This is a genomic window from Pseudomonas sp. NFACC39-1, assembly GCF_900110355.1.
GTDB classification, from domain to species: domain Bacteria; phylum Pseudomonadota; class Gammaproteobacteria; order Pseudomonadales; family Pseudomonadaceae; genus Aquipseudomonas; species Aquipseudomonas tehranensis.
Genome location: NZ_FODL01000008.1, coordinates 221726 through 270722, shown reverse-complemented (window position 1 = coordinate 270722; position 48997 = coordinate 221726). Strand labels below are relative to the sequence as shown.

Genomic DNA, 48997 nt, shown 5'->3' with positions numbered 1-48997 from the left:
CTCGATACCCTATTATTCAGGCCGCCAGCCCGGCGACCACCTCTACATCGTGTTTGAAGGCCTTGATGCCAGTAACACCCCAACCGGTTTCGACGATAACGCCTACGTCGGCTCTGAGGCGGATGGCGATCCGGTCTTGCGTAATGTGAACAAGGCTGAAATCAAGAAACTCGATGGCGGCTCGCTCACGGTTTATTACTGGATCAATAGCCAACGTAAATCCCTGGAGCTGCTACTGTCCGTGGGCAGCGGCCAGCCGGAAATGGAAAAACCCGATGTCATCGAAGCCGGCAGCAACGATGTGCTGGACCCGGACAGGGTGAATCCCAATGTAGGGGCCAATGTTTCAGCGCCCTACACGGGTACCGTGCCCGGCGACATCATCGGGCTGCGCTGGAGGGGCTCGCGGGTGAGTGCGCCGGCTGACGAGCGGCCACTCAATTCCAGTTCGGCGGGGGCCCCCGTACCGTTTACCGTGCCCTACCGCTATGTGATCGATAATTTGAACGGCACGGTGGATGTCGACTACTACCTCAAGCGCGGCTCGGAGCCGCTGCGTTATTCCCGGGTGCGGCCATTAACCATCGGCGCAGCCATGAACCTGACGGCGCCCAGCGTCAAGGAGGCTGGCGGGACTGCACCGAATCAGCAATTGAACCCGGTGGCAGGCAAGGACAACCTGACCGTGGTGATACCGGATTACGGTGTGCAACCGGGCGATCAGGTCAGCGTGACTTGGGCAGGCACTGCTGGGGATGGGTCCTACACCACTCCGGTGCAGATACTGCCTCCCAATCGTGAGATTACGATGCCGGTCTCGGTGATTGCCTACAACTTGGGCAAGCCTGTGACCGTGACCTACACCGTGACCCGTGGCAGTGAATCGCCGCCGTCGGATTCGCTTAATTTGGCGGTGCAGGCGATGCCTGTGGCCAGTCTGACGATACCGTTGATTCGGCAGGCAGCGCAGGGAGGGATTGGAACTGAGTTAGATCTGAATAAATTCACCGGACATGCCAGCGTCAGTGTCGCACCGTGGCCGTTGATCGCGGCGGGTCAGCGAGTTTGGTTGAAGTGTGAAGGGACTGCTGCGAGCAATGGTTCGAATTTCACGATTACCTTGTATGCCGGCTCAGAAGTCAGTTCAAGTCAAGTGACTGGGGGGCTTTCCAGGCCACTGTTACGGAGCGAGCTTGAGAGACTGCGCGACGGTTCTGCGCTCAAGATTGTGCTGCTGGTGGCGTTCAATGGCACTAATAATCAGAGCGAGGCAATTACCTTCCCGCTGCGGACTTATACAATCAGGAAAGCACCAATAGTAATCACCGAAAACTTTGATGCGCAAACGACACGGTTGATCGCCGTAGGTGAGACTATTGACACCCCGTCCATGACCATTCGTTTCGTGGCCGGCGACGGTACTGCAGGGATTGCTCCGTTAACCGATGCATCGCCGGGGGACAATCCTGCGTATCAGCCTGTACCCGGCAAGCGAGAAGGCCAGCTTCTACACATGCATTACAAGAGCACCGGTACGGCTGGGCAGCGTCTTCGCCTGGACCTCAAATCAGTATATTCACGAGTCAGCTTCTGGTATTTCTGGAGTGACAAGACTCATCAAGTCCACTGCTATGATCGGAATGACCAATTATTGGATTCAAAATCTCCTCCGTCCCCCACGAAGGGGGACTCTGTTTTAATAGAGTTCGCTGCCTCCGGTATTGCGCGCATTGACTTCCAGGTTATTGGCGGTATGGACTGGTTGGCAATGGACTTCTTTACCTTTACGCCTTAGCGGGCTCCGAAGTACTGGTCGATTTCACGCAAAAAGGGGACGCATTTATTTACCAGAAATACACCCTGTGAAAGCGAGGAAACTCGCTTTCACAGGCCCGAGCTTACCGAAACTGCGGCCCACGTCATCCTTCAGCCTCTGACTACCCCGCCTTGCGCCATTGCCTACAACTGCGCCAGAATTCGCCGGCTTGTGCGCCTGTGGGCCGGGCTTTATCGTTTCCAGGTCGCTGAGGAATCAGTGACCGGGTTTGGTAGCCCGTCTCCCACATGACGCATAGCGTCACCTTTGGCGGTGTCTTTTTTGGCATCTGTCTAATGGTGGCCATGCGCAGGGCGCTCTCGGGCGCGCCGGTTTTCCATGTGGGCCGGTCTACCAACCTTCGTATGGCCGCCACCCAATCGTTTGGTAGCGAGGGTGATGGCTCCTTTAAGCACACATGGAGCTTCATCTTATGTTCAAAGTAACCCCCAATCCGCCGGATGCCGATTCGACTTCCTCCAGCGAAACCCTCGATTCAAAAGCATTCGACCAAGCCGCCGCACGCGCCCTCGATTTTTACCTGAAGCCAAAACAGACCCAGCCCGACACCGATCCGCCTCCAGGCCAATTATTCACCGTTGTAAACGGCGTCGACACCGAATGCCTGCTCGCCAACCTCAGCGAAACCCTGGCTTCGGCCGATGCCATGATCAGCGACTTGGCCTTCGAACTGGACGGTTCACGACGTCATGTGACGCTGGGTATTCAACAGTTGATCGAACTGGGTGGATTGTTGGCGAATCGGGCGTTGGATGAGGTCAACCCGCGCTAGCCAACTCGCCACAGGAAAAGACGATTGGAAGGGGCTGGGGATAAACCTAGCTCCCTTCACTCACCGATAGACGGCCCCGGTTTCTCCCTTCGAACTGTCATTCCTGACAGTAGACGTCACGCCTCATCCGCCCGTTAATAACCCGACGGTTGTAGGCCACGCCCCCTCTGCGGCGAAACACCCGACGCAAGAGTGTTTCCATGAAAAAGTCATCCAGCTCTGCCGAAGCAGGCAGCGACAGCTCATTACGCCTTGATCCTCTGTATATCCCCAACATAGCTCCCGCGTTCGAAGACTACGCCGGCGGCATCGGGGTTGCGCTGGTCGAGGACGGTTTGAAGTGCTACGTCGACCTCTGGTTTCCCAACGGGGACGGGGACGCGATCGCCTTCTATTGGGACGATGCACAAACCCCGGTCTGGTTCGACACCATCGATGCCAATCCCCCCGATCGGCTGCGGATTCACCTCAACAGGGGCTTTATCCTGGAGGGCGATGCCGAGCCGGTGTTCTACAGCGTGACCCGCCCGGGGCAAATCCCCGTGGACTCGCCACAGCAGAAGTTTCTGGTCAAGCTGCGTCGCCCTGGTGGCTATGACGATGAACCGTCGATTCCCGGCCATTCGGGGCTGCGCTATGAGGTGCCGCAGCACATTATCGACAATGGCGTCGGGCCCATCGAAGCCGATGCCGGGGTGGATGTCACCATCCTTCATTACGAAAACATGCGCAAGAGTGATCGCATTCGTTTGGCGTGGGGGAAGGCGACGGTGGAGCACACCGTCCTGCCGGGCGAGGTGGATACGGATATCACCATTCATGTCGACAGAGCGACTATCGAGGCTGGAGAGGACGGGCAGGTCACCATCGCTTATCAGGTGGTGGATGTTTGCAATAACTACCCCGACGAGCGCGCGCCCTGGTCGGCCGAGACGATTGTGGTGGTCGATCTGGGCGGCAATCGTCTCGATGCTCCGCAAGTGCTGGTCAACGATATCCCCACTCGGGTGATCGACCTCGAACAACTGGCCGGGGCCGACGTCATTTGCCGGGTGTACGTCAATTCAACCGACCATGCGGTGGGGGATACCCTGCGCCTGACCTGGGTTGGCACGCCTGCGCAGGGCAAGTCCCAGGTCATCGTCGGGCCGCTGGACAAGACCGTCGAATACGTGCCATTCCAGTATGATTTTTCGATTCCCAATGCAGACGTGGTGGCGATCGCCAAGGGGCGGGCCTCGGTGTCCTATCTGCGGATCAGGAACGGCGAGGCGAATCGTCCGTCCAACAATGCCCCTGTGACCGTTGTGGGCGACATTCTGCGGCCCGCTGCCCCGGGCTTCGTTGGCGTGACGGGCGATACGCTGGATCCGGGCCTGAATTTCTATACTGTCTCCATCCCCTATTACCCGGGGCGCCAGCCAGGAGACCATCTCTACATCGTGTTCGAAGGCCTTGACGCCAGTAATACTCCGTACGATTTCGACGATAACGCCTACGTCGGCTCGGAGCCGGACGGCCAACCCGTCCTGCGTAACGTGGACAAGGCTGAAATCAAGAAACTCGATGGCGGCTCGCTCACGGTTTATTACTGGATCAATAGCCAACGTAGATCCCTGGAATTGCAATTGTCCGTGGGCACCGGCCAGCCGGAAATGGAAAAGCCCGATGTCATCGAAGCCGACAGCAATGATGTGCTGGACCCGGACAAGGTGAATCCCGATGTGGGCCCCAACGTTATTGTTCCTTACACCGGCACCGTGCCCAACGACATTATCGGGCTGCGCTGGAGAGGGTCCCTCAGCAGTCCGCCGGATGACGAGCGGCCACTCAATACCAGCTCAGCGGGCAAACCGGTACCGTTTACCGTGCCCTACCGTTACGTGATCGATAACTTGAACGGCACGGTAGATGTCGACTACTACCTCAAGCGCGGCTCGGAGCCGCTGCGTTATTCCCGGGTGCGGCCATTGACCATCGGCGCGATTACCGCACCGACTCTGGAGAGCGTGAAGGATGGAGACAGGGAGGAAATCGAGGACAACACGATAACGCAATGGCCCAACGTGATCCTGTCCGGCCGGGCTCAGGGCAACGAGCAAGTCGAAATATTCGATGGCGGCACGTCATTGGGTACCGTCGATGTGCCGGAGAGTGGTCATTGGCAATATCCGGTGAATAGATTGTTGTCAGGACCTCATAGTCTGTATGTCGAAGCGCTTTATGGCAGTGGGCTTCCACCGTCCGTCACCCGTCGTTTCACGGTACGGCTCAACCTGATCGAACCCTTGATCCCCAAAGCCTATAACCCGCCGGCCAACGATCGGATCCGGATGAGTGACATCTACGCCGACCAGTATCTGGACGTTGAAGTCCCGCACTACAAGGGCATGGACTCCATTCATTCGCTCAAGGTCCGTTGGGAAGGTCGGGTGGGCTATCACGACGGCGATATTGTCGTAGTAGGTCCCAATCCGGGACCCAGGCGGCTGCGGATTCCCCGGCTGGAAGTGATCGACAATATTGGCGGCTCTGTGACGGTGGGTTATAGCGTCAAGGAAAACGACGATGCCCAGACGCTTGAGTCGCAACGCCTGACCTTGCACATTGACCCGCAAGCCCTGGATCTGCCGGCCCCTACATATTCGCGTAGCGCGAGAAGAATCACCGTGGATCACGCCGATATCCGAACCGGCTACAAAATCAGGGTGAGATGGACGATCGACGGTGTGGCGCTTGAGGGCCCGGAAGAGGATGTGTACACCGGGCAACCCTATCACTACGACGTTCCCGCCGAGTGGATCGGGCAGAGCCAGGACAAGACGACCTTGGTGAATTACTCGGTCAGGCGAACGGGCAGTAGCGAACTCTCGATGTTCTCGCAGGTATTGAGACTGACCTTCAATGAACCGGCCATCAGCGATATCCGTGACTCCAGGGGCAGCATTGCGCCGGGGGGCAATACCGCAGAGACAAGTGTCACGGTCACCGGTACGGCGAGCAAGCGCGAGCGGGTGCAACTCTTCGATGTGGGTAACCCCGTACCCATCAGCGCGCCGGCCCTGGCGGATGCCACTACCGGCATCTGGAGTGTCACGCTCGACGGCCTGGCCGACAAGCTTTATGTCCTCAAGGCCAAGGCGCTTTATGGCAGCGGCCTGGAGTCTTCTGAGCGACGGTTTACCGTCAGGGCAATTGTCGCCCCGACGCTGGAGAACGTTAAGGGAGGGGACGGGCAGGAGATTGCGAATAACACGACGACGCCATGGCCAAATGTGACTTTGTTCGGCAAGGCGCAGGCTAACGAACGAATCAGAGTGTTCGACGCAACGACGGTGCTGGGGACTGTCGATGTGCCGAGCAGTGGCAATTGGGAATATCCGGTGAACAGATTGTTGTCCGGCCTCCATCGTCTGCGTGTCGAGGCACTTTATGGCAGCGGATTGCCGGCTTCAGCCACCCGCAGTTTCACGGTAAAACTCGATCTGCTCAAACCGTCGGTGCCCAAGGCCTATAACCCGCCAGCAAGGGATCGCCTGCGCATGAGTGATATCTACTATGACCAGTACCTGGAGGTTGAAGTCCCGCATTACAAAGGCATGGATTCGATCCACTCACTCAAGGTGCGTTGGGAAGGCCGGGTCGGCTATCACGATGGCCCGGTGGTCCCGGTAGGGGCCAACCCCGGCCCACGGCGATTGCGGGTTCCCAGGCTGGAAGTGATCGATAACATCGGTGCTTCCGTGACGGTGGGTTATAGCGTCAAGGAAAACGCCAGCAGCGAGACGCTGGAGTCCCAGCGCCTGACCTTGCACATTGATCCTCAAGAATTGAACTTGCATACCCCGACATATTCCAGCGCCGTGAAAAGAATCACGGTGGATCACGCCGACATCAAGACCGGCTACAAAATCAGAGTGAGATGGACGATTGACGGGACGGCGCTTGAGGGACCAGAAGAGAACCTGTCTACCGGGCAGGCTTATCATTACAACGTCCCCGCCGCATGGATCACGCAGAGTCAGGGCAAGACCGTATTGGTGAACTATTCAGTCTGGCGAACGGGCACTACTGGCCTCACGATGTTTTCGCGGGTGTTGAGATTGACTTTTTGATGAGCGGCTAGCAGAGCGGTGCAGGTGTAACGTTGGGCCGGAATCCGGCTCAACGCTACCTGTGAATCAGAAGACGGCCTGATCAGCCTCTCGGTACTCGAATGTTGCTTGCCCCTGAAAAGTACCGGGTAAGGTGATTCGAATAATGGGTAACACGATTCCTGTCAGCTCATGAAAGCGTCTCTGATCGTGCTGAACGGATTGAATACCCGTCTCCAGAGTATAAAAGAATGCTTCAATGGGTAACTGGCCGGGAATACCCGCACGCCAGGTTTCCAGCTTCATGTCACTTGGCTTTTCGTAGGCGCCAGGAAATACTAACGGACCGGTCAATAGTGCCTGATAAAAGGTTGGGGCTGTCGGGGCCGCAGAAGATGGACTGACGTCAAAGCCGCAACGTTGGTCCGCTCTGGGGTACATGACGAAATGGACATACCACTGTCCGGCTAGATGAATGCCTTGTAAGCCGCAAGCTTCACTGATGAAAGGGGTATTTCGATGCGCGCCACAACCCTTATTGGAGCGAGCGTCCGACTCACCGTCAATGGGGAAAAAACACAGAATTTCTATCCTTAACTTATCGTTTGGTATGTTTAAAGGGGGGAGGAAAATGTAGCCCTTGTCATACGTGTATGCCAGACGTTTCATGTTGAAGTCCGAGCGTAAGTAAGAAAACGAAGTCCCGCCTACCCGTATCGCTGTGTCACTGGGGTCCCAGGCATCGTAAGGCTTGTTTTCTGAATGGCTCGTGCCCCGCAGTATTATTCCCGAGCATAAAAAAGCAGGCTTGTCGACCGAACCACAGTCTGCACGGGTGTCCTGATAGCGTCGGCGAAGTTCATCTGCCATTGCCAGGCCCTGGAGCGGTTCAACAGAGGCAGTTGTAGCGGTGTCCGAGGGCCCGTTAATACCGGAAGCATCTGGCTCGTGAACTCGAAATGCTGTACAGCCTTGGAACAAAAAAATACATGCAAGGGTCACAAGTACCTTGTTCATCTTCTTATTCTCTTTGCCAGATAAAATTTATGTTTGGTTTATAAGTTGACTCTTAGTATGTGGGAGAACATTCGCTGCTGCGTGCTGTTCTTGCGAACAATCGAGTAATTGATCAACACCGTTTTTCCGGCGTTTTCGCTTATCCAGGCACTGGGGATATTAAATACATTGGCCTGGCCGGTGGTCACATCCTGTGTTTCAGTGTCGCGCGTTGTTACACCGACCCAACGGGCCCTGACGGTATAGCCAGTTTGACCGCCATAGTCCACGGTCACTTTGGAGGCCGAGTAACTGGGCGCCGGCAAGGGGTGGACCGTTTGCGGGTCGATATGCAGTGTCAGCCTCTCTGACTCGATCGTTTCACCCATCCCTTTTTCCTTGACTGAATAGCCGACTTCGACAGAGCGACCGATATTATCGATGACTTCCAGTCGAGGTATAGGGATCAGTCTTTTTCCGGGGGGATCTCCGACGGGGATAATTGCGCTGTTGTAGCTGACCCGACCCTGCCAGCGCACCCTGATGGTGTCGGTGGCATGCATGCCGGTGTAATGCGGTACTTCAACATCCACATGAGCATCGGTATAGATATCGCTCATTTTCAGATGGTCGCCCGCCGCGTTATAGGCTTTCGGTACTTTGGGTTTGAGTTTTTCCGGTGTCTCTGGAAGAACGGCTTGATCGGCGTCTCGATATTCGAATGTGGCTTGCCCCTGAAAAGTGCTGGGTAAAGTAATTTTGATGATGGGTAAAACAATACCTGTCAGATCATGGAAGCGTCTCTGGTCATGTTGCACCGAGCTGATGCCCGTATTAAGGGTGTATATGAAAGCCTCAATGGGTAACTGGTCAGGAACGCCGGTGGGCCACGTCGTTAATTTAATATCGTTGGGCTTGTCGAAAGTCAGAGGGAAGACCAACGGCGCTGTCAATAAGGCTTGGCGGAAGACAGCGGCTGTGGGAACACTGGACGTTTTACTGACGTCGAAGCCGCAGCGCTTTATGGATTGGGGGTATTTTACGTAATGATCACGCCACTGCTCGGCGGTATTGATATTTTGTAAACCGCACGGTTCACTGACTATGGGGGCTTCTCTGTTTGCACCACAGCCTTTGTCGGAGCGATGATCCGACTGGCCGTCAAGTGGGAAAAAGCACAGGATTTCGATCTTTAATTTATTGGCGGGTGTGTCCATGTAAGGGAAAAATATGTACCCCTTGTCATAAGCGAACGCCAAACGCTTCATGTTGAAGTCCGAGCGTATGTAAGAAAATGAAGTGCCCCCTACACGTATCGCGGTGTCGCTGGGGTCCCAGGCATCATAGGGCTTGTTTTCTGAATGGCTCGTGCCGCGCAATACAATCCCCGAACACAAAAAGGCCGGTCTATTGGCCGAACCGCAGTCGGTTCGGGTGTCCTGGTAGCGTCGGCGCAGTTCATCCGCCATCGCCGGGCCTTGAAGAGATTGAACGGGGGCAGCCGTAGCGGTGTCCGCTTGCGAACTAATAGCATCACTGTCTGGCTCATGTGGGAGAAATGCTGTACAGCCTTGTAATAAAAAAGCACACGCGAGCGAAATGAGTAGTTTGTTCATTTTTCCGCCCTCACGGGGGTGGCCGATTAATGGATTTGTTTATAAGTTGATTCTGAGAACTTGGGAAAACATGCGTTGCTCAGTACTGTTCTTGCGAACAATCGAGTAATTGATCAACACCGTTTTTCCGCGGTTTTCGGTTATCCAGGCGCTGGGAATATCAAATACATTGCCGAAGCCGGTCTTAACATCTTGTGTCTCAGTATCTCGGGTCACAACACCCGTCCAGCGAACCCTGACGGTATAGCCTGTTTCGCCGCCATACAGCACGGCCACCTTAGAGTTCGAATCCACGTAAATCGGCGCTGGTAATGGATCAATCGCTTGTGGATCGATATGCAATGTCAGCCTGTCTGACTCGATCGTCTCACCAACCCCTTTTTCCTTGACGGAATAGCCAACCTCCACAGACCGGCCGACATTGTCGATGACTTCCAGTCGAGGAATCGGGATCAGTCTTTTTCCGGGGGGATCGCCAACTTCGATAATGGGACTGTTGTAGTTGACCCGACCCTGCCAGCGCACCCTGATGGTGTCGGTGGCATGCATGCCGGTGTAATGCGGTACTTCAACATCCACATGAGCATCGGTATAGATATCGCTCATTTTCAGATGGTCGCCCGCCGCGTTGTAAGTTTTGGGTACCTTGGGTTTTATTTTTCCCGGCGAGACGGGGAGTACAGCTTGATCTTGTGCACGGTAAACAAACGTGGCGTCCCTCGCTTGAGTAGAGGGCAACGTAAGTAAAATAATGGGAACTACTATCCCTCCTGTCTCATTATAGAAATCCTGCTGATCATGCTGGGCGGTGGCCAAACCGCTACCAAAATAGAAAAAAGCCTCGAGTGGAAGCGTGCGTCCAACACCCTCGGGCCAAGTCGCCAGTCTCAGTTCATTCTGAACAGTGAATGATTCTGTGGCATTCAGTGCCATGGCTTGCAAGCTGGCATTGAACGCACTTACGGCTCCTGCGCCCAATCCTGATCTGACATCAAACCCACATTGGTGACGTCGACGAGGCTCCGCAGGAACACTTATGTAATGGGCATACCATTGAGTGGCGGTCATGATGCCTTGGTTTTGACATTCACGGCTGGTGTTGGGCTCAGCGATATTGGTGTTGTAATCGCAGCCTTGTTTATTAGGTCTGTTGTTGGTGTCGGCATCGAGTGGGAATGAGCAGAGAACATGAATGTTCAATTTTCCTTCAGGACGTTGAAGGGGAGGATAAAAAATAAAACCATTGTTATAGCCATAGGCTAGCTCTCTATATTTTGAGTCGGCCCGTAAATAAGAAAAGGAGACGCCACCGCTAATTTGTGAGGATGGACTTGGGTCCCATGCATGGTATCGACCTGATTTGGTGGCTCTGAAGATGATGCCAGAGCATAAAAAGGCGGCCAAATTAGCAGCGCCACAATCTTTGGCCAGGTTATTGTAACGTTCAGTTAGATTGCGGGCGGTTGCTTCGCCGGTACCATCATAAGTATCAAAACTCTGAATCTCGGTAGGCGTCGACGGTAACTGAGTTGAACATCCAAAAAATATGACAAGCACGGCGGCTGTGAGTAATGCTTTTATGCCGGTGTACATGGGGTTCCAGTGTTCAAAATGCTTGTTCATGAGGGCTCCCGTCGTGGGGGACTGTCGAGAAGAACAGGACGTGGAGTTATTAACCTGCGGATACAAGCATGCGTCTACTGTTAGAAATAACAGGTCAACGCAAGAAAACGCACCATCTGTCGGTTAGCCTGTGCGATCTGTCAGGTCTGACAGTAGACACCGCACAAAAAGCCACCCTGGAGTGAGTTAAGAGAGTCATGGATGTTTCTCTGATGAGTACGCACTAACAGAGGAGGTAGTGTGATGGCTACGAAAGAACTCCGCATGACCCCAAAATATATCGACGGCGATAGGTCGCCTGAAGTTGTCTTGGAAATCTATAAGGGCAAACAACTGCAGTTTGCGACCTTTGTCTCTGCGTCGAAAAAGAACGGCCCCTACTGCCATTCAAGTGGAGCGGTCTCAGGGACGGAACAAGGAAAAGGGCTCGAAGGACGATACTGCCGCCGGCAATATCAAGATGAATTATGGCTTGGAAATCCTTGCAGGCGACCCGCCAGCCGGCCGGTCCGCATTGCCCGAGACACCACTTTCCCCTGTGGAGAGGGAGCTTGATCCCGCTCGGCTGCGCAGCCGTCGTAAATCCGGCCGATACGGTTCGCCAGTAAGACCCTTTGGGGCGGCTGCGCCACCCCGCGCAAGCAAGCTCCCCCCACAGAAACCACCCTGTTCCCGGTCCAAACCGAGCCTGAGTGTTGTTTCGAGAATGAATCCGTGTTCACTTCCAGGTATGAATCGGCCACCCGGCCGATTCGGCATGGGCCTTCAACACCGGATCCGGGTTCACCACATGGGGGTACTCTACCCGCTGTAGCAGCGGCAGGTCGTTGCGCGAGTCGGAATAGAAACTCGCACCCTCAAGGTTTTCTTCCTCGGCATCCAGCCAATCCAGCAGTCGTGCGATCTTGCCTTCGCGATAGGTCAGGGTGCCGACGGTCTTGCCGCTGTACACCCCATGGGTCACTTCCAGTTCAATCGCCAGGATTTCATCAATGCCCAGGCGTTCGGCAATCGGCTTGACCAGGTGCGTGCCGGAGGCGGAGATCACCAGGATCCGGTCACCGGCCTTGCGGTGTTCTGCGATGGTCTTGGTGGCGTCGCTGAAGATGATCGGTTCGATGAAGTCTTCCACCCATGGCGCCACCAGGTGTTCGATTTCTTCCGGGGTGCGGCCGATCATCGGTTCCAGGCTGAAGTCCATGTACTCTTCCATGCGCAGCTTGCCGTGGCTGTAGGCGTCCATCAGCTCGTTGTTGCGACGCATGAACGACTCTGGATCGACCCAGCCCAGGCGCCCCATCTGCTCGCTCCAGAGGGTGGCGCAATCGCCGTGGATCAGGGTTTCGTCCAGATCAAAAATTGCCAGGGCCATCAGCGCGTTTCCCTTTTCAAAATCAACTTCAAAATCAATAAAGCCATCAGGCTACCTCACACAGCGCCGTCGAATCGATGGAAAGTGACAGTCGTGTGCCATCGGGGTGCAAATCGGCGGCGGAACGATTGAGTACGTCGACCACCAGCTCTACGCCGCGGGCCTCGACCCGGTAGCGGATCACGTTGCCCAGCAGGCTGTGGCTGCGGATCAGTGCATCGGGCTCGCCGCTGCGGCTCAGTTCGATGGCTTCCGGACGAATGGCGATGCGACCGGTCACTGGCCGTTGCAGCAGTTTGCTGGCGCTGTCGGCGTCCAGCAGGTTGTAGTTGCCGATGAAGCCGGCGGCAAAGACATCGACCGGCGCAGTGTAAAGGGTTTCGGCATCGCCGCTTTGTACGATCTTTCCCTGGTTCATCAGGAAAATCCGGTCGGACATGGTCAGCGCTTCTTCCTGATCGTGTGTGACGAAGATTGTGGTCAGGCCAAGTTCGCGTTGTATCTGTCGGATCTGTTCGCGCAAATGTTTGCGAATCCGCGCATCCAGGGCCGACAGCGGTTCGTCCAGCAGCAACAGGCGCGGGCGGGTCACCAGGGAGCGGGCCAGGGCCACGCGCTGGCATTGGCCGCCGGAAAGTTGATGGGGGTAGCGAGCGGCGAAGTCGTGCAGCTCCACCAGCCGCAAAATCTCCAGTACCCGCTGACGGCTGTCCTCGGTCGCAACCTTTTGCATGCGCAGGCCGAAGGCGACGTTCTGTTCCACGGTCATGTTGGGAAACAAGGCGTAGCTCTGGAACACCATGCCGATCCCGCGTTTTTGCGGGCTCAGCGGGACGATGTCCTGACCGTCCAGCAGGATCTGACCGGCATCCACTGTGGTCAGGCCGGCGATGCAGCGCAGCAGTGTGGACTTGCCGCAGCCGGAAGGGCCGAGGAGGGTGACGAACTCGCCCTTGTGGATTTCGCAATTGATGTCGCTGAACACCGGTGTGCCGGCATAGCTTTTTTGCAGGTGTTGGACGCTGACGTAGCTCATTGGCTTTTGTCCTTGTTCAAGATGTTGGCCGCCCAGGTCAGGACCAGTACGAAGAAGAAGTAGGAAATCACCAGCGCACTGGTGAAGTGACCGCTGCTGTTGCGCATGTTGTTCAGATACACCTGCAGGGTTTCATAACGGGTGCCGACGAGGATGTTGGCAAACACGAACTCACCGAACAGGAACGAGAAGGACAGCAGCAACGCCACCATCAAGCCCTTGCGCAGGTTCGGCAGTACCACCAGCAAAGCCGCCTGGAAGGTGCTGGCACCGAGCAGTTGGGCGGCGTCCATCAGGTCGCGCAGGTTGATCGCTTGCAGGTTGTTGGTGATCGCGCGGTACATGAATGGCAGGGCAACGGTGAAGTAGCAGCCGATCAGGATCCACGGCGTGCCCACCATCGCCAGCGGCCCGGAACCGTAGAGTTGCAACAGCCCCACCGACGACACCACCGGCGGCACCGCGAAGGGCAGCAGGATGAGGATGTTCATCAGTGCGTCGAGTTTCGGGAAGTGGTAATGCACCACGAACAGCAGCGGCAGGATCAACACCACTGAGAGTATCAGTGCGCCGACGCAGACGATCAGCGATTGGCCGAAGGCGTTGAGAAAGCGCGGATCGCTCCACAGCTGCACGTACCATTTGAAGGTGAAACCGCTGGGCAGCACGGTGGCCGACCAACTGCTGGCGATGGAGTAGATCAGCGTGCCGGCCAGGGGCAGCAGCAGGATGGCGAACAGCAGGTACACCACCACCCGATGATAGAGCCCGGCAGAGCTCGATTCAGCGCGAGACATGGTAGCTCCTCTTGAGCAGCAACTGATGGACGACGGTCACCAGGGTCATCAATGCCACCAGCACCACGGCCAGGGCGCTGGCCATGTTCGGGTCCAGGGAGATGTCTCCGGAGACCATGGCGGCGATGCGAATCGGCAGGACGTTGAAGTTACCGGTGGTCAGTGCGTACACCGTGGCGTAGGCACCGAGCGCATTGGCCAGCAGGATCACGAACGTGCCCAGCAGCGCCGGGGTCAGCACCGGCAGGCCGATGTGCCGCCAGTACTGCCAGCCTTTAGCGCCCAGCAGCGCGGCGGACTCGCGCCAGTCCTCGCGCAGCGCATCGAACGCCGGATAGAGCAGCAGCACGCCCAGGGGAATCTGGAAGTAGGTGTAGAGAATGATCAGCCCGGTTTTCGAGTACAGGTTGAAATCTTCAATGATCCCCGCCTGTTTGAGCATGATGGTGATGCTGCCGTTGAACCCCAGCAAAATGATGAAGGCGAAGGCCAGGGGTACACCGGCGAAGTTGCTGGTCATGTTGGCGAAGGCGTTGACGAAGTTGCGCAGGCGCGAATCGACCCGACGCAGGGAATAGCTGCCGAGTACGGCGATGATGATGCCGAACACGCTGGACCAGAAGCTGATTTCCAGGCTGTGCTGGATCGCTTGGCGGTAGAACTTCGAACTGAAAATCTTGCTGAAATTGGCCAGGCCCCAACCGAATTCTTCCGATTCCAGACTGTTGACCAGCACCCAAAGCAGCGGCGCGATCTGGAACACGATGAAGAAAATCGCGAAGGGCACCAGGCACAACGCTGCCAGCCATTTGCCGCGCGTCATAGCATTCACTTGAGCAACTCCTGGCAATAGGGTTTGTCGTGGGCAACGCCGAGCAACTGGCAAATGCTGCCGCACAGTTCGGTCTGCCGGGGTGCGGCATCGGGGTTGAGGCTGAAGCCGCTGCCCAGCACAAACAGTGGCACTTGCCGTTCTTCAGCCAGCAGGCCGTTGTGGGAGCGGTCGTTGTTCATGCCGTGGTCGGATGTCACCAGCACCTGATAACCGGCGTCGAGCCAGGCTTGCAGGTAAACCGCCAGGTTGATGTCGGCCGAGCGGGCGCTGTTGCGGTATTGCGGGCTGTCGAGGCCGTGCTTGTGGCCGGCATCGTCGATGTTCATGGGATGCACCAGCAAAAAATTCGGCAGGTGGCGCTGACGCAGGTGTTCGGCGTCGGCAAACAGATGAGAGTCGGGGTAGTGGTCGTTCCAGTAGAAATGGCCGTGTTGAATCGGCAGTTCGGGGTTGTCGGTATGACGATCACGACCGGCCACGAACGGCGAAGCGTTGTAAAGCTCGCTGACCCAGTGATAGGCGGCGGCTGCCGTGCTCAAGCCGCCTGCGGTGGCGTAGTGGAAGATGCTGCGCTGGTTTGACAGGCGCGAGACGTTGTTGTGCACGACCCCGCTGTCCAGCGGCACGACGCCGGTGAGAATGCATTCATAGAGCGGACGGGACAGGGCGGGCAGTTCACATTCCAGTGTGTAGAGCGCCGCGCGTCCTGCGCTGACATAGGCCTGCAAATGTCCCATGGCATGCCGGGCGACCTCATAGTTGAGGCCGTCGAGCACCACCAGGATGACGTTGTGCTTCATGGGTACCGGGACTCCGGATGGAAACCAGAAAACTCGGATTCACCAGGGACCTGATGTGAAAGCCAGCCTCTGTGGGAGCCGAGCTTGCTCGCGATGAAGGCGACACGGTTCAACTGCACGACCGTTTCATCGTTCATCGCGAGCAAGCTTTGCTCCCACAGTGCTCGCTCCCACAATTGGATCTCCAGTGGATTTCCGAGCGGGAGCTATTGCCTCACTCCATATTGATGATCACTTCTTCCTGCCACTTCTGCGGCAGTGTCTTGGAGGTTTTTTCCCACGCGTCCGCATCCTTGATCGGGGTCACGCCTTTGTACTGTTCGTTGGGCAGCAACTTGGCCTTGACCTCTTCAGGCAAGGTCAGGTGCTCGGCGCGGATCGGACGGGCGTTGCCCTTGGCCAGGTTGATCTGGCCGGCGTCGCTGAAGATGTACTCGCGAGCCAGTTTGGCGGCGTTCGGGTGCTTGGCGTATTTGTTGATGATGGTGGTGTAGCCGGAGATGACCGAGCCGTCGGACGGAATCAGTACGACGTAATCATCCGGATTGGCCATCTTGGCCTTGTAGCTCAGGCCGTTGAAGTCCCAGACCACACCGACTTCGACCTCACCTTTTTCCATGGTGGCGATGGTAGGGTTGGCCATGGATAGGCGCCCTTGCTTGGCGATCTCGGCGAACATCAGCAGCGCCGGCTGAACGTTTTTCTCGTTGCCGCCATTGGCCAGGGCCGCTGCCAGCACGCCGTTGGCGGCTTGGGCGGCGGTGCTCACGTCACCAATGGAAACCTTGTATTTGCCGGTTTTCAGGTCGGCCCATTTGGTCGGCACTTCGGAGCCGTGCAACAGCTTCTTGTTGACGATGAAAGCAATGGTGCCGGTGTAGGCCAGGGCCCAGTTGCCGTCCTTGTCCTTGGCCCAGTCCGGAACCTGTTCCCAGGTGCTCGGCTTGTAGGGTTGAACCACGCCTTGCTTGACCGCGATCGGGCCGAAAGCGGCGCCAACGTCACCGATATCGGCGCTGGCGTTGTCTTTCTCGGCGGCGAACTTGGCGATTTCCTGGGCCGAGCTCATGTCGGTGTCGATGTGTTTCAAACCATAGATTTTGGCCAGGTCATCCCAGGTGGCTTTCCAGTTCGCCCAGTCATCGGGCATGCCGACGCTGTTCACGGTGCCTTCCGCTTTCGCAGCGGCTTCCAGTGTTTTCAAATCGGTGTCAGCGGCCATGGCAGCAGTGCACATGGCAATGGTCGAGCCTAACAGTGATGCCAGGAAAAACTGTTTCATCCGAAGCTCCTATGGGCGTTTTCAACGCTGCGATTGCGGTTGTGTTGGTCTAGGTCAGCAATACCTGAGCCAATGTAGGCGAGCTCTGTGACATTTTGATGTCGGTGCAGGAAAGGTTGGCCCGTGTCAGGCTGGGGCAAAGTGGCTGCCAACTAAGCGTAGACCATGGTTAACCGGCTGATCTGCAAGGACTTGGCCGCTAACTTGCAGGCATGGCAATGAACCGTTCGGCGGTTCTGTCATCTACCAGTCATGTGCAGTGCCTAGGCTTGCAAGCATGAGAAACGGATGGATGTTCCATCGATTTCGCCCCGAAAGAGTGCTGGTCTAGTCCAGATAGGTAACGTTGATGCGCATCGAGACAACCAAAGCGGTGACAACCATCGGGCAAGTCCTGCAGGAGCAGCTCGACCACGGTTTGCTGGCGCCCGGCAGCAAGTTGCCGGCCGAGCGCAAGCTCAGCGAATTGTTCGGCACTACCCGCATCACCGTGCGTGAAGCGTTGTTGCAGCTCGAAGCCCAGGGGCAGATCTATCGCGAGGAGCGCCGTGGCTGGTTTGTCTCGCCGCCACGCCTGGCCTATAACCTGATGCAGCGCAGCCATTTCCACGCCATGGTGACCGCCCAGGGGCGGGTGCCTTCGACTCAGGTGATCTCGGCCCGCCTGCAGCCGGCTTCGGCGGCAGTGTGTGCCTGGCTGCAATTACCGGCGCTGTCCAGTGTGATCCAGATCTGCCGTGTGCGGCGTATCGATGAGCGGCTGGTGCTGTATGTCGAGCACTACCTGAACCCGCAGTACTTCCCGGACATCCTCGAATTCGACCTCAATCAGTCCATCACCGAGTTGTACGCCCGTCATTACGACTTGCACTACGGTCGGGTGAAGTTCGAGATTGTGCCGACCTCGCTACAGCCTGAAGCGGCGGCGGCGTTGAAAGTCTCGGTTGGCAGCCCTGGTTTGCGGATTGCCCGGGTCAATTATGACCAGCATCAGCGGCTGATCGATTGTGACCTGGAGTTCTGGCGTCACGATGCGATTCACGTTGGGGTAGACGTGCCGGAACAACCCCCGGCTGCCTGAAGTGAGGTCAGATCGACTCGTTGAGTTTGGCCAGGATCCTGAACACCACCGTGGCGAGGATCAGCAACATGCCGATCCACATGGCAAACACCCCGACGTTCTTGTCTCGGAAGTTGAAGCCGATGGCCAGCAGGATCATGCCGGCGATGATGGGCACCAGCATGGCGTTGAATGCAGACATCGGGATCATGGCGACGGCCTTGTCGGGGGGCGATAAGGTCAGTTTAGTTGGGGTTTTGCCGGGGTGTGATGATGTGGGTCACATCACCCAATCCAGAGGCGAACATCATTGTGGCGAGGGAGCAAGCGCCCGCTAGACCTGTAGGAGCTGCCGAAGGCTCGGGCCGCGTTCGGACGATCTTTTGATCTTTCGCTTGAAACTCAAGTGTCTGGGGAAAGATCGCAGCCTCGTTGCACTCGACAGCTCCTACAGGTCTAGCGGGAGGAAGCGCCCTCGCCACAAAGGCTCAAGGCAACTCACGACTCGCATAAAACGCGCTCAACACCTTCACCAAATGCGCCAGGTCGTGACTGCCGCACAGCTCGCGGATCGAGTGCATGGCGAACGTCGGCAAGCCGATGTCCACTGTGCGTACACCCAACTGACTGGCGGTGATCGGGCCGATGGTCGAGCCGCAGCCCATGTCACTGCGCACCACGAAGCTCTGCACCGGTACTTCCTCGGCCATGCACAGGTGACGGAAGAACCCGGCGGTTTCGCTGTTGGTGGCGTAGCGCTGGTTGGTGTTGACCTTGATCACCGGCCCGGCGTTGAGTTTCGGACCGTGGTTGGCGTCGTGTTTGTCGGCGTAGTTGGGGTGCACGCCGTGAGCGTTGTCCGCGGAAACCAGCAGGGATTTCTGAATGGTCCGTGCGAACTCTTCACCTTCAGGCAGCAAACGACGCAGGGTTTGTTCCAGCATCGGACCGTCGGCGCCACAGGCCGAGCAAGAGCCGACTTCCTCGTGGTCGTTGCACACCAGCACGCAGGTCTCTTCGGTGTCTGCGTTCAACAAGGCTTGCAGGCCGGCGTAGCACGACAGCAGGTTGTCCAGGCGTGCGCCGGCAATGAAATCGCCATGCAGGCCGATGAGCGCGGCGCTTTGGGTGTCGTAGAAACTCAGCTCGTAATCGAGCACCACGTCGGCGTTCAGGCCGTGCTCGCGGGCCAGTTGGTCGGTGAGCACGGCACGGAAGTCGACGCGCTCGTCACCGGCGAACTGGGCGAGGATCGGTGGCAACTCATTCTGTGGATTGATCGCCCAGCCCTGGTTGGCTTCGCGATTGAGGTGGATGGCCAGGTTCGGAATCGTGGCGATCGGCGCCTTGAAATCGATCAACTGGCTTTCGACCTTGCCATCGCGGCGGAAGGTCACGCGCCCGGCCAGGGACAAATCGCGGTCGAACCACGGCGCCAGCAACGCGCCGCCATAGACTTCCACGCCCAGTTGCCAGAACCCGTGGCGTTGTAGTTCCGGCTGGGGCTTGACCCGCAGGCAGGGGCTGTCGGTGTGGGCGCCGACCAGGCGGATGCCGTCGTGCAGCGGCGAGTTGCGGCCCAGCTTGAAGGCGATGATTGAAGAGTCGTTGCGCGTGACGTAGTAACGGCCGTTGGCCTCGGTGGTCCAGGTCTCGCGTTCGTCAAGACGCTGATAACCTTCCGCCTCCAGGCGTTGGGCAAGGCTGGCGGTGGCATGGAACGGGGTGGGGGAGGCCTTGAGAAAGTCGATCAGGCCCTGGTTCAACTCTGCGCGCATAAATAACTCCAGACAGCAATGCGCGGGAGTTTACCGTATTGGGGGGCGATGGGGAGGGTGCCCAGTGATTGATATCTGCGTTGAATGTACCGCCCCCATCGCGAGCAGGCTCGCTCCCACAGGGGGCTCAGGGTGAACACAAATTTTGTGTACGCCTGCAATCCAATGTGGGAGCGAGCCTGCTCGCGATGCAAGCGCCGCTATTTTTCAGAACGGTGCCGGGCACTCGAAGCGCAGGCGTTCGCCGCTTTGTGGGTGGGTGAAGCTGAGCATGCTGGCGTGCAGGCACAGCCGTGGCCACGCAGCGAGGGCCTGGGGATGGGCGTAGAGGCCGTCGCCCAGCAGCGGATGACCCATGGACAGCATGTGCACGCGCAACTGATGCGAGCGCCCGGTAATCGGCGTCAGTTCGACCCGGCACCAGTCGCCGCAACGCTCCAGCACGCGCCAGAAGGTCAGGGCGTGCTTGCCGTGCTCATGATCCACCACGTGGCGCGGTTTGGTCGGTGGGTCGTAGCGCAGGGGCAGGTCGATGCTGCCGCTGTCCAGCTCCGGTTGGCCCCAGCACAATGCTGTGTAGGCCTTTTCGGTTTCCCGGTCATGAAACTGCCGAGACAGTTCGCGATGGGTGTCCGGGTCTCGGGCCAGCAGGATGATGCCGGAGGTTTCCCAGTCCAGCCGGTGCACGATTCGCGCTTCCGGGTAGCCGTTTTCCTGCAGGCGGGTGATCAGGCAGTCTTTGTTATCGTCGGCCCGGCCGGGCACGGACAGCAGCAGGGTCGGCTTGTCGACCACCAGGACGGCGGCGTCCTGATGGATGATGCGGATGTTGGACAGGGGCATTCAAACAGTCTCGTAACAAACGCCAACGGCGGCTCGGGCCTATCGCCGTCCTGTATGTAGGGGCTGGCGAAGCCTGCGATCTTCGAACTTACTTGAGTCTCAAGTGCAAGATCAAAAGATCGCAGGCTTCGCCAGCTCCTACACACACACACAGAGCGATGAGACCCGAGCCGCCGTGGCTCCCGCAGGATCTATCAGCGATCCGGCAGGGTGATATTGAGTTCCAGAATCGAGCAACTGCCCTGGCTTTCCAGCGCCACATGCACATCATCAGACCCGATGTTGACGTACTTGCGGATCACTTCCACCAGTTCTTTCTGCAAGGCTGGCAGATAATCAGGGGTACTGCGCTGGCCGCGCTCGTGCGCCACGATGATCTGTAGACGCTCTTTCGCGACCGAGGCGGTACTTGGCTTTTTGTTGGCACGAAAGAAGTCAAAAAGATTCATTACCTACCTCCAAACAGGCGCTCGAAGAAACCTTTCTTCGTTACATCGAGGAATCGATGCTCTACGGTTTTGCCCAGCAGGCGATCGACCGCGTCGCTGTACGCCTGACCGGCGTCGCTCTGGTCGTCGAGAATCACCGGCACACCCGAGTTGGAGGCCTTGAGTACCGCTTGGGATTCAGGAATCACACCCAGCAGGGTAACAGCGAGGATTTCCTTGACGTCTTCGACGCCCAGCATTTCCCCATCGCTGACGCGTTGCGGGTTGTAGCGGGTCAGCAGCAGGTGCTCCTTGATCGGCTCTTCGCCGTTCTCGGCGCGACGGGATTTGCTCGCCAGCAGGCCCAGCATGCGATCGGAGTCGCGTACCGACGAGACTTCCGGGTTGGTCACGACGATCGCTTCGTCAGCGAAGTACATGGCCAGGTGGGCACCTTTCTCGATACCGGCCGGGGAGTCGCACACCACGAACTCAAAGTCTTCCTTGAGTTGCATCAGCACTTTTTCCACGCCTTCCTGGGTCAGCGCGTCTTTGTCGCGGGTCTGGCTGGCGGCCAGCACGTACAGATTCTCAAGGCGCTTGTCCTTGATCAGGGCTTGTTGCAGGTTCGCTTCACCGTTGACCACGTTGACGAAGTCATAGACCACGCGACGCTCGCAACCCATGATCAGGTCGAGGTTACGCAGGCCGACGTCGAAATCGACAATGACTGTTTTATGGCCGCGCAGAGCGAGGCCGGTACCGATAGCGGCGCTGGTGGTGGTCTTACCCACACCACCCTTGCCGGATGTAACCACGAGAATCTTGGCCAAGGTGTTTCACCCCTAAGGAAAAAGGACTTTTTCAGCCCCTGAAAAACATCTCTTGAAACTGCTGCAATTGGACAGGCTTGGCTGGAATCGGATGCTGGACGGGTCTACCTCCGGTAAACACTGCCTTATCCTTTTTCCTACGTCGTTTAAGCCGTTTTCGCTACGTTTTAGAGATGCTTGGAAAATGCGGCAGTATCCGTTAAAGCCGAATGATGTTCAACACGTCGCCCGACAGGCTGACCTGGACACCGGCCCCCCACAGCGGGTCGCGACGCAGATCCTCGGAAACCTTGTACTGCCCGGCGATAGAGACCAGTTCAGCGCTCAACTGCTGACAGAAAATCCTGGCTTTCGTATCGCCCTTGACACCGGCCAGGGCACGGCCACGCATCGGGCCGTATACATGGATGTTGCCATCGGCCAGAAGTTCCGCGCCCGGGCTGACCGAGGACACCACGACCAAATCGCCACCCTGGGCATAGATCTGCTGCCCGCCACGTACCGGAGAGGTGATGACCCGGGTCGGCTTGATGGTCGGTTCTGGCGGTTTTTCCGGCTTTTTCCTGGCCTCGGCCGGACTCAGCTCCAGCACCCGTTCCCGGGCGCCGGAAGGCGGCAGCACCGGAATGTCCACGGCGATGGCGGCGGCGATGTCTTCGATACGGCTGGCCCGGATCGCCAGGGTGCGCAGGCCGTGCTGGCGGCAAACCCGCATCAGGCCCGGCAGATCCACGGCGCCTTCGCCGGCCGGCAGCTTGTCCAGGGCCAGTACCAACGGGGCATTGCTGAAGAAATTCGGGGCCTGGGCGACTTTGGCCGCCAACTGCCGGTCAAGGCTCTCCAGGTCGTTGCGGGCCAGCTCCAGCACCGTAATGGCGAGCATGCTGCCCTTCAGCTGGAACACGGGATCTTGGTCTAGCGGTTCGGTTTGGCTCATGGTCGGCGTACAACGGCTTGTCACTAAAAGTGCCGAGACTTATAACGAGATCGTCCCCGGGCCGCAAGCCGGGTCGAACGATGTAGAATGCGCGGCCCATGTCTTTATGGAAGCTGTAATGGATCGCCCGCGTTTTCGAGCTGCATTTTTTCATCCGCGTTTCTGGCTGCTGTGGTGCGGTCTGGGGCTGTTGTGGCTGATCGTTCAGTTGCCCTATCCGCTGCTGCTGCGCGCCGGTCGTGTATTGGGTGCGCTGATGTATCGTGTGGCCGGCGACAGACGGCGCATCGCCCAGCGCAATCTGGAACTGTGTTTTCCTGAAAAGTCCGCTGCCGAGCGTAAGCGCCTGCTCAAGGAAAATTTTGCCTCCACCGGTATCGCCTTCTTTGAAATGGCCATGAGTTGGTGGTGGTCGCGCTCGCGCCTGGCGAAGCTGGCCCATGTCGAAGGTCTGGAGCATCTCAAGCAGGCCCAGCGCGAGGGCAAAGGGGTGATTCTGATGGCGCTGCACTTCACCACGCTGGAAATCGGCGCGGCCTTGCTCGGCCAGCAGCACACCATCGACGGCATGTACCGCGAGCACAAGAATCCGCTGTTTGACTACATCCAGCGGCGTGGGCGCGAGCGGCACAATCTTGATTCCCTGGCGGTGGAACGTGACGACGTGCGAGGCATGCTCAAGCTGCTGCGGGCCGGTCGGGCGATCTGGTATGCGCCGGACCAGGACTACGGCGCCAAGCAAAGCGTCTTCGTGCCGCTGTTCGGAATCCAGGCCGCGACGGTTACGGCCACCAGCAAGTTCGCTCGTCTGGGCAAGGCATGGGTGGTGCCGTTCATCCAGGAGCGCCTGGCTGATGGCAGTGGTTACCGTTTGGTGATCCAGGCGCCACTGGAAGATTTTCCAGGGGAGAGCGAAGAGGCCGATTGCATCCGTATCAATCGGTGGGTGGAGCAGTCGGTCAGCCAATGTCCTGAGCAATACCTCTGGGCTCACCGGCGCTTCAAGAGTCGCCCGCCGGGCGAGCCCAAGCTGTATGACAAACGCGGTTAAGCCTGTCGTCCACTTATTGAACACGGAGCGTTGCGATGACCCCACTTGAACCGGTGACAGGTTTGATTCTTTCCGGCGGCGGGGCGCGGGCAGCGTATCAAGTGGGGGTATTGGCAGCGATTGCCGAATTGTTGCCGGACGGGGCGGATAACCCGTTCCCGGTGATTGTCGGCACCTCAGCCGGGGCAATCAACGCGGTCAGCCTGGCCAGCGGGGCGATGGACTTCAAAACGGCCATCGAGCGCCTGACTGCCTTCTGGCAAGCGGTGCGCAGCCATCAGGTGATGCGCAGCGACTGGTGGGGCGTGATTGCCCAGGCAACCCGTTTCATCAGCCACAGCTTGCTGGGCCTGGGCGCGCGGTTACCGGTGGCGCTGATCGACAGTTCGCCGTTGCGCGAACTGCTCCAGTCTCAATTCCACGCCTCCGGTATCGAACAGGCGATCGCGCAGCAGCAATTGCGGGCCGTGGCGGTGACTGCGTTCGGTTATGAGTCCGGCCAGGCTGTGACCTTCTACCAGGGCCGCGGCACCATCGGCGCCTGGTTGCGGCATCGGCGAATCGGCGTACCGGCGCTGTTGTCGGTGGAGCACCTGCTCGCCAGTTCAGCGATCCCCCTGCTGTTCGCGCCGGTCAGGATCGGCCCGGAATATTTCGGTGACGGCGCGGTGCGTCAATCGGCCCCCATCAGCCCGGCCCTGCACCTGGGGGCCAATCGCGTGCTGGTCATCGGGGTCAGCGGCAATCCGCGTGGCCTTGGTTCGTCAGAGCCGTTGCAGCGCAGTTACACCGGCCAGCAACCGACGCTGGCGCAGATCGGTGGCCACATGCTCAACAGCACGTTCATTGACAGCCTGGAAAGCGATATCGAGTTGTTGGAGCGTCTGAATGGCTTCAGTCATCTGCTGCCCGATGACGTGCCGGCTCATGCGCTGGGCGCGGCGCCGGTGGAGGTGTTAGTGATTTCGCCGAGCCAGCCGATCGACGAAATCGCCGCCCGCCATCGCCTGGAATTGCCCCGCGCGCTGCGCATGTTCCTGCGCGGGCCGGGCGCAACCAAGACCAGCGGTGCCGGGGTGCTGAGTTATCTGCTGTTCGAAGCGGGCTATTGCAGTGAACTGATCGAGCTGGGGCGCCAGGATGCCTTGGCCCAGCGCGAGGCGTTGAGCCGGTTTTTGCGGTTGTCCTGAAGGTTGATGCAAGCAGTCCCACCGCTATCGCGAGCAGGCTCGCTCCCACAGGGGATTTGCGGTGGATGTGAATCTTGCAGCCACCCGGAAAAACTGTGGGAGCGAGCCTGCTCGCGATGACGGCGGTTCATTCAACACCATCCAAACTGACACTCCGCTATCACGAGCAGGCTCGCTCCCCCATGGTCCCCTGAGCATCCAGGATCGATGTGAATCAGAAGTGATACTTGAGCAAGAAGCTGGTATTGCTCTGATCGGTCTTGAAGCCTTCGCTGTCTTTGATCCCGTATTTGTTCTTCCAGTAGTCGTATTCCACACCCACATACAACTGTTTGGCGCCCAGCTTCAGTGCCTTGCCCAAGTCATATTTGATCTGCGGGTTGATGTGCAGGTTGGCGTGGTAGGTGCCTTTGGAGTTGCTGTCGTTGTCCACCACCCAGTCGATGAAGCCGTCGATCAGGATGTCGGATGAGCCCACCGGGAGGGTGTAGGCCCAGGTCGGTGTGATCTGCCAGACGTTGTCGCCAGCGCGCGGACCTTCGGTCTGGCGGTTGTAGAAATTCAACTGGAAGTAATCGAAACCGGGGATGGCCAGGTCGAAGCCCGGACCGATCAGGTACGACTCGTTGTCACCCTCACCGAACTCATAGGTCATGGCCAGCAAGACATCTTTGATCGGACCCAGTTCCAGCTTCTGGTCGAAGATTTTGCCGAACGACAGGCGTGGGCTGAACTCACCGTAGTAGGTGTTCGGGCCGGAATTGCCGTCGTCCTGGCCGTTGTAGAAGATCCGGTCGAGGAAGAAGAAGTTGTCGCCGTATTTCCAGGCATCGGCGTGCTCGAAGGTCACGGTTTGCTGGATGCGCGGGTTGACCTGGAAATCCTTGCCATAGAGGTAGGTCAGGCTGTTGTTCTGCCATTGGAACAGGTCGTCGGCCATCGCTTGGCCGGCGGTCAGCAAAGATCCCGCAAGTATCAGGCTGGTGCACGTATGTTTCATTCGGTTTGCTCCCAAAGGTAAGTGGTACTGCTTTTTTTTTTAAAGATCAGCGCTCTGGTGTGGCGCTTTTTTCTACGGAAAAAACATCCGTTCGGTCAGCTTTTTGTTTGTGACAAGCGCTGACAGCAAGAGCTGAGCCAAGACCGGGATAAATCGGAAAAATGGCTTGTTCAGTGGTTTGAAGCGGTCGAAAAAGTGTGTTCAGCGGGAGCCGATATCTGCCAACACTGCAATAGTTGGCGTATCGGTCAGGATCTGCTGGTTTTATGCGGTACCGGATTCAAACGGCCGCGCAGGATACGGCCCTGCATTCATGGGCTCAAGTGCCCTGCAACGGCGCATTCGTGGCAAATTTGGGGCGTGATGGCGGGGCTGGGTCATCTGATGCTTTCCTCTTGTTTTTATTGTTGAGGCGCAGGCAGTCGCTGACGGGCGACCGGTGGTGTGCCGGTCTGCCTGTCAGCGGTATTACGTGTAGCGGGTGATGTCAGGTTTGATGTCGGCGGGACTCAGTTGGTCCGCGCCCCCTGGGTGATCCACGCGCCGATCAGGTCGCGTTCCTGTTGGGTCATCTGGGTGATATTGCCCAGAGGCATGATCTGCGTCGCCACGGCCTGTGCCTGGATGCGCGCGGCTTGTTGCTGGATCTGTTGCGGGGTATCGAACATCACACCGCCCGGCGCGGCGCTGAACAACGGGCTGGTGGGTTTGGCCGAATGGCAGACCGAGCAGCGCTCCTGAATCACGCTATGGACCTTCTCGAAGGAAGGACCTTGGGCATTGGCGGCCTGGGCCGGTGTCGATGCCGGTGCGGCCGCGGGCGTTGCCGGCTTCGCGCCGCCGCCCACTGCCGTTTCCGGCAACGGTTGGTACTCGATCACGCCAGGGGTCTTGGTCACTTCCGGCGCTGTGGTCATGGGCTTTGGACCCGTGACATAAGCCAGGCAGATCATCGCCAGCGCGCCGACCGGCAGCGTCCAGGCATACTTGTTGCTGTCGTGGCGGGTATTGAAATAGTGCCGCACCAACACCGCCGCCACGGCGATTCCGGCCAGGATCAACCAGTTGTACTGGCTGCCATAAGTGCTCGGGAAATGGTTGCTGATCATGATGAACAGCACCGGCAGGGTGAAGTAGTTGTTGTGGCGCGAACGCAACAGGCCCTTGGCCGGCAGTGCCGGATCCGGCGTGCGGTTCTCGGCAATGGCTGCCACCAGCGCGCGTTGGGCCGGCATGATGATGCGGAACACGTTGCCGACCATGATCGTCCCGATAACTGCCCCGACATGCAGGTAGGCACCGCGACCGCTGAACACCTGGCTGAACCCGTAGGCCGCGGCGATCAACAGCACGAACAGGATCAGGCCGAGCAGGGCAGGGCGTTTGCCCAGGGCCGAGTCGCAGAGAAAGGAATACACGAACCAGCCGACGAACAACGAGCCGATGCCCAGGGCGACGCCTTCGGCCCCGCTCAGGCTGCTGCCCGGTGCCAGCAGGTACAGGGTCGGGTTCCAATAAAACACCAGGCACAGCAGGGCGACGCCCGACATCCAGGTGAAGTAGGCTTCCCATTTGAACCAGTGCAGATTGTCCGGCATGGACGGCGGCGCGAGTTTGTATTTTTCCAGGTGATAGATGCCGCCACCGTGGATGGCCCACAAATCACCGGCCAGACCGCTTTTGGGGTTGACGCGATTGAGGTTGTTTTCCAGCCAGACGAAGTAGAACGACGCGCCGATCCAGGCCACGCCAGTGATCATATGAACCCAGCGCACACTCAGGTTCAGCCATTCCAGCATATGTGCTTCCACAGTCTTTACCTCTCGCCCGTCACGCTTGTTTTCGCGTGATCGGACGCTTCTCTTATTGGTGGGGGGCGAGGATCAAACACTCATCCTCTTTGAAGAAATGCTCATCGCAGTTATTGCCTGTGCCACTGCGATCAACCACCAGGAAGTCATCCCGCTTTTCGATCGTCAGCACCGGGTGGTGCCAGACGCCGCGATGGTAATTGATGCCCTGCCTGCCGTTGGTGACGAAGGCGCGGGCCAAACCTGATACAGGTACATCGCCAAGTGGCGCGACCACGATCAGAAAGGGGTTGCCGAGCAGCGGAATAAACGCCTGGCTGCCCAGCGGATGGCGCTCCAGCATGCGCACGGTCAACGGCATGTCCAGCGCATCGGCGCGGAAGATGCTGATGATCGCCTTGTCGTCCGGCTCGGCGGTTTCAACCGTCGCCAGGCGATGGAAGCGCATGGTCGAACCGTTGTTGATCATGAAGTGATCGCTGCCGTCGGTTTCGATCACGTCACCGAACGGGGCGAAGGCTTCTTTGGTCAACGGTTCGATCTTGAGTGTGCGCATGCTGGTCTTCTTATCTTTGAAATGTATTTTCAGTTCACTGCATTCCCTGTAGGAGCTGGCGAAGCCTGCGATCTTTTGATCTTGCCCTTTGAGAAACAAAGATCAAAAGATCGCAGGCTTCGCCAGCTCCTACAGGCTCAGCATTACTTCGCGACCTTGCCGAGCACCCGCAGGCGACTCACGCCACCATCCGGGAACACGTTCAGGCGGATGTGGGTGATCGGCCCCAAGGCTTTGATCTGCTCGGCGAAGGTGTGTTCGGCGTGCATTTCCAGCTTCTGGCTGGGCAGTAATTCGCGCCAGAACAGCGACTGGGTTTCGATCTGGCTGTCGGTGCCGCCCTTGACGAACGCGCCCTGGATCGAGCAACTGTCCGGGTAGTTACCCTTGAAGTGCAAGGTGTCGACGATGACTTTCTCGACCTCGCCGGCATGGCCCAGGGCGACGATCACCCAGTCATTACCGGGGGTACGACGACGAGCGGTTTCCCAGCCATCGCCCATGTTCACTCCGCGACCGGGGTTGAGGATGTTGCTCATGCGACCGAAGTGTTCGTCGGAACAGGCCAGGGCGCGACCGCCATTGAGGGCTGCGGCCAGGTCGATCTGTTCATTGTCGCCCACGGCCGACCAGTCGCGGTACGGAATGCCATAGACCCGCAGCCGAGCCACGCCGCCATCGGGGTAGATGTTGAAGCGCAGATGGCTGAAGGCCTGGTCATTGCTGATTTCATGGTAGTGGTGGCTGTCGCCTTGCAGTTCCACGGCCGACAGCACTTCAGTCCATTGGGTATGTTCGTCTGGCTCGCCCGAGGCCAGGAAGCAGGCTTCCAGGGACGCCGACGGCGGGTAGTTACCGGTGAAGAATGAAGTGTCGATGTCCACGCCCTTGATCGAACCCGGCACGCCCAGGCGGATCACCGCGCTGTCGTAGCCTTCGAAGCGCTTGCGGCGCGACTCCCAGCCGTCCATCCACTTGCCGTTGTCATCGAACACGCCCTCCTTCCATACGGCCGGTGTCGGCTGGAACAGACGGTTGGCGTCGGCGAACCAGTCATCGGTGACCGAGATGATCTTGGTGCCCAGGCGGGCGTCGGCCAGGTTGACGAACTTCTCGAAGGGTACGGCGTAAGCTTTCATTCTTCTTGTCTGCCTTTAGTAAGTTGGCTGGGGATGCTTGCAGGGGCCTGGGTCTCAGGGCTGCGCGCTAAAGAGTCAGTAATCGGAACAACGCGATCTTGTTGATCTCTGCCAGCGCGCATTTGAACTCGGTATCTGCCGAGTGGTGGATGCGCGTTTCGAACGCCGCGAGGATCTGATGCCGGTTGCTGCCTTTTACCGCCATGATGAAGGGAAACTTGAACTTGGCTTTGTAGGCCTCGTTCAGCTCGGTGAAGCGTTGGAACTCATCGCTCGAGCATTGGTGAATACCGGCGCCAGCCTGTTCGTTGGTGCTGGCCTCGGTCAGTTGGCCCTGAACGGCGGCTTTACCGGCCAGGTCCGGGTGTGCGTTGATCAGTGCCAGTTGGCTGGCATGATCGGCGCACAGCAGGATGTCGCTCATGCGCTGGTGCAGGGTCTCGATCTGGTCGATCGAGGGGTCCTGGCCCAGGTCGAAAGCCTTTTCGGCCACCCATGGCGAATGTTCGTAGATGTCGGCGAAGGCTTTGACGAACGCTTCGCGGCTCAAGGTCGAAGGCTTGAGGGTCTGGAATGCGGTCATTTTGAAGCCCCTGATTTCGAAGCGCCCGGATGCGGGTGGGTCTGTTGCCAGTGGCGGGCGATGTCGACGCGGCGGCTGAACCAGACCTGCTCATGACCCTTGACGTATTCAAGAAAACGCTTGAGGGACGCGAGGCGGGCAGGGCGGCCGATCAAGCGGCAGTGCAGGCCGATGGAAAGCATCTTCGGCGCCTCGCTGCCTTCGGCATACAGCACGTCGAAGGCATCCTTGAGGTATTGGAAAAAATCGTCGCCCGTGTTGAAACCCTGGACCTGGGTGAAGCGCATGTCGTTGGTGTCCAGGGTGTACGGAATCACCAGGTGCGGCTTGCCGTTGGGGGTGTTCGGTTCCCAGTAGGGCAGGTCGTCGTCGTAGGTGTCGCTGTCATAGAGAAAACCGCCTTCTTCCATGACCAGCCGGCGGGTGTTGGGGCCTGTGCGGCCGGTGTACCAGCCCAACGGGCGTTCGCCGGTGATTTCGGTGAGGATGCGGATCGCTTCGAGCATGTGCTCGCGTTCCTGGGCTTCATCCATGTATTGATAGTCGATCCAACGATAACCGTGACTGCAGATTTCGTGACCGGCGGCGACCATGGCACGGATCACGTCCGGGTGGCGCTGGGCAGCCATGGCCACCGCGAAGATCGTCAGCGGAATATCGAATTCCTTGAACAGCTTGAGGATCCGCCAGACACCGGCGCGGCTGCCATACTCGTAGAGCGATTCCATGCTCATGTTGCGCTCACCCTGCAGCGGTTGCGCCGAAACCATTTCCGAGAGAAACGCTTCGGACTCCTTGTCGCCATGCAGCACGTTGCGCTCGCCGCCTTCCTCGTAGTTGAGCACGAAGGACAGGGCGATGCGGGCGTTGCCCGGCCACTGAGGGTGGGGAGGGTTACTGCCGTAACCGATCAGGTCGCGTGGGTAGTCAGCGCTCACTGCAGTTTTCCTTCTTGTTCGAGCCATGTAGGTGGCGCCCTGGGGGATGAGTCACAGGATGGCGTCACAGCGATGGATTGATTGTATACAACTTTATGTGCGCTTTGTAAGCCTGAATTTTTGCATTTTTCATCGCCGTCCCTTGCGGGTCTACATTGCAAGAAACCTGCCCACTTGGTCAGCTAAATCAGGACAATCCATTGTATAGGCTGGTTTGATTGCCGATCGGGTCAGAACCCGCCGCGAATGAGGAAAGGGATAAATTTCTGTTTTTTATTGTGTACAATTTTCGTTTGAAGTGTCTTAATTCGCTCATCGCCGCAGCGTTTCGCGCTCCGAAATGGTGCGGCCTGTCTTTCAACTGATTCAGGAGGCGTCGGGCCGGACTGCTTGCAGCGAGGCGCGCACAATCAATGGGACGTTTGACTACTCACGTTTTGGATGCCGCGCACGGCTGCCCGGGCAGCTCGATCAAGGTCGAGTTGTACCGCGTCGAAGGTGCGCAACTGCAATGGGTCGCCAGCGCGCTGACCAACAGCGACGGCCGTTGCGATGCACCGTTATTGCAAGGGGATGACTACCGTAGCGGCGTCTATCAGATTCAATTCCATGCCGGCGATTACTACCGCACCCGTGGCGTCCAGCTGTCCGAGCCGGCGTTCCTGGATGTGGTGGTGCTGCGCTTCGGCATTTCGGCCGAGCAGGAGCACTACCACGTGCCCCTGCTGATTTCGCCCTACGCTTATTCAACGTATCGAGGCAGCTGATCCCCCAAGTCGTTGCCTTGTCCTGGAAGCGACTGCGCATGTAGCTTCTTTGGTTTTTCGCCCGCTCACACTGCGGGCTTTTTTTTGAGCCATGTATTTACAGCCTGGCATTGTCATCCCGGATGATAAAAATCGTGTCTGCAACGCCTGGACGAATTTCCGTACCGCCCTTGAGCCAGATGATTTTATTGGCACTGTGGGCATCGTTGACGGCTTTCGCAGCGACTCCGCCGACCTGGGTTTCCAGACGCAGGTCGGCGGTCTTGGGATTCATATACATGGGAAGGGAAATCTTCGGAATTCTGGTGCGGTGCAGGCTCATGAAAAATACATAGTCATGCCCTGTGCGGCGAAATACCAATGCTGGAAAGCTATTGAACGAGTTGGGCTCAATGACGGTGTAGCCATTACGCGTCAGAAGGGCGGCCATAAAGCGTTTGAATTCCACTGGCGAGTACGACGTCAGATAAAGAAGCCACTGTCGCTGGAACCGCAGGGGATCAAAATCCAATCGATTCAATGTTCCTGTTGAGGAAGGGTGGGGCAGGGCTATCGAGCGGGCAGCGCCTCGGGATGCCGAAGAGGTGGGAAGAATCGGAAGCATCAGTAGTGGATCGGACCATTGTGGATGTGGCGAGAGGGTCGCGTTTTGCCAACTGCTGTAAATCTGCCGGAGTGCAGTCAAACCCGCAGCGTCGGCAAACGGCGAGTCATTGCTCAGTTCAAATTGCTTTCTTGCGATGTTTTCCAGGGTGACCGTGGTGACTTCTGGAAAAAAATCCCGGACGTAAGCGGTCAGTGGTTTTTCAAAGGGTAGTCTGGCGTCAATTTCCCAATGGTTGTCCGGCGGAACTTGTATTGCGCCTCGGGGTTGTTCGTCAGGCACATGCCTGAGGGTGGCTTCGAGCAGGTCAAAATCATAAATGGGATGGGCGGGTGACTGAATGTAGGTGATTGGGGATTCTCGCGCGTCGGTACGTGTCACCACCTTATAGTGAACATTGTCGATGGTGAGCAATTCGGACAATGTGAATCTTGGGTCAACCCCCCAGTTCTTCCTGAATGCCCGTGTAGGCGGGAGATTGGAGTCTGCGTGCTGCGTCACGTCGAGGTGCGCAATTCGACGCCATAGGAGGCTGCCCTCCACTTGTTCCAGGCGTGGTCCAGAGGCAACAAGTTCAGTGCCTGCTCGGGCTCTGTAGTTCTGTTCGGAGTCGCGACCAAGCAGCACCGTCCCACCTTCTTCAAGCTCAACGTAGGTGCGTGTCTTGAACGTGCGGATTCCAGAGGTTGCGTCCGGCTCCGATAACAGCGGGACCAGCTCGGGTGAAAGGGAATAATTGTCCAGCGATACCGACAGGGAGCCATCACGGATAGCTGTCGCGGATGTGATTTCGGATACCTGAACAGTCGGGTGCTGCGATTCAGTTGCATCAAGTTGTCGTCCGGTTGGCGAACCGGATGCCTGATCGGTGTCTGCGCCTCTCGTGGGATTGCCGAGTATTGTGTCCAGCGACGTATCGCGACTGGAGTGAGGCGTATCAGGGGACGACTTTGTAAGAGAGGGGCGGGTGTTTCGTCTTGGACTCATTGAAAATGTCTGCTCTTGAGTTTGAATATGAATGATTCATGTAGGTATCAAGCTCATGGCCTGTCGTATAGCCGGAGGCTGACAGGCCCTGGGTTCAAGAATGTTCGTGGAAAACCAGCAGACGGGTGCACTACATATATATGGCGTGTGAAATAAACCGGCGAAGACGTTTTTCAAGGTCAGGTAGGTTCGGGAGACGCCTCAGCCAATGAGAGGAACCAGCTCAATTGCGAGAGCCTTATGCCGAAGACTGCACTCAGCGCTAACGCCCGCGCAAACATCACGGAGTTGTCCAATGTGAAGCTTTCTATCAGCTCCACGCACTTCTCCCGCAACAGACGAAGTGCGTCATCACCCAGAGGGGGCGACTGATTGAGCCCCTCGCGAGCCAGATCCTGATAGATCTTGAGGGCGTGGTCACACAGGTCTGTTTTTCTCAGGTTCGCCACTTCAATGACTCGGGACTTATCGGTGTCCAGGATCCATTTGCGGGTTATGAGGTTGTAGCTCAGTGTGCCGGGAGAGCCGTCTTTGAGTGCAACGTGAAGCACCTTCAGTTCTTCGGATGTCAGGCTCGACAGTTCGCTGGGCAATGCGGTGTTGGGGTCGGTTAACGGGGTAAAATAGCGGCCATCAAGCGCTTCTACATAAACCCGCTCAAACAGGCTGTCGACAGCATAAACAACGCCTTGTGCAGTGATGACTCGTATCGGGTCGACAAGGTCTTCAGCTTCATGGACGGGAAGATGGATGGTCGTTCCACCCATTTGAAGCAGGTTGGAGGACAGTTTTATCTCGACTTGACCCAGGCGCGTGGCATCCAACTCCCATAGGGAGGCACGGGGTAACCGAGGATTGGCTCCGGCCAATGCACCTGGCGTGGACAGGCGCAGTGTCATGTTCGGGCTCAGGTGAACAAGGTAGGTGGAGCCTTCGCCAATCAGGACTTCGATACCCGTCTGTTCTGTGGGCGATGTCAGCATGGCGCAGGTTGCCCAACTGCGCATGTAATAAGGTTTTTTGTCCAAGGGTAGTAGATAGGCGTATTTCTTTTGGGTAGGCGTCAATGGCAATGGAGCGTCTGTTTTCCATTCCACCGGATCTTTACCGATGAATGTTTCGTCCAGCAACAGGCCGTAGTCGGGCGAGGGTTGTACCAGGCGGTAGGACGAGCCGTCGTTCATGGTGAGGATAAAAGTATGATGCGAACCCAGGGTGGAAAATGCACGCCGGCCGGTCTTCGGGTTTTGCGCGCTATAGCGCTCATCGGAACTTGCCAGATTTTTCAATACGACTCGGCGAGCACCAAAGTGTAAGGTCAGGCCACATTCGCCGTATTTGATGCTGTCCCCTTCATCTTGTTGAGTGACATGAGCCTTGTAGTAGGCCTCGATACGGGTCAACTCGGCGGTGGTGTAGTCCAGATGAAGGGTGGTGGAAAACTCGCTTTTTTGTTTGACCTTGAGTGTGGTCAGTTCATTGAGATGTGAAACATAGTAGCTGGTGTCTTTGCCATGGCTGATCTGCTGCTCGCTTCGATCAGGCAGGATAGCCGGGTTTCGGGGTGTGCCGGGTTGCACTACGACTGTTTCAATGTCGAGCGGGCTGCTGGATTCGATCGTGTCGGGCAGGTCGGGTACCAAATGGTAGCCATCCTGAGTGATGAACGTCAGCCTGTTGTTTTGTAGGGCTCTTGGAAAATCAGAGTCTTCATAGACTTCCCTGATGGTGACTTTGCAAAACGCCCGATCGTTTGCATCAAAGCATGAAGTAATGACCAGATGACCTTCTTCAATTCGCCAGCTTTCAATCAAGTCAGCTCTCCAGTCCAGTGCGATGACGCTGTTGTCCACGCCATCTTCGGTGATGGAAACGTGGCCGGGTTTATGAGCGATGGCATAGATATCCTCGCCAGGTCCGCCGTCTGCGTTACGGTTATTTCCATTGAGAATATAAATTCGGTCGTCTCCCGCGCCGGCTTCGATTGAATCATTGCCGCGGGACTTGATGATGTTTGGGCCGGCTGTCCCTTTGATGATGTTGGCACCGCCCTCAGGGATTTCTACGTTTTCAATACTTTCAAGGTCCGCATGGCGATGATGCTTGCTCTGCGTGTCATGACTTGCTTGAGTGATGATGGACACTTGCCCGGCGTCCAGATCGACCTGATAGCCCTGGCGTGGCTCCTGGTGACTGCGGCTACGGCCCGATAACACGAGAGTGTCATTGCCCAAGCCACCTGCCAGTTTATTAGCTGAAGTTTCACTGAGGGCCTCTGTCGAGCCCTCGAAGATAAACACGTCGTCTTTTGTGCCACCGGTGAGTTTTTTATGACCCGCCCCGTAGTGAAAGACGTTCGGCTTGTTTTCGACGCCCTCAACAGTGTCGTTGCCGCCGCCCATGTACCAATAGATAGCTTTATGCTCCGCCGACGCCTCAATGACTGCACCCGGCGTCCCCGCAGTAACCCCTGTGCGTGCATCGACCCGGTCGTCGTTGTCTTTGATCTTCGGACGGATTGTCGTCGCCCGGTACCTGGCACCGGTCCACCAGTTCCAGGTGCTGTAGGGCACCGGTTCGAGTTCCACGGTGAATGTACCGTTTACAATTGCCTCGGTGCTGTCTCTTAGTGGGCCTTTGAGCAAGTGCGAGGCATTGGCCTGCAGCAGCTTTGTATGTTCGGCGGTAGCCTTGGTGATGGTGTAGCGATCCTGGATATCTTTATCAGGGCCCATTGCCCAGAAGGCGAACCAACCGGTGCGCAGACGCTCGTGTACGGTGAGTTCTATATAGTCGTCGATTTCATCGACTTGACGAATCGCGCCCCAGATTTGTGAGCCCACCACCAGGATAAGTCCGGCGGCAAGGCCGGCAGGACCGGCTGACCCAAATCCCGCCAGCGCCGCTATGCCAATGGTTAAGGTCATCGCGGCGCTGGTGACGCTCAAGGCTGCGCTGACATAGTGATCGGTGGCCTCTTTGCCAGTGGCGTGGGCGGCCGCTTTGAAAGAATCGACCGCGGCGATGATATCGAAAGGAAGTGTCAGGACGCTGGCAATCAGCCCGCTTCCACGGGCGAGGCGCGTGGCAAAGGTCGTTTTGGCAAAGTCCTCGAGGGAGCGTTGGCCGGCCCTGATCATCTGAGAGGCTTGTCTGGTCACCGCAGCTTCGACACCGATAGAAGCGACTTCGGCGGCCACGCTGGTCCCATTGAAAATGGTCTGGTAGGCGTCCTTGTTACGGATGGCGTCTTGCAGGCCTCGCAGACCGCTATAGATGCCGAAGGCCTGAAGTCCAAGCCCTGTAGGGATGAGGATATTGCTCTTGGTCGTATTTGCCCAACTGAATGCTCTATGGCTAAGCCCTTGTATATCGAGCCTTTGGGCAGAACTCAGGAGTTTTCCCAGGGTTCTTCGATGGCTGGCAGGTTCGGCTTGGGTTTCGGGCGTTTGCCTCAATAATGGGGGCGCGGCGGGTGAGCGCTGGCTCGCCATTTCAAACAGCAACGTGGGCAGCCGATAGTCGTTTGCGTCGGCGGTTAGTTTGAGCCGTGTTTCGATATCGGTTGCGCTGAACTGTAACGAGTTCACGAAAAAACGAGTGGGGCTGCGGAAAAAAGTATTGTCACCGTTCAGTGGCTGCCCATCGGTCGTTGCGCCTAGCGCATCCAAAGCTGAGCGGGTGACAGTCACGGAACCGATGTGTATCGGACCGTAAAGTTTATCCACGATTTCAAGTTGGGCTTGTCTATGCTTGTGCTCCGAACTCAACTGCGTCCCATCGGCAGTCCGGAAATCGAGTGTTTCCATGGCGTGTTTATTTGTACGCACGCCTAAATCGGTAATGACTACGGCATAGTCGTCGGGCACGGAGCCGGGCTGGAAAATCTGGGCCATTGTGAACGTCCTTGTTCAACGATGATTGAGTGGCCCTATATGTAAGATGCTTCCTGGCGGGGTGTATATCGATGGGTTGTTTCTACGTTTTGCGAAAGCCTCGAATAGAAAATGAGGCTGTTTCGCAAAACCAGGGACTCAGTGCGTGGACATCAAAGAGGCCGCGCCCGCACCGCCAAAGAGTCCTGCGCTGACGCGATTGAACCAACTCTGGCCTTTCCCCGTACGCAAATACCGCGCAGCACCGTGGGCGCCGAGGCCGTAAGCCAGCTTGCAGAGCAGATCAAGAACGGTCCAGGTGGCGATCATGACCAGCAGTTGCGGCAGGAACGGTTGTTCGGCGCTCAAGAACTGCGGCAGGAAAGCGGCGAAGAACAGAATGTCCTTGGGGTTGCTGGCACCCAGCACGAACGCCCGGCCGAACAGGGCGCGAAAGCGTGGGATGGCAGCGGCCTGGGGCACTTCGGCACCCTGGGACGGCTGGCGCGATTGCTGCCAGCTCTGCCAGGCCAGATAAAACAGGTACAACGCGCCGACCATCTTCAGGGCGCTGAACAGCTGTTCCGACGCCAACAACAGTGCACCGAGCCCCAGCGCCGATGCGCTCAGCAGGCAAATCGAGGCGATCACGCCACCCAGGAACGCTGGATACGAACGGCGCAGGCCATAGTTCAGGCTGTTGCCGATCATCAGCAACGACAGTGGGCCGGGGATGAGGATCACCACCAGAGCGGCGCCGCTGAACAACAGCCAGGTTTCCAGATTCATTGCTTTGCTCCTGATGCAAAAACGCCTCACCCGACGGGGTGAGGCTGATGAATAATCCCGTGCCTACAAGAAGATGAACTTGGCGATGAAGATCGCGCAGAGCACCCACAGACTGACAGAAATTTCCTTGTGTTTACCGGTGCCGGCCTTAAGCACCACATAGGTGATGAAGCCCAGCGCAATACCGTCGGCGACCGAAAAGGTCAGGGGCATCATGATGGCCGTGACGATGGCCGGGATGCTGTCGGTCGCTTCGTCCCATTCGATGTGGGCCATGCCCCCCATCATCAGCATGGCGACATAGATCAAGGCACCCGCGGTAGCGTAGGCGGGGATCATCCCGGCCAGTGGTGCGAAGAACATCGCGGCAATAAATAGCACACCGACCGTCACGGCGGTAAGCCCTGTACGGCCACCCGCCGCGACACCGGCGGCGCTTTCCACATAGCTGGTCACTGGCGGCACGCCGACCATGGCGCCGAACACGCTGGAGGCGCTGTCGGCTTTCAGGGCCTTGGACAGGTTCTCGATCTTGCCATCAGGTTTGACCAGCCCGGCACGCTGGGCAACGCCCATCAGGGTGCCGGCAGTGTCGAACATGTGCACGAACAGGAAAGCCAGCACGACGCTGATCATGCTGACGTTGAATACACCGACCACATCCATCGCCATCCAGGTGGGCGCCAGGCTCGGTGGAGTCGACATGACCCCGTTGTATTGCACCAGTCCCAGGCCCCAGCCGGCCAGGGTCACGGCGATGATGCTGATCAGGATCGCGCCGAACACGCGGTGATAGCTGAGCACGGCGATCATCAGGAAACACACCGCAGCCAGTAACGGGCCGGGCTCGTGCAGGGAGCCGAGCTTGATCAGGGTAGCGGGGCTGTCCACGACGATGCCGGCGGTCTTCAGGCCGATCAGTCCGAGGAACAACCCGACTCCCGCGCCCATGGCATAACGCAGGCTCACCGGAATGCTGTTGAGCAGCCATTCACGCACCCGCGACAGGGTCAGGAACATGAACAGCACACCGGAAATAAACACCGCGCCCAATGCGGTTTCCCAGTTGTAGCCCATGGTGCCGACCACGGTGTAGGTGAAGAACGCGTTCAGGCCCATGCCCGGTGCCAGGCCCACCGGCCAGTTGGCGTAGAGGCCCATCAACAGGCAACCCAAGGCGGCGGCGATGCAGGTCGCGACGAATGCGGCGCCGTGATCGATGCCGGCGTCGGCCATGATGTTGGGGTTGACGAAGATGATGTAGGCCATGGTGATGAAGGTCGTCAGACCGGCAATCAGCTCGGTCTTCACCGTGGTGCCATGCAAGCTGAGTTTGAAGATGCGCTCCAGCCAGCCAGTGCGTAGTGGCGGCGAGAGGTCCAGCGTCCGGGCTTCGGGTTTGCGGCTTTCCACAGCGAGTACTCCTCAAGAGTTTTATTGTTATTTCCAGCACGCCCGCCCCCTGAGGGTGGCGGCGTTGCTTTGAGGCAGGTAAGGCTGGCGAGGTTTTTTGACCTGATGGTCAGGAACTCGCACGAAGCGAATTATGCTTTTGTATACAAATAAAGCAAATAATGTTTTCTGTCTTGTCGACGAAAAGTCTGGGGAATAGGGATATATCGACTGTGAGGACGCCATCGCGAGCAGGCTCGCTCCCACAATGGATCCCCATGCGCACAAATTTTGTGAACGACGCCGCTCCCCTGTGGGAATGAGCCTGCTCGCGGTGGCGCCGGTTCTGACGCTACAAATCCCTCAGCTCGCCGAACCCTTGCCCAACCCCAGATTCACCGCCAGCCACCCATTCACCGCCGTGTCTCCAGCCTCGGCAAATACGCGCTCCAGCAATTTCACCTGCTCACGACGCAACGCCTGTTCGAACCGCTCACCCTCGGCCGTCAGCGCCAACAGCCGCTTACGTTTGTCGGTTTCGGACGCAACACTGTTCACCAAATGCATTTCCATCAATTGCCGCAACGGCATGTTCAACGCCTGCTTGCTCACGCCGAGCAGGGTCAGCAACTCCTTCACACTCAAGGATGGATAGCGGGCAATAAAAAAAACGATGCGCTGATGCACCCGGCTCAGCCCGCGACGCTCAAGCATTTCATCGGCCTTGGCGGTAAACGCCTGGTAACCGAAGAAGAACGCTTCCATGGCCATCTGCTGGGAGGTCGGGTTTTTAAGGTCAATCATGTTGACGTATCCACGGAGGTCGGAGTAATTTCGGTCAACTAGTTTGACTCATTCTTCCAGCGACCCGCTACAGGTGACCCCATGGCTTTTTCCGAACGTGTCTCGCGCCTCAAAAGTTCTTTGATTCGAGAAATCCTCGCCGCGGCGCAGCGCCCTGAAGTGATGTCGTTCGCCGGCGGCCTGCCGGCCGAAGCCATGCTGCCGAAAGTCGAATGGGAGGCCATGCCGGTGTCCATGGGCCAATACGGCATGAGCGAAGGTGAACCGGCCTTGCGCGAAGCCCTGGCGGCACAGGCGCGGTCATTGGGCCTGGCGTGTGAGGCCAGTCAGGTGCTGGTGGTCAGCGGCTCTCAGCAAACCCTCGACCTGGCGGCCAAGCTGCACATCGATGTCGGCACCCAAGTCATGCTGGAAGCGCCGACCTACCTGGCTGCGTTGCAGATTTTCCAGCTGTTTGGCGCCGACTGCATCACGGTGCCGCTGGAGGCCGATGGGCCTGATCTGAAACAGTTGCGAACCCGGCTGGAACAGCATCGACCGGCGTTCATCTACCTGATTCCCACCTTCCAGAACCCGTCGGCGGTGCGCTATAGCGAGGCCAAGCGCGACGCGGTGGCGGCGTTGCTGGATGAGTTTGGCGTGACCCTGATTGAAGACGAACCTTATCGTGAGCTGACCTTCGACGGCGCCAGCGCCAAGCCGATTGTCAGTCGCTTGCGCAAGGCCAGCTGGATCTACACCGGCACGGTGTCGAAAACACTGTTGCCCGGGCTACGGGTGGGTTACCTGATCGCCAGCCCGGATCTGTTCCCACACCTGCTGCGGCTCAAGCAGTCGGCGGACCTGCACACCAATCGCATCGGTCAATGGCAGGCATTGCAATGGATCGGCACCGAGCAGTATCGCCATCATTTGAGTGAATTGAGAGATTTCTACCGGGATCGTCGCGACCGGTTCCAGACAGCACTGCACAAGCATTTTGCCGACATCGCGGACTGGAACGTGCCCCAGGGCGGGCTGTTTTTCTGGCTGACCCTCAAACAACCGCTGGACACTCGCACCTTGCTCGACGCCGCTTTGGCTGCCGACGTGGCGTTCATGCCGGGGGAGCCATTCTTCCCCGAACCGGACATGCATCCGGGGCACCTGCGTTTGAACTTCAGCCACATCGACCCGGCGCGGCTGGATGAAGGGCTCAAGCGGTTGGCGGGGGTGGTGCGGGAGGCTTTGGCGGTAAAAGCAGCCTGACTTATGTGGCGACTGGACTTGCCCCATCGCGAGCAGGCTCGCTCCCACAGGGTTCAGAGTCGATCACAAAACCCAGTTACCCACAGTTCCATTGTGGGAGCGAGCCTGCTCGCGATAGAGCCCGCAAATACACCATAAAACTATCAGACTGCAGCAAACCGCTGATCCAGATACTCAATGATCACCTTGGACTCATACATCCAGGTGGTTTCACCGTTCTCTTCAATACGCAGGCATGGCACTTTGATCTTGCCGCCTTGCTCCAGCAGCGTCTGGCGATCCTGCTCGTTGTTTTTTGCATCCCGCAAGGCCACCGGCACGTTGAGGCGGTGCAGGGTGCGGCGGGTCTTCACGCAGAACGGGCAGGCGTGGAACTGATAGAGCGTCAGGCTGCGGGCGGCCTGATTGACTTGCGCCTGGGCTTCGGCCGGACGTTGCTTCTTGCCGGGGCGGGTGATGAAGTCGATGAAAATAATCAGCTGGCCCAGGCCAACTCGCAGCGCTTTGACGATCACGGTATTAAGCCTCGCGACAGGGAAGAAGAGGGCGCGCAGCTTACCTGATTTTTCACGGGCAAAAAAAAACCGGCGATCAATGCCGGTTTTTTTCATGCAGGGGTTACTTGATCAGGCTGAGGAACTCGCTGCGGGTCGCGGCGTTTTCGCGGAACTCGCCGAGCATCACCGAGGTGATCATCGAAGAGTTCTGCTTTTCCACACCGCGCATCATCATGCACATGTGCTTGGCTTCGATCACCACCGCCACGCCCAGGGCACCGGTCACCTGCTGGACCGCGTCGGCGATCTGGCGGCTGAGGTTTTCCTGGATCTGCAGGCGACGTGCGTACATGTCGACGATGCGTGCGACTTTCGAAAGCCCCAGCACCTTGCCACTCGGAATGTAGGCCACATGGGCCTTGCCGATGAAGGGCAGCAAATGGTGCTCGCACAGCGAGTACAACTCGATGTCCTTGACCAGCACCATTTCGCTGTTGTCGGAGCTGAACAAGGCACCGTTGGTGACTTCTTCGAGGGTCTGTTCGTAACCGCGGCAGAGGTACTGCATGGCCTTGGCAGCGCGCTTGGGCGTGTCGAGCAGGCCCTCGCGGGAAACGTCCTCGCCCAGTTGGCCGAGGATCGCGGAATAATTCTGTTCCAGAGACATGAAACTACCTGTGGGATTTTACGCAAAGGGCAAGGGTACGGTGGCGGACACGGCGCTGCAAGCTCGGCAATCGGGCGCTACTCGTCGCGGCCCTCCATCATGGTGCGCTTGAGCATCACGTACACCGCCCCGGCGCCTCCGTGTTTTGCCTGGCAGGAGGTGAAGCCCAGCACTTGCGGGTGCTGGCGCAGCCAGGTGTTGACGTGGCTCTTGATCATCGGCCGCTTGCCGTCCAGTCGTACGGCCTTGCCGTGGGTGACGCGCACGCAGCGGATTTCGAAGCGGGTGGCTTCGGCCAGGAAGGCCCAGAGGGTTTCCCGGGCCTTTTCCACGGTCATGCCGTGCAGGTCAAGACTGCCTTCGAAGGGGATCTGGCCAACCTTCAGCTTGCGCATCTGGCTTTCCTGAACGCCGTCGCGAGCCCACATCAGCTCGTCTTCAGGACCTACGTCGATCACGAACTGGTCGGACAAGCCATCCACCGTGGTGGCATCGGTGCGCACCGTGGCGGCCTGGCGCAGCTTGGCGATTTGTGCGCGATCCGCCTTGGGTTTGCCGGTCTCGGCACGGTCGTGCTTGATCGGTTTAACGCCCTGGATCGCACTTTTGAACAGGGAAAAGTCGTCGTCTTGCATGTCAGCCTCCGCGAAGGCCGGCCAGTTTACCCAACTCCTGCGGGATCCGGCGCGACAAAACGTCGGGCGGCGGGTCAGTCGTGCTTTTTCATCAAGTGAGGAGCCATGGCCAGCTCCAGGGATTGGCGGGCCCGACGGCGGCAAAGACGCCACAGCCAGACGCCCAAAAGCAGTACCAGCAAGCCGATCACCAGAATGATCGTGGAGCCGAGCGCGGTTGCGTTCAACTCGCCCAGGGCGGGCGGGCGACCCAGCAGGCTGGCGGCGCCGGCCATCGCCAGCAGTACACCGAGCGTTGCCAGGAGCGCCGCGAGCGCGGCACCGAAACGCAAGCGCCAGTTGCTCGGGCCTTTGGGCCGCAAGCGACGTGCGTCAAAACCATCGGATAACTTCATTCCGACCTTCCTCAATGGGTATCGGCCCTTCGACCGGAAGATGTTCGGGTTGTTCCTGACACTACGGCAATTGCGGCAAATGAGAGGCTTTTGCGGATAAGCGGCGCAACGGGCCGCTTATCGAAGGGGTGTCAGATGAAATCGCGGGTCAGGGCCAGGGTGGCGAAGTTGTCCGCCATGATCGCCATCTCGGTCTGGTGCACGTGTTCGGCGCTCAGGACACCGCCCTTGTGCGGCAGATCGCGAGTGGCGCAGGCGTCTTCGACCAGGGTGCAACGAAAGCCCAGGTTCTTGGCGGCACGCACGGTGGTGCTGACGCTGGAATGGCTCATGAAACCGCAAACGATCAGGTCCAGGGGGCCGAGGTCCTCCAGGCGCTTTTTCAACTCGGTGCCGTGAAACGCGCTGGGCAGCAGTTTTTCCACCACGGTTTCGTCGCCCTGGGGTTCCAGGCCGCTAATGAACTCCCCGCGTTCGCCCTGTGGATCGAACAGCCCGCCATGGGTGCCCAGGTGACGCACATGCACGATCGGCCGGCCGGCGGCACGGGCCGCGCCGAGCAATTGCTTGATGTTCGCGACCGCTGCATCCATGCCACTCAACGCCAGGGGGCCGGCGAGGTATTCTTTCTGGGCATCGATGATGATCAGCGTCGCTTGACTCAGATTGGCCGCCGCGTAACCGCGACCGCTGAGTTGAAACATCGTTTTTGGAACGGACATTCTGGGGCTCCTTCGAGTGGGGCTTTTGCGACATTCTCCTCTGGCTGAGCGGTTCTGTGAATCGCTTCCATCGCAAGGGCCGTCGTTGCTGGCCTACAGCCTTGTCAAGATGTCCGTCTTGTTCAATAGTCAGCGCGAAAAACGGATAAATCCTACATCTGCCCCGGTCTTTTTCGTTCGTGTTTGGGGCGTGTTTGAGGCGTGTTTTGGTGGGGGGAGTGTTTGGCTGGTAGACTCGCCAGTCGTTTTTTCTGGAGTTTGCCGCCGTGATCACTTCCCGTCTCCGTACCCTGCGCGACCATATACGGTGGGCCGTCAGCCGTTTCCATGGAGAGGATCTGTTTTTCGGCCATGGCACCGACAATGCGTGGGATGAAGCCCGTCAGCTGGTGTTGGGCGCGTTGCATCTGCCGTGGGAAATTGCCGACAGCTACCTGGACTGCCGTCTCGAAGACGAAGAGCTGGTCCATGTGCAGCGCCTGCTGCGCCGACGCATCGCCGAACGTATCCCGGCGGCCTACCTGCTGGGTGAAGCCTGGTTCTGCGGGATGTCTTTCATCGTCGACGAGCGCGTGCTCATTCCACGCTCGCCCATCGGGGAGCTGATCGAAAACCGCTTTGCGCCCTGGCTGGGACAGGAACCGGCACGGATTCTCGACCTCTGCACCGGTTCCGGCTGCATCGGCATCGCGTGCGCTTTTGAGTTCCCGGAGGCGGAGGTGGTGCTGGCTGACCTGTCGTTCGAAGCGTTGGAAGTGGCCAACCAGAACATCGAGCGTCACGGCGTCGACGAGCGCGTATTCACCGTCCAGGGGGATGGTTTCGAGGGATTGCCGGGCCAGCGTTTCGACCTGATTGTGTCGAACCCGCCCTACGTCGATGCCGAAGATTTCGCCGACATGCCCCAGGAGTACCAGCACGAACCGGAGCTGGGCCTGGCCTGTGGCGATGATGGCCTGAACCTGGTACGCCGGATGCTGGCCGAGGCCGCCGACCATCTGACCGAGAAGGGCTTGTTGATTGTCGAGGTCGGCAACAGCCAGGTTCACGTCGAGGCGTTGTACCCGGAAGTCGATTTTGCCTGGCTGGACTTCGAACGTGGCGGGCACGGTGTGTTCATGCTCAGTGCTGAACAGTGCCGTCAGCATCAGGGGTTGTTTGCTTCGCGGGTTTGACCTGATCGATCGGGGGACGGTTTTTTTGTGGCGAGGGAGCTTGCTCCCGCTGGGCTGCGAAGCAGCCCCGAAACCCGGGCATCGTGATTCTTCAGGCTAATCGCATCCGCCGAATGTACGACTGCTGCGCAGCCGAGCGGGAGCAAGCTCCCTCGCCACAGAGGGGGCAAGCCGCTAGCAATCAGTGCCGCGTCGCAATCCAGATCAACAACCCAGCCTGGAACATGGCAAATGCCACCAGGCAGGTAATGGTGAAACGCAGGCCGTTGTCTTCGCGCTTGAACTTGGCGACCTTTTCTTCCTGCTGCTTGAGTTTGACCTCCTGCTCCGCCAGGTTCTGCTCGGCTTGTTGGAGCATCTGCGCGGCTTCGAGAATTTCCACGAACTGCAGTTTTTCGGTGTTCCAGTCCCCCAGCAGATTGCCCACCTGGGCTGGCTTGACGCTGCCTTTGAGGTGCTGGGCGTCGGCGTAGACCACTTCGAAACCGTGGGCTTTCAGGAAGTGGTCGCGGCGCAGGCGGGTGTCTTCGTTCAGCGCGTCCTTGTTATTCAGATCGCTGCCATCGACCCGGTAGCTCGACCAGCGCTTCTTGGCCCAGGTAATGCCCTGTGCGGCGAGGAAGCGGCCAATGCCACGGTTCAGCGGCTCGACCTGCAAGCTGTCCGGGGAAAAATACAGGCGTTTTTCGACGTGATCGGCCCAGACGTCCAGATGATTCTGTTCCTTGCGCACCCGTTGGCCCGGCAACTGGATGCTCATGCGCAGCAAACTGCGCTCCTTGCTGTGGCGCTCGACGTAGCTGAACTCGACAAACCGCAGCGGTCGCGCACCCGTGGCTCGGTCGGTCTTGAGCGGTGCTAGGCGGAGCATTTTATGGTGCTCGGCCTGCACATCCGCCCAAGGCAGCTCCACCACTGGAGCGGCGGGCGTTTCGGCGGGGGTGTCGGGTGAAGTTTGAGTGTCAGTCATAACGGCAAAATCCTGTCCAGGCCGGCTGATCGGCAGCCATAGCGCTGTCCGACACCGGTCTATCGGCCGTTTTTGCCAGGACTGGAGGGGAAAAACCGTCTATCGAGCGGGTAATGAGCTAATAAAACCGAGGATTTTCGTGCCCAATTCGGCCGCCAGGGGCAGGTTTGGATTTTTGTAGGAAGCCAATTGCTCTTTCATGTCCTTGGGAACGATGCGCATGACGTGGTTCATGCCCGTGATCAGCGCCAGCTCGGCATCGGGTTTGGCGGCTTGCAACTGCCTGGCGTCATCGACGCTGACTTGAATGTCATGGCTGCCCTGGATAATCAACGCTGGCATCTTCAGCGCCGCGAAAGCCTGGGCCGGCGCCTGGCGGAACAGCGAAATCAGGTAGGGCTGCACGCTGGGGCGAAAGATGACCTGCAGTTGCGGCGGTACGTTCTGGTCGAGGCGACCGGCCTTGAGGCTGTCCAGCAGCTCATTGGCGCGCGCCATCAGGGGGGGAGGCAGGCGGCTGCTCAGTTGTTGACGCAGCACCTGATCGATCGGCCGGGCACTGCCGGACAGCGAGATGACCGCGGCTGCATTGGCCTGGGGGGCGGCGAGGCTGGCGATCAACGCGCCTTCGCTATGACCCAGCAGAATCAATGGACCCATTCGCGGATCGGCAGTCAGTTTGCGGCTCCAGGCCACGGCGTCGGCCACGTAGGCTTCGACGCTCAGGTTGCGTTCGTCCGGGGTCGCCGCAAGGCTGGCGGCCACCCCGCGTTTGTCATAGCGCACGCTGGCGATGTTGTGTTTGGCCAGCACCCAGGCCAGGCGTTTGAGGCTATCGTTGCGCCCGCCGTCGGGGTTGTTTCCGTCACGATCTGTAGGACCCGACCCGGAAATGATCAGGACAACCGGCACCGGTGCGTCGGACTTGGGTAACAGCAGCGATCCGAAAAGCTCGCCGTTACCCGTGTCAAGGCTGATCGGTCGTTGCAGGACGGTGGCCTGGGCCAGGCTGGAAAGCAGGCCGGTAAACAGGGCAAGGCTTAAGGCAAGCAGCTTTAACATCATTACGCCATTGGTTGCGAAGGTGCCGGTTGGACTGGCGTCCACCGATAAGGTTCGAGGATGAACTACTGAGGGAGCCTGCGTATACTGGCGCCCATCACGAATTCAGCGATTTCACGGAGCACCCTGCATGTCCGGCAATACCTACGGCAAGCTGTTCACCGTCACCACCGCGGGCGAAAGCCATGGCCCGGCGTTGGTCGCCATTGTCGACGGCTGCCCGCCGGGCCTGGAGATTTCCCTGGACGATCTGCAGCGTGACCTGGACCGGCGCAAGCCGGGCACCAGCCGCCACACCACCCAGCGCCAGGAAGCCGATGAAGTCGAAATTCTGTCCGGCGTGTTCGAAGGACGCACCACCGGCTGCGCCATTGGCCTGCTGATCCGCAACACCGACCAGAAGTCCAAGGACTACTCGGCCATCAAGGATCTGTTCCGCCCGGCCCACGCCGACTACACCTATCACCATAAGTACGGCGAGCGCGACTACCGTGGCGGCGGCCGCAGTTCGGCCCGGGAAACCGCCATGCGCGTGGCGGCCGGCGCGATTGCCAAGAAGTACCTGGCCAGCCAGGGCATCGTGATTCGTGGCTACATGAGCCAGTTGGGTCCCATCGAAATCCCGTTCAAGACCTGGGACTCGGTGGAGCAGAACGCCTTTTTCTGCCCCGATCCAGACAAGGTGCCGGAGCTGGAGGCCTACATGGACCAACTGCGCCGGGACCAGGATTCGGTCGGCGCGAAGATCACCGTGGTGGCCGAAGGTGTGATGCCGGGCCTGGGCGAGCCGATTTTCGACCGCCTCGACGCCGAACTGGCCCACGCGCTGATGAGCATCAACGCGGTGAAGGGCGTGGAAATCGGCGCCGGTTTCGCTTGTGTCGCCCAGCGCGGCACCGAGCACCGCGACGAGCTGACCCCGCAAGGTTTCCTGAGTAACAATGCTGGCGGCATCCTCGGTGGCATTTCCTCGGGCCAGCCGATCGTGGCGCACCTGGCCTTGAAGCCAACCTCCAGCATCACCACGCCGGGGCGCTCCATCGACGTCCATGGCAACCCGGTGGACGTCATCACCAAGGGTCGTCATGACCCGTGCGTCGGCATCCGCGCCACGCCAATCGCCGAGGCGATGATGGCGATCGTGCTGATGGATCACTTGTTGCGTCATCGCGGCCAGAACGCCGACGTGCGGGTCAGCACC

At 58.4% G+C, this 48997-nt stretch carries 42 protein-coding genes and 1 pseudogene (1 of these 43 only partly in view); 10 read left to right on the top strand and 33 right to left on the bottom strand.

Annotated elements, in window-relative coordinates:
- From BMY45_RS28205 to BMY45_RS19195, 3 genes and pseudogenes are all read left to right on the top strand, one after another.
- A pseudogene (locus tag BMY45_RS28205) lies at positions 1 to 1795 on the top strand (hypothetical protein); the annotation flags it as partial.
- 454 nt (positions 1796 to 2249) lie between these two features.
- Positions 2250 to 2609 carry a DUF6124 family protein gene (locus BMY45_RS19200; RefSeq protein WP_092400284.1) on the top strand — a complete coding sequence of 120 codons (360 nt, stop codon included), beginning with the start codon at positions 2250 to 2252 and terminating at the stop codon, positions 2607 to 2609.
- A gap of 200 nt (positions 2610 to 2809) precedes the next feature.
- The gene (locus BMY45_RS19195; RefSeq protein WP_092400282.1) at positions 2810 to 6724 is read left to right on the top strand and encodes a hypothetical protein; all 3915 of its coding nucleotides are present in this window, start codon (positions 2810 to 2812) and stop codon (positions 6722 to 6724) included.
- Positions 6725 to 6790: 66 nt separating this feature from the next.
- Here BMY45_RS19195 and BMY45_RS19190 read toward each other — a convergent pair whose 3' ends face one another.
- The 9 genes from BMY45_RS19190 to BMY45_RS19145 form a co-directional block, all read right to left on the bottom strand.
- On the bottom strand, positions 6791 to 7720 hold the full coding sequence (locus BMY45_RS19190) for a hypothetical protein (RefSeq protein WP_092400280.1): 930 nt from the start codon (positions 7718 to 7720) through the stop codon (positions 6791 to 6793).
- Positions 7721 to 7758: 38 nt separating this feature from the next.
- Entirely contained in the window at positions 7759 to 9315 is a 1557-nt protein-coding gene (locus BMY45_RS19185) for a hypothetical protein (RefSeq protein ID WP_143071666.1), read from the bottom strand.
- Positions 9316 to 9354: 39 nt separating this feature from the next.
- On the bottom strand, positions 9355 to 10938 hold the full coding sequence (locus BMY45_RS28250) for a hypothetical protein (protein ID WP_218189646.1): 1584 nt from the start codon (positions 10936 to 10938) through the stop codon (positions 9355 to 9357).
- 718 nt (positions 10939 to 11656) lie between these two features.
- Positions 11657 to 12310, bottom strand: coding sequence for an HAD family hydrolase (locus BMY45_RS19175; RefSeq protein WP_092400276.1), 654 nt, complete (start codon positions 12308 to 12310; stop codon positions 11657 to 11659).
- A 46-nt stretch (positions 12311 to 12356) separates the two neighbouring features.
- Complete coding sequence (locus BMY45_RS19170; RefSeq protein WP_092400274.1) at positions 12357 to 13346, bottom strand: ABC transporter ATP-binding protein; 990 nt, start codon at positions 13344 to 13346, stop codon at positions 12357 to 12359.
- On the bottom strand, positions 13343 to 14143 hold the full coding sequence (locus BMY45_RS19165; RefSeq protein WP_092400272.1) for an ABC transporter permease: 801 nt from the start codon (positions 14141 to 14143) through the stop codon (positions 13343 to 13345). Before BMY45_RS19165 ends, BMY45_RS19170 begins: the two co-directional genes overlap by 4 nt.
- Positions 14130 to 14966 carry an ABC transporter permease gene (locus BMY45_RS19160; protein ID WP_177193369.1) on the bottom strand — a complete coding sequence of 279 codons (837 nt, stop codon included), beginning with the start codon at positions 14964 to 14966 and terminating at the stop codon, positions 14130 to 14132. Before BMY45_RS19160 ends, BMY45_RS19165 begins: the two co-directional genes overlap by 14 nt.
- A 5-nt stretch (positions 14967 to 14971) precedes the next feature.
- On the bottom strand, positions 14972 to 15778 hold the full coding sequence (locus BMY45_RS19155) for an alkaline phosphatase family protein (protein WP_092400268.1): 807 nt from the start codon (positions 15776 to 15778) through the stop codon (positions 14972 to 14974).
- Between the two features lie 214 nt (positions 15779 to 15992).
- Positions 15993 to 17060, bottom strand: coding sequence for an ABC transporter substrate-binding protein (locus tag BMY45_RS19145; RefSeq protein WP_092400264.1), 1068 nt, complete (start codon positions 17058 to 17060; stop codon positions 15993 to 15995).
- A gap of 349 nt (positions 17061 to 17409) precedes the next feature.
- Here BMY45_RS19145 and BMY45_RS19140 point away from each other — a divergent pair, with 349 nt between their 5' ends.
- Positions 17410 to 18141 carry a UTRA domain-containing protein gene (locus BMY45_RS19140; RefSeq protein WP_092400262.1) on the top strand — a complete coding sequence of 244 codons (732 nt, stop codon included), beginning with the start codon at positions 17410 to 17412 and terminating at the stop codon, positions 18139 to 18141.
- Positions 18142 to 18148: 7 nt separating this feature from the next.
- On the opposite strand, the gene BMY45_RS19135 is transcribed toward BMY45_RS19140, so the two are convergent.
- The 6 genes from BMY45_RS19135 to minC form a co-directional block, all read right to left on the bottom strand.
- Positions 18149 to 18331 carry a hypothetical protein gene (locus tag BMY45_RS19135; protein WP_047229644.1) on the bottom strand — a complete coding sequence of 61 codons (183 nt, stop codon included), beginning with the start codon at positions 18329 to 18331 and terminating at the stop codon, positions 18149 to 18151.
- A 277-nt stretch (positions 18332 to 18608) separates the two neighbouring features.
- Positions 18609 to 19898, bottom strand: a complete 1290-nt coding sequence (locus BMY45_RS19130; RefSeq protein ID WP_092400260.1) for a M18 family aminopeptidase — start codon at positions 19896 to 19898, stop codon at positions 18609 to 18611.
- Between the two features lie 207 nt (positions 19899 to 20105).
- Complete coding sequence (locus BMY45_RS19125) at positions 20106 to 20741, bottom strand: RluA family pseudouridine synthase (protein WP_092400258.1); 636 nt, start codon at positions 20739 to 20741, stop codon at positions 20106 to 20108.
- Positions 20742 to 20935: 194 nt separating this feature from the next.
- The gene (minE, locus tag BMY45_RS19120; protein WP_003179111.1) at positions 20936 to 21190 is read right to left on the bottom strand and encodes a cell division topological specificity factor MinE; all 255 of its coding nucleotides are present in this window, start codon (positions 21188 to 21190) and stop codon (positions 20936 to 20938) included.
- The gene (gene minD / locus BMY45_RS19115; RefSeq protein WP_042728954.1) at positions 21190 to 22002 is read right to left on the bottom strand and encodes a septum site-determining protein MinD; all 813 of its coding nucleotides are present in this window, start codon (positions 22000 to 22002) and stop codon (positions 21190 to 21192) included. The genes minE and minD overlap by 1 nt, the downstream gene beginning before the upstream one ends.
- A gap of 199 nt (positions 22003 to 22201) precedes the next feature.
- Positions 22202 to 22939: a septum site-determining protein MinC gene (minC, locus tag BMY45_RS19110; RefSeq protein ID WP_092400256.1), complete on the bottom strand. Its 738-nt coding sequence runs from the start codon at positions 22937 to 22939 to the stop codon at positions 22202 to 22204.
- 118 nt (positions 22940 to 23057) lie between these two features.
- Between minC and BMY45_RS19105 the strand changes: the two genes are divergently transcribed.
- Together BMY45_RS19105 and BMY45_RS19100 are read left to right on the top strand one after the other, a co-directional pair.
- Complete coding sequence (locus BMY45_RS19105) at positions 23058 to 23990, top strand: lipid A biosynthesis lauroyl acyltransferase (RefSeq protein ID WP_092400254.1); 933 nt, start codon at positions 23058 to 23060, stop codon at positions 23988 to 23990.
- Between the two features lie 35 nt (positions 23991 to 24025).
- Positions 24026 to 25180 (top strand): patatin-like phospholipase family protein, encoded by a 1155-nt coding sequence (locus tag BMY45_RS19100; protein WP_092400252.1) that lies wholly within the window; start codon positions 24026 to 24028, stop codon positions 25178 to 25180.
- A gap of 214 nt (positions 25181 to 25394) precedes the next feature.
- Here BMY45_RS19100 and BMY45_RS19095 read toward each other — a convergent pair whose 3' ends face one another.
- The 6 genes from BMY45_RS19095 to puuE form a co-directional block, all read right to left on the bottom strand.
- Positions 25395 to 26180, bottom strand: a complete 786-nt coding sequence (locus BMY45_RS19095; RefSeq protein WP_092400250.1) for an outer membrane protein OmpK — start codon at positions 26178 to 26180, stop codon at positions 25395 to 25397.
- Positions 26181 to 26689: 509 nt separating this feature from the next.
- Positions 26690 to 27991: a urate hydroxylase PuuD gene (locus tag BMY45_RS19090; RefSeq protein ID WP_092400248.1), complete on the bottom strand. Its 1302-nt coding sequence runs from the start codon at positions 27989 to 27991 to the stop codon at positions 26690 to 26692.
- A gap of 52 nt (positions 27992 to 28043) precedes the next feature.
- Positions 28044 to 28547 carry an ureidoglycolate lyase gene (locus tag BMY45_RS19085; protein WP_092400304.1) on the bottom strand — a complete coding sequence of 168 codons (504 nt, stop codon included), beginning with the start codon at positions 28545 to 28547 and terminating at the stop codon, positions 28044 to 28046.
- A gap of 143 nt (positions 28548 to 28690) precedes the next feature.
- Positions 28691 to 29686 carry an allantoicase gene (alc, locus tag BMY45_RS19080; RefSeq protein WP_092400246.1) on the bottom strand — a complete coding sequence of 332 codons (996 nt, stop codon included), beginning with the start codon at positions 29684 to 29686 and terminating at the stop codon, positions 28691 to 28693.
- A gap of 67 nt (positions 29687 to 29753) precedes the next feature.
- The gene (uraD, locus tag BMY45_RS19075; protein WP_047229635.1) at positions 29754 to 30269 is read right to left on the bottom strand and encodes a 2-oxo-4-hydroxy-4-carboxy-5-ureidoimidazoline decarboxylase; all 516 of its coding nucleotides are present in this window, start codon (positions 30267 to 30269) and stop codon (positions 29754 to 29756) included.
- Entirely contained in the window at positions 30266 to 31207 is a 942-nt protein-coding gene (puuE, locus tag BMY45_RS19070; RefSeq protein WP_092400244.1) for an allantoinase PuuE, read from the bottom strand. Before puuE ends, uraD begins: the two co-directional genes overlap by 4 nt.
- A 413-nt stretch (positions 31208 to 31620) precedes the next feature.
- Here puuE and uraH point away from each other — a divergent pair, with 413 nt between their 5' ends.
- A complete protein-coding gene (gene uraH, locus BMY45_RS19065) occupies positions 31621 to 31974 on the top strand; it encodes a hydroxyisourate hydrolase (protein ID WP_092400242.1) in 354 nt (117 codons plus the stop codon).
- Between the two features lie 97 nt (positions 31975 to 32071).
- Here uraH and BMY45_RS27755 read toward each other — a convergent pair whose 3' ends face one another.
- The 5 genes from BMY45_RS27755 to BMY45_RS19040 form a co-directional block, all read right to left on the bottom strand.
- Positions 32072 to 33001 (bottom strand): hypothetical protein, encoded by a 930-nt coding sequence (locus tag BMY45_RS27755; protein ID WP_143071665.1) that lies wholly within the window; start codon positions 32999 to 33001, stop codon positions 32072 to 32074.
- Between the two features lie 743 nt (positions 33002 to 33744).
- Positions 33745 to 37461, bottom strand: coding sequence for a calcium-binding protein (locus BMY45_RS19055; RefSeq protein WP_177193366.1), 3717 nt, complete (start codon positions 37459 to 37461; stop codon positions 33745 to 33747).
- A 138-nt stretch (positions 37462 to 37599) separates the two neighbouring features.
- Complete coding sequence (locus BMY45_RS19050; RefSeq protein ID WP_092400238.1) at positions 37600 to 38229, bottom strand: LysE family translocator; 630 nt, start codon at positions 38227 to 38229, stop codon at positions 37600 to 37602.
- Positions 38230 to 38292: 63 nt separating this feature from the next.
- A complete protein-coding gene (locus BMY45_RS19045; RefSeq protein WP_092400236.1) occupies positions 38293 to 39642 on the bottom strand; it encodes an NCS2 family permease in 1350 nt (449 codons plus the stop codon).
- Positions 39643 to 39984: 342 nt separating this feature from the next.
- Complete coding sequence (locus tag BMY45_RS19040) at positions 39985 to 40425, bottom strand: MarR family winged helix-turn-helix transcriptional regulator (RefSeq protein WP_092400234.1); 441 nt, start codon at positions 40423 to 40425, stop codon at positions 39985 to 39987.
- An 81-nt stretch (positions 40426 to 40506) separates the two neighbouring features.
- Between BMY45_RS19040 and BMY45_RS19035 the strand changes: the two genes are divergently transcribed.
- Complete coding sequence (locus tag BMY45_RS19035) at positions 40507 to 41673, top strand: aminotransferase-like domain-containing protein (RefSeq protein WP_092400232.1); 1167 nt, start codon at positions 40507 to 40509, stop codon at positions 41671 to 41673.
- 143 nt (positions 41674 to 41816) lie between these two features.
- Here BMY45_RS19035 and BMY45_RS19030 read toward each other — a convergent pair whose 3' ends face one another.
- The 5 genes from BMY45_RS19030 to BMY45_RS19010 all read right to left on the bottom strand — a co-directional run bounded on the left by BMY45_RS19030 (position 41817) and on the right by BMY45_RS19010 (position 44589).
- Positions 41817 to 42188 (bottom strand): glutathione S-transferase N-terminal domain-containing protein, encoded by a 372-nt coding sequence (locus BMY45_RS19030; protein WP_092400302.1) that lies wholly within the window; start codon positions 42186 to 42188, stop codon positions 41817 to 41819.
- Between the two features lie 103 nt (positions 42189 to 42291).
- Positions 42292 to 42837, bottom strand: a complete 546-nt coding sequence (gene folE, locus BMY45_RS19025) for a GTP cyclohydrolase I FolE (protein WP_072348971.1) — start codon at positions 42835 to 42837, stop codon at positions 42292 to 42294.
- A 77-nt stretch (positions 42838 to 42914) separates the two neighbouring features.
- Positions 42915 to 43472 (bottom strand): Smr/MutS family protein, encoded by a 558-nt coding sequence (locus BMY45_RS19020; protein WP_045156639.1) that lies wholly within the window; start codon positions 43470 to 43472, stop codon positions 42915 to 42917.
- A 74-nt stretch (positions 43473 to 43546) separates the two neighbouring features.
- Complete coding sequence (locus tag BMY45_RS19015; RefSeq protein WP_092400230.1) at positions 43547 to 43867, bottom strand: hypothetical protein; 321 nt, start codon at positions 43865 to 43867, stop codon at positions 43547 to 43549.
- A 131-nt stretch (positions 43868 to 43998) separates the two neighbouring features.
- Positions 43999 to 44589 carry a cysteine hydrolase family protein gene (locus tag BMY45_RS19010; RefSeq protein ID WP_047229626.1) on the bottom strand — a complete coding sequence of 197 codons (591 nt, stop codon included), beginning with the start codon at positions 44587 to 44589 and terminating at the stop codon, positions 43999 to 44001.
- Between the two features lie 266 nt (positions 44590 to 44855).
- On the opposite strand from BMY45_RS19010, the gene prmB reads away from it, so the two are divergent.
- Positions 44856 to 45764, top strand: a complete 909-nt coding sequence (prmB, locus tag BMY45_RS19005) for a 50S ribosomal protein L3 N(5)-glutamine methyltransferase (protein ID WP_092400228.1) — start codon at positions 44856 to 44858, stop codon at positions 45762 to 45764.
- Between the two features lie 181 nt (positions 45765 to 45945).
- Here the strand turns inward: prmB and BMY45_RS19000 are convergent, their stop codons facing one another.
- Together BMY45_RS19000 and BMY45_RS18995 are read right to left on the bottom strand one after the other, a co-directional pair.
- Positions 45946 to 46734, bottom strand: coding sequence for a hypothetical protein (locus BMY45_RS19000; protein ID WP_092400226.1), 789 nt, complete (start codon positions 46732 to 46734; stop codon positions 45946 to 45948).
- Positions 46735 to 46833: 99 nt separating this feature from the next.
- Positions 46834 to 47799 carry an alpha/beta hydrolase gene (locus BMY45_RS18995; RefSeq protein WP_092400224.1) on the bottom strand — a complete coding sequence of 322 codons (966 nt, stop codon included), beginning with the start codon at positions 47797 to 47799 and terminating at the stop codon, positions 46834 to 46836.
- Between the two features lie 127 nt (positions 47800 to 47926).
- Here BMY45_RS18995 and aroC point away from each other — a divergent pair, with 127 nt between their 5' ends.
- Positions 47927 to 48997: the 5' portion of a chorismate synthase gene (gene aroC / locus BMY45_RS18990; RefSeq protein WP_092400222.1), read on the top strand. 21 nt of this gene lie beyond the right edge of the window; only the first 1071 of its 1092 coding nucleotides appear in the window; its start codon is at positions 47927 to 47929; its stop codon lies beyond the right edge, outside the window.

Excerpts from the sequence above, each read along its gene's own strand:
- uraD (WP_047229635.1), bottom strand. The coding sequence starts at position 30,269 with ATGACCGCATTCCAGACCCTCAAGCCTTCGACCTTGAGCCGCGAAGCG.
- BMY45_RS19015 (WP_092400230.1), bottom strand. The coding sequence starts at position 43,867 with ATGAAGTTATCCGATGGTTTTGACGCACGTCGCTTGCGGCCCAAAGGC.
- BMY45_RS19165 (WP_092400272.1), bottom strand. The coding sequence starts at position 14,143 with ATGTCTCGCGCTGAATCGAGCTCTGCCGGGCTCTATCATCGGGTGGTG.
- BMY45_RS28250 (WP_218189646.1), bottom strand. The coding sequence starts at position 10,938 with ATGAACAAGCATTTTGAACACTGGAACCCCATGTACACCGGCATAAAA.
- BMY45_RS19095 (WP_092400250.1), bottom strand. The coding sequence starts at position 26,180 with ATGAAACATACGTGCACCAGCCTGATACTTGCGGGATCTTTGCTGACC.
- BMY45_RS19140 (WP_092400262.1), top strand. The coding sequence starts at position 17,410 with ATGCGCATCGAGACAACCAAAGCGGTGACAACCATCGGGCAAGTCCTG.
- BMY45_RS19135 (WP_047229644.1), bottom strand. The coding sequence starts at position 18,331 with ATGATCCCGATGTCTGCATTCAACGCCATGCTGGTGCCCATCATCGCC.
- BMY45_RS19185 (WP_143071666.1), bottom strand. The coding sequence starts at position 9,315 with ATGAACAAACTACTCATTTCGCTCGCGTGTGCTTTTTTATTACAAGGC.
- BMY45_RS19160 (WP_177193369.1), bottom strand. The coding sequence starts at position 14,966 with ATGACGCGCGGCAAATGGCTGGCAGCGTTGTGCCTGGTGCCCTTCGCG.
- BMY45_RS19035 (WP_092400232.1), top strand. The coding sequence starts at position 40,507 with ATGGCTTTTTCCGAACGTGTCTCGCGCCTCAAAAGTTCTTTGATTCGA.
- BMY45_RS19055 (WP_177193366.1), bottom strand. The coding sequence starts at position 37,461 with ATGGCCCAGATTTTCCAGCCCGGCTCCGTGCCCGACGACTATGCCGTA.
- BMY45_RS19040 (WP_092400234.1), bottom strand. The coding sequence starts at position 40,425 with ATGATTGACCTTAAAAACCCGACCTCCCAGCAGATGGCCATGGAAGCG.
- BMY45_RS19170 (WP_092400274.1), bottom strand. The coding sequence starts at position 13,346 with ATGAGCTACGTCAGCGTCCAACACCTGCAAAAAAGCTATGCCGGCACA.
- BMY45_RS19130 (WP_092400260.1), bottom strand. The coding sequence starts at position 19,898 with ATGCGCGCAGAGTTGAACCAGGGCCTGATCGACTTTCTCAAGGCCTCC.
- minC (WP_092400256.1), bottom strand. The coding sequence starts at position 22,939 with ATGAGCCAAACCGAACCGCTAGACCAAGATCCCGTGTTCCAGCTGAAG.
- BMY45_RS18995 (WP_092400224.1), bottom strand. The coding sequence starts at position 47,799 with ATGATGTTAAAGCTGCTTGCCTTAAGCCTTGCCCTGTTTACCGGCCTG.
- BMY45_RS19145 (WP_092400264.1), bottom strand. The coding sequence starts at position 17,060 with ATGAAACAGTTTTTCCTGGCATCACTGTTAGGCTCGACCATTGCCATG.
- minE (WP_003179111.1), bottom strand. The coding sequence starts at position 21,190 with ATGAATCTTTTTGACTTCTTTCGTGCCAACAAAAAGCCAAGTACCGCC.
- BMY45_RS19175 (WP_092400276.1), bottom strand. The coding sequence starts at position 12,310 with ATGGCCCTGGCAATTTTTGATCTGGACGAAACCCTGATCCACGGCGAT.
- BMY45_RS19105 (WP_092400254.1), top strand. The coding sequence starts at position 23,058 with ATGGATCGCCCGCGTTTTCGAGCTGCATTTTTTCATCCGCGTTTCTGG.
- BMY45_RS19010 (WP_047229626.1), bottom strand. The coding sequence starts at position 44,589 with ATGTCCGTTCCAAAAACGATGTTTCAACTCAGCGGTCGCGGTTACGCG.
- uraH (WP_092400242.1), top strand. The coding sequence starts at position 31,621 with ATGGGACGTTTGACTACTCACGTTTTGGATGCCGCGCACGGCTGCCCG.
- BMY45_RS19155 (WP_092400268.1), bottom strand. The coding sequence starts at position 15,778 with ATGAAGCACAACGTCATCCTGGTGGTGCTCGACGGCCTCAACTATGAG.
- BMY45_RS19200 (WP_092400284.1), top strand. The coding sequence starts at position 2,250 with ATGTTCAAAGTAACCCCCAATCCGCCGGATGCCGATTCGACTTCCTCC.
- BMY45_RS19195 (WP_092400282.1), top strand. The coding sequence starts at position 2,810 with ATGAAAAAGTCATCCAGCTCTGCCGAAGCAGGCAGCGACAGCTCATTA.
- BMY45_RS19190 (WP_092400280.1), bottom strand. The coding sequence starts at position 7,720 with ATGAACAAGGTACTTGTGACCCTTGCATGTATTTTTTTGTTCCAAGGC.
- BMY45_RS19000 (WP_092400226.1), bottom strand. The coding sequence starts at position 46,734 with ATGACTGACACTCAAACTTCACCCGACACCCCCGCCGAAACGCCCGCC.
- alc (WP_092400246.1), bottom strand. The coding sequence starts at position 29,686 with ATGAAAGCTTACGCCGTACCCTTCGAGAAGTTCGTCAACCTGGCCGAC.
- BMY45_RS19125 (WP_092400258.1), bottom strand. The coding sequence starts at position 20,741 with ATGCCCCTGTCCAACATCCGCATCATCCATCAGGACGCCGCCGTCCTG.
- BMY45_RS19100 (WP_092400252.1), top strand. The coding sequence starts at position 24,026 with ATGACCCCACTTGAACCGGTGACAGGTTTGATTCTTTCCGGCGGCGGG.
- BMY45_RS19020 (WP_045156639.1), bottom strand. The coding sequence starts at position 43,472 with ATGCAAGACGACGACTTTTCCCTGTTCAAAAGTGCGATCCAGGGCGTT.
- BMY45_RS19050 (WP_092400238.1), bottom strand. The coding sequence starts at position 38,229 with ATGAATCTGGAAACCTGGCTGTTGTTCAGCGGCGCCGCTCTGGTGGTG.
- folE (WP_072348971.1), bottom strand. The coding sequence starts at position 42,837 with ATGTCTCTGGAACAGAATTATTCCGCGATCCTCGGCCAACTGGGCGAG.
- BMY45_RS19085 (WP_092400304.1), bottom strand. The coding sequence starts at position 28,547 with ATGCGCACACTCAAGATCGAACCGTTGACCAAAGAAGCCTTCGCCCCG.